Raw genomic sequence first — 57,149 nt, forward strand, 5'->3', positions numbered from 1 at the left:
GGACCAGGACTTCGACTTCCTCGGCCCGGTCTCGAAGGCCTTCAACACCGGCTACACGTTCAACACCATGCCGGAGAAGGGTTCTCCCGCGCTGCTGTCGAACTACGCCTACACGATCACGGACATGAAGGCTGACGAGTACGTCACCCTCACGGCCAACCCCGACTACACGTGGGGCCCGTCGCCGAAGTTCGAGTCCATCACTGTCCGCGCGGTCCCCGACTCGCAGGCTCAGCTGACGGCACTCCAGAACGGCGACATCCAGATCGCGTCCGGCCAGCCGACGCCTGACATCGCCACCGCTCTTGCGAACGGCATCCCGAACGTCGCCTACCAGGGCGCTTCGGAGTCCTCGTTCGAGCACATCGACCTGCAGGTCACCAACGGCGGTCCGTTCGACCCCGCGACCTACGGCGGCGACGCTGACAAGGCTCTCGCGGTGCGCAAGGCGTTCTTCATGACGATTCCCCGCCAGGACATCATCGACAAGCTCGTCAAGCCGCTGCAGGAGAACGCCGAGGTCATGAACACCCTCGTCTCCTTCCCGGGCACCGACGTCGCCAACGAGGCTGCCAAGGTCAACGGCTACCCGGAGCTCGAGGTCCCGGATGTCGAGGGTGCCAAGAAGGTCCTCGCTGACGCCGGCATCACCACGCCGGTCGACGTGCGACTCCTGTTCAGCCAGACCAACGAGCGCCGCAACTCGGAGTACACCCTGTGGGCTCCGATCGCGGCCGAGGCGGGCTTCAACCTGATCAACGCCTCGTCGACCACGTGGTCTGCCGATCTGGACACGAAGCAGACGTCGTACGACGCCGCGCTGTTCGCCTGGATCCTCAACAACACCGGCCGTACGCAGAACGCCCCGAACTACATCACCGGTGGCGCGAACAACTACTACGGATGGTCCGCTGACTCGGTTGACGAGCCCTTCAAGGCGATCGACACCGAGACCGATGGCGCCAAGGCCGACGAGCTCCTCGTCCAGGCTGAGAAGGCCATCGGCGAGCAGTACTGGTCGATCCCCGTGTTCCAGTTCCCCGGCATCACCGCCTGGGACGAGTCGAAGGTCTCCGGAGTGTCGGCATCGCCGCTCACGCCGCAGTACTTCTGGAACTTCTGGGAGTGGACGCCGGTCGCCGCTGGCTAAGTAGCCAACGTCCGGCAACGTGTGGAGGGTGCCGGGGCAATGCCCCGGCACCCTTAGCACGCGATATGCGGCACCCGCGCCGCAGCAATCCACCACCAGAAGGGCATCTCCATGTGGAGCTATGTGCTGAGGCGAGTTCTCATCGCCATCCTCGTGATCTTCGCCGCGAGCTTCCTCGTCTACGTGCTGGCCGCCAACTCCGGTGACCCGCTCGAAGACCTCCGAGGTTCGACCGCTCCGAACAAGGAAGCGTTGATCGCTGCCAGGATCCAACTTCTCCACCTCGACGTCGCACCCCCTCTGCGCTATTTCATCTGGCTCAGCGGCGTGCTCAAGGTCTTCATCGGCCAGCTGGACCTCGGGGCAACGCTCACGGGTACCGCGGTTACGACAGTGCTGTCGCAATCAATGTGGTCGACCATCCAGCTCGTCAGCATCGCCACGGTCCTCGCGATCTTCTTCGGTGTCGGCATCGGCATGATCTCGGCGCTGCGCCAGTACACCGGGTTCGACTACTCGGTGACCCTCATCGCCTTCTTCTTCTTCGCCCTCCCGACGTTCTGGGTCGGCAACCTGCTCAAGCTCAATGTCGCCATCGCGTTCAACAACTTCCTCGCGAATCCGGTGATCACTCCGATCTGGATAGTCGCGCTGTCGTTGATAGCGGGCTTCATCTGGGCGAGCGCGATGGGAGGCCAGCTCAAGCGCTTCTCCATCAACTTCGGCCTCGCCGCTGTTCTCGCTGCAGGGCTGATGATCTACGCGAACCTGACCGACTCCTTCCGCAACCCGAACCTGGGCCCGCTGTGGATCGGCATTCTCGGTGCGGCGATCGCCTGCGTCGTCGTGCAGCTCACGACCGGCCTTTCGAACCGCAGGGCGCTGTACTCCTCCCTCACGGTCGCCGTGCTCGGCGCGGTGCTGTGGTGGCCCGTTCAGTTCGCCTTCTACTACCTGGCGCAGTGGTGGGCGGTGCTCCTTCTCGGGCTCGTCGCTCTCGGTGTCGGCGCCCTCGTCGGCTGGTTGTGGGGCGGTGACGACCGCGGTGTCTCGATCCGCGCGGCAATGATCACCGCGTTCTTCTCGGGCGGCCTCGTCCTCGTCGACAGGGTGCTCGGCGCCTGGCCCGACTACGTCACGAACACGGGCGGACGGCCGATCTCGACCATCGGGTCCGAGACCGCCGGGCTCAAGGGCAGCATCTGGCTCACCACCGTCGACAGCTTCGCGCACGTGCTCCTGCCCACTATCACGATCATGCTCATCTCGCTGGCGTCGTACAGCCGCTACTCCCGGGGCAGCCTGCTCGAGGTCATGTCGATGGACTACGTCCGCACGGCTCGCGCCAAGGGCCTCAACGAGCGCACGGTGATCATGCGGCACGCCTTCCGCAACGCGCTGATCCCGATCGCCACGATCGTCGCCTTCGACCTCGGCGGCCTCATCGGCGGCGCGGTGATCACCGAGACGGTCTTTGCGTGGCGCGGCATGGGCACGATGTTCGTCGCGGCCCTCAGGGTCGTCGACCTCAACTCGATCATGGGAGTCTTCCTCGTGACGAGCATCTTCGCGCTGCTGTTCAACCTGCTGGCTGACATCGCGTACTCCGTTCTCGACCCACGAATCCGGGTGAGCTGATCATGACCAATCCACTAGCAGCGATTCCGCCCGAGGGCTCGGGCGAGATCATCTCGATCGAGCAGCAGGAGGTCGCCGGCCTCAGCCAGGGTGCGATCGTCCGTCGTCGCTTCGTGCGCCACGCGGGCGCGATGATCTCCCTCGGCGTGCTCGTCTTCGTCGTGCTGTTCTCGTTCAGCTCCGTCGGGTTCGACATCTTCGGGCTGAAGATCCCCGGGTGGTGGAAGTACGACTTCGAGAACTACTTCCCGATCGAGCGTCCCGGTGGCGCGCCGACCTGGGACGGGCTGTTCAGCTTTGGCAACCACCCGCTCGGGCAGGACGACATCGGCCACGACGTCTTCGCGCAGGTCATGCGCGGCACCCAGCAGTCGATCATCATCATGATCGTGTACGGGGCCGTTGCCGGCGTGTTCGGCATCGTCGTCGGTGCCATCGCGGGATTCTTCCGCGGACGCCTCGACAGCGTGCTCATGCGCCTCACAGACGTCATCATCATCGTCCCCGTCGTTCTGCTCGGCGCCGTGATCGGCCGCACCTTCGGCAGCCAGGGCATCTTCGTGCTCGGCATCACCCTCGGACTCTTCGGCTGGCCGGTGCTCGCGCGCCTCGTGCGCGGTGAGTTCCTCGGCCTGCGCGAGCGCGAGTTCGTGGACGCCGCTCGCGTGGCGGGCGCCTCGAACCTGCGCATCATCTTCCGCCACATCCTGCCCAACACGGCGGGCGTGCTCATCGTCAACATCTCGCTGACGATGAGCGGCGCGATCCTGCTCGAGGCCGCCCTCGCCTACCTCGGCTTCGGCATCAAGGCCCCGGATGTCTCGCTCGGCCAGTTGCTCGGCGAGTACCAGTCCGCGTTCCAGACACGCCCGTGGCTGTTCTGGTGGCCCGGCCTGATCCTCATCCTGATCGTGCTCGCCATCAACTTCATCGGCGACGGCCTGCGCGACGCCTTCGACCCGCGCCAGCGTCGGATGCCCGCCAAGATGGGCCCGTACCGCGAGCTCGCCCAGATCCTCGGCAGGCCGTTCCGCGGTCGCGCGTCGACGGTGCCGACCGACGGCGAGACGACGAGGGACCCGGATTGAGCTACGTCAGGGGAAACGCCACAGCGGCGACGAGCACCACGACGAGCAGCACGATCACGGGGACGTTGAGCGTGCGCGATACGTCGGTGGAGCCGGTAGCGGCAACCCCGGTGCGCTCGCGCCGAGCGAGCTCCTGGCGGATAGCCATGGGAGCCTCACCCTCGCCCTGCAGCCGTGCCTCGCGCACCAGCGCCTCCGAGGCCCCCGTTGCCGAGGTATCCACCGCCCGCCGCAGCAGCCTGGCTCCTGCGCGCCGCGAGCCCGCGGGCGCCGCCCACGCGGCCACGACCCCGGCGGGGCGCAGCGCTATGCGCAGGCCGAACCGGGTCTCGATCCCCTCGATGGCCGCCCACGGCACCACGGTGGTGCGCAGCGGATTGCGGACAGCAACGGTCTCCGCCGAGAGCGTCACCGACGGCCACCAGAACAGAAGCCACGTGAGCGCGGCGAGGGCGACGAATGCCGGGCCGAAGCGGCGCAGCGAGTCGATATCCCCCGCCAGCGCGAGGCTACCGAGGCCCACAGCCACGACACCCCAGATCACCACTGTCAGTGCGATGCCCGTCCACGGGCGGAACACGATGGGCGTCGTCATGGCCCCATCGTCCCACAGGCACTCCAACGCCAAGATCGGCGGCATACGATGACCAGAGAACCCAAGTCCCCGAAGACGCCCAAGGCGGCACGCGAAGCGAAGGCGCCCAGCGACCGGTTCGCGACAAGCCGGCTCGGCCGGAAGCTCGTGCAGCGCGGTGACGACGAGCCCATCATCGAGGTCGACAACCTCGCCATCGACTTCTGGGTCAACGGCAAGTGGGTCAACGCCGCCCGCGACATCAGCTATTCGGTGCGCCCCGGCGAGGTGCTCGCGATCGTGGGCGAGTCGGGCTCCGGCAAGACAGTAACGTCGATGTCGCTGCTGAGCCTGCTTCCCACCAACTCGCGCTCCACGGGCCAGGTGCGCCTGCACGGCCAGGAGATCCTCGGGATCCCCGCCGATGAGCTGCACCGCATCCGCGGCAACCGCATTGCCGTGATCTTCCAGGAGCCCATGACGGCGTTCAACCCCGTCTACCGCATCGGGTTCCAGATCGTCGAGGCGCTGCGCACGCACTTCGCGCTCACGCCCGCGGAGGCCACGGCGCGCGCGATCGAGCTGCTCGAGCTCGTCGAGATGCCCGACCCGCAGAAGGCGTTCGCGTCGTTCCCGCACCAGCTGTCCGGCGGCCAGCGCCAGCGGGCCATGATCGCGATGGCCATCAGCTGCGACCCTGACCTGCTCATCGCCGACGAGCCGACCACGGCCCTCGACGTGACGATCCAGGCCGAGATCCTGGATCTGCTGCGCAGCCTGCACACGCGCCTCAACAGCGCGATCATCATCATCACCCACGACCTCGGCGTCGTCGCCGACATCGCGGACAACATCATCGTGATGCGCGAGGGCGCGATCGTGGAGCGCGGCTCTGTCGACGAGGTCTTCAACCACGCCAAGCACGACTACACGAAGCAGCTGCTCGCGGCGGTGCCCCACCTCGGCCTCGAGGCCGGCGGCGAGCGCATGACGAGCACGGAGGAGCCGGTCCTCACACTGACGAACGCGTCGGTGGACTACCCCGGCCACGGCCGGGTGCCGGCGTTCCGCGCGGTCGACTCCGTGTCGTTCGAGATCCGCCCGGGCGAGGTCGTCGGCCTCGTCGGCGAGTCCGGCTCCGGAAAGACCACAGTCGGCCGCTCGATCGTCGGGCTGCTCCCGTTCTCGGAGGGCAGCGCCAAGCTGCTCGGCCGCGACCTGGTCGGCATCAAGCCCGACAAGCTGCGCGAGGTGCGCCGCGACATCGGCATCGTGTTCCAGGACCCGGGGTCGTCGCTCAACCCGCGCTGGCCCGTCGGCCAGTCGATCGGCGAGCCGCTCGAGCTCGCCGGCACGATCGAGAAGTCCGCGATCGGCGCCCGGGTGGAGGAGCTGCTCGACCAGGTCGAGCTCCCGCGCTCCTTCCGCAACCGCTACCCGCACGAGCTCTCGGGCGGCCAGCGTCAGCGCATCGGCATCGCCCGCGCCCTCGCCCTCAGCCCGAAGCTGCTGATCGCCGACGAGCCGACCAGCGCCCTCGACGTCTCGGTGCAGGCGCGCGTGCTCGACCTGCTCGAGCGGCTGCAGAAGGAGCTGCAGTTCGCCTGCCTCTTCATCAGCCACGACCTCGCCGTTATCGACCGGCTTGCCGACCGCATCCTCGTGATGAACCTCGGCGAGCTCGTCGAGCAGGGCCCGGCGGACGAGATCCTGCGCAACCCGCAGCACCCGTACACCAAGCGGCTCATCGCGGCCGTGCCCGTGCCCGACCCCGAGGAGCAGCGCAAGCGGCGCGACGCCCGCGCAGCCCTCCTGGCGAGCGAGGGACGCCGCAAGTAGCAGCCCTTCCGCCAGGAGCGGGTTATAGGGTGGGGCGAGTGAGACACATGAGGTTTGCCCCGGTTGCCGTCATCGCAGCGGCCACGCTCGTCCTGTCGGGCTGCGTGGGCTACGAGTCGGAGGTCGTCGCCGGGTCGTCAGTCTCCGTGGGCTGGGACCAGTCGTTCTTCTCCTACAACGCCGCCACCTCGTACGGCGCGGCGCCCGCCAACAGCAACATCGTCTACGCCACGAACTCCGGGTTCAGCTACTACGACAACACACCGAAGCTCGTGGCCGACGAGTCGTTCGGCAGCTACCGCAAGATCTCCGACGACCCGCTCATCGTTCAGTACACCATCGCCGACGGCGTCAAGTGGTCTGACGGCACCGCTGTCGACGCCGCCGACCTCCTGCTCAACTGGGCCGCCCTCTCCGGAGCCCTCAACGACCCCGACTTCGACAAGTCCAAGTACGTCGACCCCGACACCGGCCAGTTCACTGACGATTTCCCGTCGGACGTGGTCTACTTCGACTCCGGTGCCGACCCCTCGCACCCGAGCGGCCTCGGCCTGGTCAGCCAGCTCCCGGTGGTGAGCGACGACATGAAGTCGATCACCATGCGCTATGACAGGCCGTTCGCCGACTGGGAGCTCGCGTTCACCTCGGCGGGCCTGCCCGCGCACGTGGTCGGCAAGAACGCGCTCAGCCTGAAGGACGACCAGCAGGCCAAGGATGCCGTCGTCACGGCGATCACGTCGGGCGACAAGGCCGCGCTGGCGAAGCTCTCGGCGTTCTGGAACACGGGGTTCAACGTGGACGGCATGCCGTCGGATCCCGACCTGCTCGTCGGAAACGGCCCGTACGTGATCAGCGACTTCGTGGCGGGGGAGTCCGTGACCCTCAAGGCCAACCCCGAGTACGTCGGCCAGCGGATGCCCAGCTTGGAGAAGATCGAGGTGCAGGTCATCACCGACCCGCTCGCGGCAGTGCAGGCGCTCTTCAACGGCTCGGTGCAGGTGATCGTGCCGCAGGCGACCGAGGACGTCGCCACGGCTCTCGGCACCGTGGACAAGACCGTGGTGAGCACCTCGGGCGGGAGCTTCGAGCACCTCGACCTGCAGTTCGACGAGTCGAAGAACGGCGTGTTCTCCAACCCGCTCGTGCGCCAGGCCTTCCTCAAGACGGTCCCGCGCGCCGAGATCGTGAAGACGCTCGTGACAGGCCTGCAGGAGGACGCGACGACGCGCGACTCGCAGGTCTTCATGCCCGGATCGGAGGAGTACGCGGACGCGGTGGCCGACAACGGCTCGGCCGACTATGCCGAGGTGGACATCGACGGCGCAAAGGCGATGCTCGCCGAGGCCGGCGTCGCGAACCCGCAGGTGTGCATCCTCTACGCCCCCACCAACCCGCGCCGGGTGAGCGAGTTCGCGCTCATCCAGAAGTCCGCGGCACTCGCGGGCATCACCGTGACCGACTGCTCCTCGGTGGACTGGCGCGAGCTGCTCGGGTCCGCGGGCGCGTACGACGCGGCGCTGTACGGCTGGCAGCCCTCGAACGTGGGCGTGAGCCCCGTCGTCGAGGCGTTCTCGACCGACGGGCGCACCAACCTGAGCCACTACTCGAACGAGAAGGTGGATGCCCTCCTCGCCAAGCTCTCGACGACCTTCGACCCCGCGCGCCAGGTCGAGATCGAGAAGCAGGTCGACGCCCTGCTCTGGGAGGACGCGTACGGGATGCCGCTCTTCCAGTATCCGAGCATCTACGCGTACGACCAGGACAAGGTCTCCGGCATCTCGTGGTCGGTGCTGAGCCCCACGATCTTCTGGAATGTCTGGGACTGGAAAGCAGTTGCACCGTAGGCAGAGCTCGATATTTGGCGGATCGCGGTAGACTGAGCGCCGCAGGTCACCAGAGACGAGATCCTGCTCTGAGACTCTTCTCCCGCGAGGCCGCGCTGCGCCATAGCGCACGAGGCTCGCGCCCCCACTCTTATCAAAGGAAATCCCCATGGCCATCGCCACTCGCTCCGACCTGCGCAACGTCGCTATCGTCGCCCACGTCGACCACGGCAAGACGACGCTCGTCGACGCCATGCTGCGCCAGACCAACTCCTTCGCCGAGCACGCGCACCTCGAAGAGCGCGCGATGGACTCGAACGACCTCGAGCGCGAGAAGGGCATCACGATCCTCGCCAAGAACACGGCGATCTCGTACAAGGGCGTGCACGCGACCGACGGACCCATCACCATCAACGTGATCGACACCCCCGGCCACGCCGACTTCGGCGGCGAGGTCGAGCGCGGCCTGTCGATGGTCGACGGTGTCGTGCTGCTCGTCGACGCGAGCGAGGGCCCGCTGCCCCAGACCCGCTTCGTGCTGCGCAAGGCGCTCGAGGCCAAGCTGCCCGTCGTGCTCCTCGTGAACAAGACGGACCGTCCGGATGCCCGCATCGACGAGGTCGTCTCGGAGAGCCAGGACCTGCTCCTGGGCCTCGCGAGCGACATGCACGACGACTTCCCGGACATGGACCTCGACGCCGTCCTCGACGTGCCCGTCGTCTACGCCTCCGGCCGCAACGGCGCTGCGAGCTGGAACAAGCCCGAGAACGGCACCCTGCCGGACAACGACGACCTCGAGCCGCTGTTCGACGCGATCATCAAGCACATCCCGGCTCCGACCTACGACGACGAGGCGCCCCTCCAGGCCCACGTCACCAACCTCGACGCCTCGCCGTTCCTCGGCCGCCTCGCGCTCCTGCGCGTCTTCAACGGCACCATCAAGAAGGGCCAGACCGTGGCCTGGGTGAAGTGGGACGGCAGCGTGCACAACGTGCGCGTCACCGAGCTGCTCATCACCAAGGCGCTGGACCGCTTCCCGGCCGAGTCCGCGGGCCCCGGCGACATCGTCGCCGTCGCCGGCTTCGAGGACATCACCATCGGCGAGACCCTCGCCGACCCGGACGACGTGCGCCCGCTGCCGACCATCACGGTCGACGACCCCGCGATCTCGATGACCATCGGCACCAACACCAGCCCGCTCATCGGCAAGGTCAAGGGCCACAAGCTCACCGCTCGCATGGTCAAGGACCGCCTCGACCGCGAGCTCGTCGGAAACATCTCGATCAAGCTCGTCGACATCGGCCGCCCGGACGCCTGGGAGGTGCAGGGCCGCGGCGAGCTCGCTCTCGCCATCCTCGTCGAGCAGATGCGCCGCGAGGGCTACGAGCTCACCGTGGGCAAGCCGCAGGTGGTCACCAAGCACATCGACGGCAAGCTCAACGAGCCGTTCGAGCACCTCACCATCGACGCGCCGGAGGAGCACCTCGGCGCCATCACGCAGCTCATGGCGGCGCGCAAGGGCCGCATGGAGACCATGACGAACCACGGCACCGGCTGGGTGCGCATGGAGTTCATCGTCCCGTCGCGCGGCCTCATCGGCTTCCGCACCGAGTTCCTCACGATCACGCGCGGCACCGGCATCGCCAACGCCATCTCGCACGGCTACGAGCCGTGGGCCGGCGCCATCGAGACCCGCACCAACGGCTCGATCGTCGCCGACCGCTCCGGTGTCGCGACCCCGTTCGCCATGACCGCCCTGCAGGAGCGCATGTCGTTCTTCGTCGAGCCCACCCAGGAGGTCTACGAGGGCATGGTCGTCGGCGAGAACTCGCGCGCGGACGACATGGACGTGAACATCACCAAGGAGAAGCAGCTCACCAACATGCGCCAGAGCACCTCTGACGTGTTCGAGCGCATGACCCCCTCGCGCAAGCTCACGCTCGAGGAGTGCCTCGAGTTCGCCCGCGAGGACGAGTGCGTCGAGGTGACGCCCGAGGTCATCCGCATCCGCAAGGTCGAGCTCGACTCGAACGCCCGGGCGCGCGCCTACTCGCAGCGCAAGAAGCAGAACGCGTAGCGCCTGCGCCACCGGGCGCGGCGGGCTGACGGGTAGCTCGAAACCCGTATAGCCAGCCACGGTGCCCGCGCTATACGCTGTGCCCGTGAATCACATTCAGCCGCGCACCAGCGCGCTCGTGGGCGTCCTGCTCGCGGCATCCCTCACCCTCACCGGGTGCTCGGGGATGCTCGGCGGAGGCGGCGCCGGGGGCACGGGCGGGGGCGGCCAGTCCGGCTCCTCCGGCGGAGGCAGCACGAGTACGGACCCGGGCACCGACGGCGGCTCGGACTCCGGTGACGGCACGGGCACGGGCCTCGAGGGCTACGAGGGCAAGCCGGCCACGTTCCCGGGCGACGTGCCGATTATCGACGGCCAGATACCCTTCGGCGTCGACCTCGGTACGGGCTGGACGGTCATCGTCGCGACCGACGACATCGCCGCCGCGTACCAGGACGCCGAGAGCCGGTTGACCGGAGCCGGATACACTTCCGACCTCTCCTCGACGACGGCCGACGGCTCGTTCGGCTCCTTCGAGAACGACAAGTACACGATCCAAGTAACCGCCACCGATTCCGCTGATTACGGCCCGAGCGTGACCTACGTGGTCGTGCTGAAAGGATAGAAACCATGAACTCGAAGCGCCTCACCGTACCGCTCGCCCTTGTGCTCGCACTCGCGATCACGCCCTCCCTCGCGGGGTGCTTCGGCAACCCGATCGAGCAGATCGTGGAGGGCGCGACCGGCGGCGACGTGAGCCTGCCGGGCAAGAGCGTGCCCGACGACTTCCCGAAGGCCGACGTGCCCCTGATCGACGGCGAGGTCGTGTTCGGCCTGGGCGTGGGCAACGACGACGGCAAGGCCTGGAACGTCACGATCAAGGTGAGCGGCCTCGATGCGGCCGACCAGATCAAGTCGCAGCTGGAGGGCGCGGGCTTCACCGCGAACGAGGCAGGAATCGGCGGCACCACCGACGAGGGCGCGACCCTCATCTACGACAACGGCACCTACAACGTGCTCGTCGTGGTGACCAAGGACGCCGACAACGGCTTCGTGGCGAACTACACGGTCGCGGAGAACAAGGCCGGCTGAGTAGGCGCTCCGGCACCGTATCGAAGCCCTCGGGCTAGCTGAACAGCCCCGCGCCCACGTACGAGCCCTTCGAGGCGCCCGGCGGCACGGCGAAGATCGCGGACCCGACGTGCTTGATGTACTCGTTGAGGGCATCGCGGGCCAGGTTGCGCTGCACGGTGATGAACTGCTCGGGCGAGCGCTGGAACGAGATGAAGAACAGACCGGCGTCGAGCCTGCCGAGCTCGTCGTTGCCGTCGACGAAGTTGTAGCCGCGGCGCAGCAGCTGGGCTCCGCCCGTGGCGTCCGGATGCGCCAGCCGCACGTGCGCGTCGGCCGGGATGAGGTCCTGGCCGGCGGCTCCCTTCGCCGCGAAGTCAGGCTCGGTGAACTCCTTGCCGCCCGACAGGGGAGCGCCCTCGCCCTTGCTGCGGCCGATCACGTTCTCCTGCTCCTGCAGCTGCGTGCGGTCCCACGCCTCGATGATCATGCGGATCTTGCGCGTGACGAGGTAGCTGCCGCCGGTCATCCACGCGGGGCCGTCGCCCTTCGCTACCCAGACCTGCTCGTCGACCGTCGTCGGGTCCTCCGCCTTGATGTTGGCGGTGCCGTCCTTGAAGCCGAACAGGTTGCGCGGGGTGACCTGGCTGGTGGAGGTCGAGGAGGTGCGCCCGAAGCCGAGCTGCGACCAGCGGATCGAGGCCCGTCCGAACGCGATGCGGCTGAGGTTGCGGACCGCGTGCACGGCGACCTGCGGGTCGTCGGCGCAAGCCTGGATGCAGAGGTCGCCGCCGCCCGACTCGGGGCGGAGGGCATCCCCGCTGAATCTCGGGAGCTTCGCCAGGAGGTCCGGCCTCTTCGCGGCGATGCCGAAGCGGTCGGTGCCGTCCTCCGCGGTGAAGAGGGTGGGCCCGAAGCCGAAGGTGATCGTGAGCCCGCTGGCGGGAAGGCCGAGCGCCTCGCCCGTGTCGTCCGGGGGAGCGAGGGGCGAGCCGTCGACGGCACCGCCCTCGGTGACGTCGAGGCCGGCAGTGAGGCGCGCTGCGGCGTAGGTCCAGTCCTGGAGGAGCTCGATCAGGTCGTCGCGGGTGGCGCTCGCCGACAGGTCGTACGCGGCGAAGTGCAGGCGGTCCTGCGCGGGCGTGGTGATGCCCGCCTGGTGCTCGCCGAAGAAGGGGTAGACGGTGCTGACCCCGACCGCGTTGGGCTGGTTGAGCGCGATGGCCGCGGCGGTGCCGCCGCCGATCGCGAGACCGGCCGCCCCGGCACCGACGAGCCCGAGGAGGCCGCGGCGCGACAGGCCCGTCGGCGCGGTCTCCTCGGTGTCGGTCATCAGTCGAGTTTATTCAGAGAGCCCGAGCACGGTGTGCGTCAGGTTGGAGAGCGGCTCGGCGAGGGCGTTCACCTGGTCGGAGAGCTCCTTGCGCTGGGCCTCGGTGACCGTGCTGTAGTCGGCGAAGCCGGCGTCGAGGCTGCCGTACTGCGCGAGCAGGGCCTTGAGGGCGGCGAACTCCGTCTCGATGTCTTTCACGAGCGCGGCGCCCTCCTTGCCCTTGCCGGAGGCGATGTCCTTCACGTTGCCGAAGGCCACCTCGGCGCCCTGGACGTTCGCGTAGAAGTCGTAGAGGTCGGTGTGCGACCACCAGTCCTCCTCGCCGGAGATCTTGCCGACGGCGACCTCGTCGAGGAGGCCGATGGCGCCGTTGCTGATGTCGGCGAGGGAGACGGTGAAGTCCTTCGCGTTCACCAGGTCGGAGAGCTGCTGCACATCGGCGACCAGGCTGTCGGCGTAGCCCTGGCGCTCCTGGGGCGTGGACGGCGCCCAGTCCAGGAATGCGGACTCGCCGTCGGAGTTGAGGGCGCCCTGGGCCGGCGGCCAGAGGTCCTTCTCGATGCGGTGGAAGCCGGTCCAGTCGAGGCCCTCGGCGACCGCGTCGACCTCCCGGTAGTCGATCTTCGGGTCGAGGTCGCCGAACGCCTCCGCGGTCGGCTCGATGCGCTCGTAGGAGACGCGGGCCAGTGCGTAGAGCGAGCGGGCGGTCTCGTCGTCACCGGACGCGTACGCGTCGGTGAACGCCTTCACCTGCGGGAGGAGCTCCGAGACCTGCGACTTGATGTACGAGATGTAGTTGGTGACGGCCTGGTCGGTGAGCGCCTGGTCGTCGGCGGAGACACCGGATGCCTCGCCCGTCACGGTGAACTCCGCGACGCCGGTGGGGGCGCCGATGAGCTGGAACTTGCACGCCGTGTAGTAGGTGCCCGGTGCGAGCTGGGCGACGTAGGAGACGGTCTGCCCGGGGGTGACGTTCTCCTTCTCGCCGACGATGCGCAGCTTGTCGTCCGCGAGGATCTCGAACTCGTTGACGTCGGTGCCGTTGTTCGTGATCGAGAACGTCACGGTGCCCGCGGCCGTGGTGGCCTCGGAGACGGCGCACGTGTCGTCCGTCATCGTCACGGTGAGGGCGGCGCCCCCGGCGGCGTTGTTCGGGACGCAGCCGGCCAGCACGAGGGCGAGTGCCCCTGCTCCGGCGGCTCCGGCGAGAATGCGATGGCGCATGGCTGTCTCCTGGTCTCGTGCTGTGAGGGGTTGGCGGTCAGGCGGCGCGGGCGGCGGAGGCGGGCTCCGTCGGCGGCGCGTCAGTGGGCTGGAGGCCCGACGTGCGGGGCTTCGAGAGCGCCGAGCGCAGGAAGAGCGGCGTGACGACCACGAGGTAGAGGAGCCACCCGATGAACTGCGCCCACGTGGGCTCCGGCGTGAAGTTGAAGAGGCCGCCGAGCACGGTGCCGTACCAGGTGGAGGGCTGGATGATGTTCGCGACGCTGAACGCCGCCTGGCCGAGGCCCGGGATGACCCCCGCCTCCTGCAGGTCGCCGATGCCGTACGAGAGCACGCCGGCCGCGACGAGGATGAGGAAGAGCCCGGTCCACGTGAAGAAGCGCGAGAGGTTGATGCGCACCAGCCCGCGGTAGATCAGGTAGGCGATGATGACCGAGACGAGGATGCCCGCCAGCGCGCCGACCGTGCCGAGCACCGCATTGCCGCTCGACGAGACGCTGGCCCAGATGAAGAGCGCGGTCTCGACGCCCTCCCGGCCGACGCTCACGAAGCCGATGACGACGATGCCCATGCCCGCGCCGGCGATCGCGGCGTCGAGCTTGCTCTGCAGCTCGTGCTTGAGCGCGCGCGCGTGCCTGCCCATCCAGAAGATCATCCACGTCACGAGCCCGACGGCGAGGATGGAGAGCCCGCCGCCCAGGATCTCCTGAGCCTGGAAGCTCAGCCCGTAGGGGCCCCAGGTGAGTATGGCGCCGACGCCCAGGGAGATGACGATCGCAGCGCCGATGCCCATCCAGAGGCGGGGAAGGATGTCGCGGCGCTGCAGCTTGTTGAGGTAGGCCACCAGGATGCCGACGATCAGGCCGGCCTCGAGGCCTTCACGCAGGCCGATCAGGAAGTTTGCGAGCACACTGGGCTTTCGGCGGTCGAGGGCTTGAGGATTGGTAAGGCTTACCTAACCGAATCGACACTACTCGGCGCCGCGTATCCTGTCTACTTGACGTAGAAGGGGTGCCGCGGATGGCCGAAGAACCCGAGCGCGTGCTCTTCGTGCACGCGCATCCCGACGACGAGACCCTTTCGACAGGTGCCACCATCGCCACCCTCGTCGACAGCGGGGCGCACGTCACGGTGCTGACCTGCACGCGCGGCGAGCTGGGCGAGGTCATCCCGGAATCGCTGAAAGGCCTGAGCGGCACGGCGCTGGGCGAGTACCGCCTGGGCGAGCTGCGCGCCGCCCTCGCGGTGCTCGGCGTGGCCGACCACCGTGTTCTGGGCGAGCGCAACGCCCGCTGGGAGGGGCGCGAGCCGCGCCAGTACCTCGACTCCGGGATGCGCTGGGGCGAGGCCGGCGCAGAGCCGCTCGAGTCGCCGGACGGGCGGTCGCTCTCCGCCGCCGAGGAGGGCGAGGTGGCAGCCGACATCGCCGCGGTCATCCTCGCCGTCGACCCGGACGTGGTCGTGAGCTACGCGGCGGACGGGGGCTACGGGCATCCCGACCATGTCAGGGCGCACGAGGCGACCCGCACCGCCGCCGAGGTGCTCAGCGTGCCCTTCTACGTCGTGGACAGCGAGGGCGCCCGCCGCGGGCCCGTCGTCGTCGACCCTGGCCTCGCCGCGAACGCGGCAAGCCTCGACCGCAAGCGGCGCGCGCTGGAGGCGCACGCGACGCAGGTCGCGGTCACCGGGGACAAGTACGCGCTGTCCTCGGGAGGCCCCCGGCCCATCGCCGCCGTGGAGTCGTTCACGCGGCTGCGGCCCGCCGAGCCCTCCTTCACCGACTACGGGCTCCCGGCCCGCATCGTGACCCTCCTGATCGCCGCGCTGCTCGGGCTGTTCGCCGGCGCGCTGCTGACTGCGTCGCACCAGGCGACGGTGGCCGTCGCCGGGGTGCCGGTGCCGTGGGGGCTGATCGCGGGCATCCTGATCATGACCGCGCTGTTCATCGGGCTGAGGATCGTCTTCGAGTCTCGGGCGGTGGCGCTCGCCGCCGGTGTCGGCTTCCTCGGGGCGTCCGCGCTGCTCGCTCTGCAGTCCGCGGGCGGGTCGGTGCTCGTGCCGGACAACCTGGCCGGGTATGTCTGGACCTTCGGCCCGGTGCTCATCGGCGCGGTAGTTCTGGCGTGGCCGAAGCTGACCCGTCCGAATCGGCCGGCGGCGCGAAGTAATATTGAAGCACCCTCCCGGAAAGGTCCCGATCCAACGTGACGTACGTCATCGCCCAGCCCTGCGTGGACCTCAAGGACCGCGCCTGCATCGACGAGTGCCCTGTCGACTGCATCTACGAGGGCGACCGGATGCTCTACATCCACCCCGACGAGTGCGTCGACTGCGGCGCCTGCGAGCCCGTGTGCCCCGTCGAGGCCATCTACTACGAGGACGACCTGCCCGCCAAGTGGGCGGACTACTACAAGGCCAACGTCGAGTTCTTCGACGAGGTCGGCTCGCCCGGCGGCGCGAGCAAGGTCGGCGTGATCCACAAGGACCACGCGCTCATCATGGCGATCCCCGTCGGCTCCGGCGAGTAGCGGGCGCGGCGTGGGCCACGCTCTGCCCGACTTCCCGTGGGACTCGCTAGACCCGTACGCGGCGCGCGCCCGCACGCATCCTGACGGCTTCATCGACCTCTCCGTCGGCTCGCCCGTCGACCCGACCCCGTCGGTCGTGCGCGAGGCGCTGGCGGCGGCGACGGATGCCCACGCCTACCCCCTGACGGCGGGCACCCCCGCGCTGCGCGAGGCCATCGTGGACTGGTTCGCCCGGCGCCGCGGCGTGGGCGACCTCACCGTGGCCAACGTGCTGCCCACGATCGGCTCGAAGGAGCTCGTCGCCCTGCTGCCGTTCCTGCTCGGGCTCGGCAGGGGCGACACCGTCGTGCACCCCGCGGTGGCGTACCCGACCTACGCGATCGGCGGCGCGCTCGTGGGCGCCACGGTTGTGGCATCCGACGACCCGGCGCAGTGGCCGGAGGGCACCCGCCTGGTGTGGGTGAACAGCCCGGGCAACCCCGACGGCAGGGTGCTCGACGTCGAGCAGCTGAAGGCCGCCGTCGCCCGCGCCCGCGAGCTCGGCGCCGTGATCGCGAGCGACGAGTGCTACGCCGAGCTGAACTGGTCGGGCAGCGAGCCGACCCCCTCGATCCTCGACCCCCGCGTGATTGCGGGAGACCGCCACTCCGTGCTCGCGCTGTACTCGCTCAGCAAGCAGTCGAACCTCGCGGGGTACCGCGCGGCGCTCGTCGCAGGCTGTAGCGACCTCATCGCGGAGCTGCTGGGGGTGCGCAAGCACATGGGCCTCATCCCGCCGGCGCCGGTGCAGCAGGCGATGATCGCCGCCCTGGCCGACGACGCGCACGTCATCGAGCAGCGCGACCGCTACCGCGCCCGCCGCGCCCGGCTGAAGCCCGCGCTCGAGAACGCCGGCTTCACCGTCGACGAGAGCGAGGCCGGCCTCTACCTCTGGGTCACGAAGGGGCAGGACTCGTGGGAGACCGTCGCGGAGTTCGCCGATGCGGGGATACTGGTGGTTCCGGGGACGTTCTACGGCGAAAGTCCTGCGCAGCACGTGCGCATCGCGCTCACCGCATCGGACGCCGACATCGCCGAGACCGTGGCGCGCCTGGAGCTGTTGGCATAACCCTCCAACGCGGGATCTGATCCCTTGGCACTTGCGGCAGTGTCTGTGGGGACTGCGTAAGCTGTAGGCGTGAACGATGCCGCTCCTGAGACCGCCACCCTCCACTTCCCCGGTGGATCTGCCGAGTTCCCGGTGATCCGCGGCACCGACGGGCACGACAGCATCGACATCTCCACGTTCACGAAGCAGACGGGGTTCACCACCCTCGACCAGGGCTTCGTCAACACGGCCTCCACGCGCAGCGCGATCACGTACATCGACGGCGACCGGGGCATCCTGCGCTACCGCGGCTACGCCATCGAGGACGTCGCCCAGAACTCCACCTATCTCGAGGTCGCCTGGCTCCTCATCTACGGCGAGCTGCCCACGGCCGACCAGCTCGGCGAGTTCGACGAGAAGATCCGCCGGCACACCCTCCTGCACGAGGACCTGCGGCGCTTCTTCGACGCGCTGCCGCACAACGCGCACCCCATGTCCGTGCTCTCGAGCGCCGTCTCCGCGCTCTCCACGTTCTACGAGAACTCGCTCGACCCGCACGACCCCGAGCAGGTCGAGATCTCCACGATCCGACTCCTCGCGAAGCTGCCGGTGATCGCCGCCTACGCGCACAAGAAGGCGCTCGGCCAGGCGTTCCTCTACCCGGACAACTCGCTGAGCTTCGTCGACAACTTCCTCAAGCTGAACTTCGGCACGATGGCCGAGCCGTACGAGATCAACCCGGTGCTGTCGAAGGCGCTCGACCGGCTGCTCATCCTCCACGAGGACCACGAGCAGAACGCGTCGACCTCGACGGTGCGCCTGGTCGGCTCGACCGAGGCCAACATGTTCGCGTCGATCTCCGCCGGGATCAACGCCCTCTACGGCCCGCTGCACGGCGGCGCCAACGAGGCAGTGCTCAAGATGCTCGCCGAGATCAAGGAGTCCGGCGAGGGCGTCGGCAAGTTCGTCGAGCGGGTCAAGAACAAGGAGCACGGGGTGAAGCTCATGGGCTTCGGCCACCGCGTGTACAAGAGCTTCGACCCGCGCGCACGGCTCGTCAAGGAGAGCGCCGACGAGGTGCTCGAGGCCCTCGGCGTCAAGGACGACCTGCTCGACATCGCCAAGGAGCTCGAGGCCGTCGCGCTCGCCGACGACTACTTCATCGAGCGCAAGCTCTACCCCAACGTCGACTTCTACACCGGCGTGATCTACAAGGCGATGGGATTCCCCACCCGCATGTTCACGGTGCTCTTCGCGATCGGCCGCCTCCCCGGCTGGATCGCCAACTGGCGCGAGATGAACGAGGACCCGCAGACGAAGATCGGCCGCCCCCAGCAGCTGTACACGGGCTCCGCCGTGCGCGACTGGCCCACCGGCCGATAGCCTTCCTCGTATGGCGTGGTTCCGCAGAACGCGCCGCGTCGACCTCGGCAGGTTCGTCGCCCCCGAGCCTCGGCCGCCGGCGAGCATGGACGACCTCCTCGAGGAGGGCGAGCTGATCACCTCGGCCGCTGTGCGCCTTGCCATCAAGAACCGGATCATCACGGGCATCCTCCGGGACGGCCTGGACTTCGACGCCGCCCGCTACGTGTCCGCGGTCGCCGACGAGCTGCGCGACCTCGCGGACGAGCGGGACGCCGACGCCGAGCGCATCCGCGCGGACCGGGCCGGCGCGGAGAAGCGGGGCGGCCACGCCGAGCACTTCCACGACTACCGCACAGGGGATGCCGCCACCCTCGAGCGCCGCGAGGACTACTCCCGGCGGCTCGCCGCCAGGCTGCGCGAGCTCGCGAACGACGAGGACTTCGCCAGGGATGCCGCCACACGGGCCCACGAGGCCGCGTGGGAGGAGATCGCGGCCTCGGTGAAGGCACGGCTGCACCGGGCCGCCACGATCGCGGACGAGCCCGACTACGTGATCGAGCGCATCGACCGCCTGCGCGACCTGAGCCGCGACCTCCGGGGCTTGGAGCGGGAGGGCTAGGTGCGCGGGCGCTAGTCCAGCGGGGTGGCCGTCAGGGTGATGTTGCGGAACGCGATCGACATCACCCCGTCGATGCTCGGCGAGCAGCGGATGCCGAGCGTGAGCTCCGGCAGGTCGTAGTTCGACTCGTACACGAGGTGCGTCCACGTGCCGCTCAGGGCGTTGCGCCTGCTGCTCTCGAAGAAGTCGAGCCGGCCGCTGGTGTCGACCAGCCCGCACCGGAGAACCCCGGTGCCGGCATCCGGGCCCCGTGGCTCGAAGAGCACGTCGACGGCGTATCGCACCCGCACGTGCCCGCCGCCGATGGTCAGGTTCGTGACGCGCAGGTCGGTGTCGGAGGTGTACGTGCCGGCGAAGACCGTGCCGGTCGCGGTGCCGGGCGCGAACCACAGCGGCACGAGCAGGCCGAGCCCCAAGACCGCGACGGCGGCCGCCACCGCGAGGACGACCCTGCGCTTCATCCCTGAACCGTACCGCGCCCGTCACAGTGCCCGGCCCCCTCGCCCCCGCCCCCTTGCCTCCCGCCCCCCACGGTGCGAAATGCAGGAGATCCTGTCGAAGAACCCCACGATCTAGCGGATGGCATGACTCAGGCTCGCGGCTGATCCTGCATTTCGTACCGGGGGGAGCCAGTGGCCGTTTCGGCTCGGCGCCCTAGCCCACGTGGTCGCCCCGGGCGAGCGCGGCGAGAATCGCCCCCTTCACCTCGCCCCAGCGGCTCATTACCTGCTGGTACGAGAAACGCAGAACCCGGTAGCCCCGGATGCTCAACCGCGCGTCGCGGGTCCGATCACGCTCGAAATCCTGGGGGTCGGAATGGTACGCCCGCCCGTCGACCTCCACGACGAGGCGGGTGCCGATCAGAAAGTCCACCCGACCGACGCCGGGGATTCGAACCTGCAACCTTGGCTCGATCCCGAGGCCCTGAAGCCTCACGCGAACGAGTGACTCAGTGATCGACGCGGCCCGCCTGTCAACTCGTGCGAGCCACCGTCGGAGCCGGCGCGGCATGGTCCTGCACCGCGAGAGCCAGGCCGCCTTGTCCGTGAGACCGAGCCGCAGTGCGGAATCGACCGCGGCAATCGTGAGTTCGAGTGGCTGGCAGTACGCCATATCGACGAGCACGTCCAGAACGTCGCGGATGACCCGGCTTCGTCCGCCGTCGGCCACCCAGTGGATCACCGCGTCGCGGGGATCGAGCCGTTCGCGCGCGTTGTCAGGGCGCCTCAACCGCGACGCGTGCAGCGGGACGGCCACGTGCACCCGAGGTCCGTTTCGGACGCTGAGACCGAGCAAGCGTCCCGCCTGTGCGCACGTCAGCTGCCCGCCGACGCGAACGGCTTCTTGGAGTGGTATCGGCAGATCGGGGGCCGCATACCAACCTTGCCGAACACGGACGATCTCGCCGCGTGCCACCGCGCGGGAGAGTTGCCGGCTCGACCACCCATCGGCGAGCAGCTCATGGGTGGCGGCAACGTCGCGACGTCGGACGTCTTCGAGGAGGGACATCCCAGCAGCGTGCCGCGCGTGCGCGGGCGCGCTCGCCCCAGCGACGAGGTCTGTGGACTACCGCCGCCCTGGTGTGAAATGCAGGAGAAGAGGCGGTAGTCGGGAATGTGCACCCGGCAATCTCGCGGATCCGGGGTTCAGATCTCCTGCATTTCACACACAGGGGTGGGACAGGGGCGGAGGGGGAGGAACAGGGGTGGGACGGGGGAGAGGAGGGGGGAGACCGGGCGGCTCAGGCGTGCAGGGCCGAGTTCAGTTCGACGCCCGTGCCGTTGCGCTGAAGCACCTCGACGGCGCCGGTGAGCGAGTTGCGGCGGAAGAGCAGCCCCGGCACGTTCGCGAGCTCGAGCGCCTTCACTGTGCGCGGCTCGCCGCCGAGCAGCGCGACCTTCGTGCCCGCCGTCACGTACAGCCCGGCCTCCACGACGGTGTCGTCGCCGATCGGGATGCCCACGCCCGAGTTCGCGCCGAGCAGGGCCCGCGCGCCGATGGTGACGCGGGTAGTGCCGCCCCCGCTGAGCGTGCCCATGATCGACGCGCCGCCGCCGATGTCCGCACCGTCGCCCACGACGACGCCCTGCGAGATGCGGCCCTCGACCATGGACGTGCCGAGCGTGCCGGCGTTGTAGTTGACGAAGCCCTCGTGCATGACTGTCGTGCCCGGGGCGAGGTGGGCTCCGAGGCGCACCCGGGAGGCGTCGGCGATGCGCACGCGCTCGGGGGCGACGTAGTCCAGCAGGCGCGGGAACCTGTCGATGCCGGTCGCCGCGATGCCGGCGCGCTGCAGCTGGGTGCGCAGGCGGGTGTAGTCGTCGGGATGCACGGGGCCGGCGTTGGTCCACACCACGATCGGCAGGTGAGCGAAGATGCCGTCGAGGTTGATCGTGTTGGGGGCCACGAGGAGGTGGCTCAGGAGGTGGAGGCGCAGGTAGGCGTCCGGGGTGGAGGCGATCGGGGCATCCAGGTCGATCTCGACTGCCACGAAGTCCAGCGTGACGTTGCGGCGCTCGTCAGCGCCCTCGAGGTCCTCGAACTCGGTCGGCGCGATGTGCGGGTCGACTCCGGCGGGGATCCCGCCGAGCTTCGGGCTCGGGTACCAGGTGTCGAGTACGGTTCCGTCCCCGGCGACGGTCGCGAGACCGTAACCCCAAGCAGCGCGCGATGTCATGCACCCAAGAGTACTTAAGCTGGTCACATGCCTGCGCTCGATCTCGCCGCCTCCTCCGTCGACCTCACGCGACAGCTGTGCGACATCGAGTCGGTGTCGGGCAACGAGCGGGGGATCGCGGACGCGATCGAGGCGGCCCTCCGCCCCTTCGCGCACCTGGAGCTCACGCGCGACGGGGACGCCGTAGTCGCGCGCACCACCCTCGGCCGCGACCGCCGCGTGGTCATCGCCGGCCATATCGACACCGTGCCGGTCAACAACAACCTGCCCGTGCGCGAGGAGGACGGCTTCCTGGTGGGCCGCGGGACCGTCGACATGAAGGGCGGGGTGGCGGTCGCGCTCAAGCTCGCCGCCGAGCTGGTGAGTCCGCCCGTCGACGTGACCTGGATCTGGTACGACCACGAGGAGGTCGACAGCGCCCTCAACGGGCTCGGGCGGCTCGCGGCATCCCGGCCCGATCTGCTCGCCGGCGACTTCGCCATCCTGGGCGAGCCGACCAGCGCGACGATCGAGGGGGGATGCAACGGCACCGCCCGCGCGGACGTGCGCCTGCACGGCGTCCGCGCCCACAGCGCCCGCGCCTGGGTCGGCCACAACGCCATCCACGACGCGGCGCCGGTGCTGGCGATCCTCGCCGAGTACGTGCCGGCCGAGCTCGAGGTCGACGGCCTCGTGTACCGCGAGGGGCTGAACGCGGTCGGGATCAGCGGGGGAGTGGCGGGCAACGTCATCCCCGACGAGGCAGTCGTCAGCATCAACTACCGCTTCGCGCCCAGCCGGTCGGCCGACGATGCCGTCGCCCACCTGCGCGAGGTGTTCGCCGGGTTCGACCTGGAGATCACCGACATCGCCGAGGGCGCCCGCCCGGGGCTCGACGCTCCGCTCGCGCAGGAGTTCCTCGCGGCGGTCGGCGGCGAGGCGAGCCCGAAGTACGGCTGGACGGATGTCGCGCGGTTCTCCGCGCTCGGCATCCCGGCGGTCAACTACGGGCCCGGGGACCCGCTCAAGGCCCACGCCGACGACGAGCGCGTCGCGACGGCGGAGATCGAGGCGTGCGAGCGGGGGCTGCGGGCGTGGCTGACGGGCTCGTAGCGGCAAAGGTCCGGTACCGCCTCACCCCGTGGTGGGTGAAGGTGATCGTGGTGTTCCTGCTGTCGCGCGTGGTGACCACGGCGATCATGCTGGACTTCGCCGCGCGGCAGCAGCCGAACGCCTGGACGGGCGCGAGCCCCGGCTACGCCGACTTCGCCTCCATCTGGGACGGCCACTGGTACTACATCATCTCGGTGGTGGGCTACCCGTCGGAGCTGCCGATGACCGCTGACGGGCACGTGGGCGAGAGCGCGTGGGCGTTCATGCCCGCGTTCCCGGCCGTGGTGCGGCTCCTCATGCTCGTCACGGGCCTGGACTTCCCCGTGCTCGCCGTGTTCGTCTCGGTCGCCTGCGCGCTCGGCGCCGCCCTCGTCTTCTACCGCCTCATGCACCTCGTGATGCCGGGCAGCGCCGCCCTCTTCGCGGTCGTGCTGTTCTGCGTAGCCCCGCTCTCGCCCATCCTGCAGGTCTCGTACGCCGAGTCGATGCACCTGCTGCTGCTCGCCGCCGCGCTGTACCTGCTCCTGGAGCGGCGGTACCTCATGCTGCTGCCCGTGATCGCGGTCATGTCCCTCACGCGGCCGAGCGGGCTCGCGTTCGCGCTCACCCTCGCGCTGCACGTCGTCTACCGGTTCGTGCGCCGCCGCCACGAGGAGTTCTCGGTGGGCGACCGCGTGAAGTCCGTCATCGCCGCCTTCTTCAGCGGCGTCATGGGCATAGCGTGGCTGCTCATCGCGTGGGCGATCACGGGGTCGCCCACGGCGTACACCGAGACCGAGCTGGCCTGGCGCTCGGCGTACATCGGCTACCAGGAGCTGGTGCCGTTCACCCCGTGGTTCAAGGCCGCCTCCTTCTGGGCGGGGCAGTGGGGGATTCCGCTGCCGGCGCTCGTCGTCATCCTCGTCATCCTCGTCCTGGGCTTCTTCGCCGCCCTGTTCACGCCGTGGGCCAAGCGGCTCGGTGTCGACCTGCGGCTCTGGATCGCCTCCTACGCGCTGTACCTGCTCGCCGTGTTCTTCCCGCAGTCGAGCACGTTCCGCCTGCTCGTGCCCCTGTTCCCCGCCCTGGGCGCCTTCGCGCTACCGCGCTCGCCCTGGTACCGCGCCGGCCTCGTGGTGCTCTGCATCGCCGGCCAGGTCGCGTGGGTGAACATGGCGTGGTGGGTGGATGGCTACGACTGGACGCCCCCGTGAACCCTGGGCGGCGCCCCCGTAACTAGGGCGGCTGTTTTGCCCGCGTTTTCGGGATACGCGGCGGATGAACGATAATGGTGACGTATCCGTGTGAAAGGGGAACGCTCATGGCAGCCATGAAACCGAGGACCGGTGACGGGCCAATGGAGGCTGTCAAGGAAGGTCGCCTCATCATCGTTCGCGTCCCGCTCGAGGGCGGTGGACGCCTCGTGGTGTCAGTGAACGACGCCGAGGCCAAGGAACTGCACGACGCTCTTGCGGGAGTTGTCGCGACCGCCTAGCGGTTGGCCTTTCTTTCAGTCAGTCAGTTTCGTCATCTGCAGGAGTCCGTCTCCTACCGGTGACAGCGCGGTGAGCACGGCGTCGGAACTCGCGATCTCCCTCAGGAGCATCCGGAATCCGGCGACCGTGTCATCGCGCGCTGCGGGGTCCGCGACGCGGCCCCGCCACAGCGCGTGCGCGACGACGACCGTGCCGCCCCGCCGGGCGAGGCGCAGGCCGTGCTCGACGTACTCGATGACGTTCCCCGGGTCGGCGTCGATGAAGACCAGGTCGTAGCTGCCCTCGTTCATGCGCGGCAGCACGTCCTCCGCGCGGCCGCCGATCAGCCGGATGCGGTTGCCCGCGACCCCGGCGTCGGTGAAGGCCTTTCGCGCCACCGTCTGGAAGTCGATCTCCTTGTCGATGGTGGTGAGCACCGCCTCGGGCACGCCGCTCAGCAGCCACAGCCCGCTCACGCCGAGGCCGGTCCCGACCTCGATGATGTTCGCCGGGCTCGTCGCCGCAGCGAGCACCGCGAGCTGCGCGCCCATCGCGGGGGTGATCGGCTCGATCCCGACCTCGAGGGAGTGCTGGCGCATGAGCGCGATGTCGGCGCGTTCGACGATGAACTCCTCGGCGAACTTCCCGCTCAACAGCTTGTCTGGCACGACGCAACTCTAGGCGGACGCGCGGGGTGCGGCGGGTATCCTGAGCGAGTGTCCTTTGGCCTGACGTTCGACAAGCTCCTGATCATCGGGATCATCGCTGTCTTCCTGCTCGGGCCCGAGCGCCTCCCGTACTACGCCTCGCAGCTCGCCCGGCTGGTGAAGTCCGCCCGCACCATGGCCAACGGCGCCAAAGACCGCATGCGCGAGGAGATGGGCCCCGACTTCGACGACATCGACTGGAAGCGGCTCGACCCCCGCCAGTACGACCCGCGCCGCATCATCCGGGAGGCCCTTCTCGAGGACGAGCAGGAGCAGCCGGTCGTGAAGCCCGCCCGCGAGTCCGCGTACGCGCAACGGCAGAGGTTCCTCAAAGAGGGCAAGCCGGCGCCGTTCGACACCGAGAGCACCTAGCGGCGGCGCAGCGCCTTGAGCCCCTTGAGCATCGCGATCATCACGCCGGAGAGGCGGGCCCACTCGGGGCCGGTGCGCGGGAGGGTGAGGATGCCCGTCGCCTCGGCGACCGTGCGCGCCTCGACGTAGCGGAGGATGCCCTCGGGCCCGTTCCGGCGGCCGAGGCCGGACTGCTTCATGCCGCCCTGCGGGGCGTCCACGCTGCCGAACGACGCGCGGTAGCCCTCGTTGATGTTGACGCTGCCCGCGTCGAGGCGGTCGGCGACGCGGCGGGCGCGGGAGACCGACCCGCTGAACACGGAGGCGTTGAGGCCGAACTCGCTCGCGTTGGCCGCGGCGATCGCCTCCTCCTCGCTGTCGACCACGGTGATCGCGACGACCGGGCCGAAGGTCTCGTGCGCGAAGCACTCCATCGCCTCGGTGACGTTCGCGAGCACGGTCGGCTCGAAGAAGAACGGGCCGAGGTCGGGGCGCGCCTTCCCGCCCGCGAGCACGGTGGCGCCCTTCTTCACGGCGTCGTCGACGTGCTTCTGCACGCGCTCGAGCTGGGCCGCGGAGGTGAGGGAGCCGACATCCGTCGTGTAGTCCAGCGCGGGGCCCTGGCTGAGCGCCTGGGTGCGCGACACGAACGCGGCGGTGAACTCCTCGGCCACCGAGCGGGCCACGTAGATGCGCTCGATCGAGACGCACAGCTGGCCCATCGACGAGAACACGGAGTACACGGCGTTGGCGGCCGCGGTTGCCGGCTTCACGTCGTCGAGCACGATGAGCGGGTTCTTGCCGCCGAGCTCGAGGGACGCGCCGGTGAGCGTCGACATGGCGCGCTCGCCGACCCGGATGCCCGTGGCGCTCGACCCCGTGAAGGCGACGTAGTCCGCGGCGTCGACAACGGCGCTGCCGACAGTGCTGCCGTCCCCGGCTACGACAGCCCAGAGTGCGGCGGGAACCCCGGCCTCGATGAAGGCGCGCCGCGACGAGAGTATCGAGAGCGCGCCCTGGTTGTCGGCCTTCTGCACCACGGCGTTGCCCGCCGCGAGGGCGGGGATGACATCCATGATCGACAGGGCGATCGGATAGTTCCACGGCGTGATGATGCCGATGACGCCCTTCGGCTTGTAGCCGACGCGGGTGCGCACGACGGTCGGGATGCCCGAGCGGCGGTGCCGCGTCCGCAGCACGCCGCGCGCCGAGACGGCGTAGTAGCGGGTCACCGACGCGCTCTGGAATACCTCCTCGAAGGCCTGCCCGCGGGTCTTGCCGGACTCGGTCTGCAGGATGTCGAGCAGCTCCTCCCGGCGCTCGAGCAAGAGGTCGTGGGCCTTGAGCAGCACGGCGCGGCGGTGGGCGAAGCCGGCCTCGCGCCATGACTTCTGGGCGATGCGGGCTGCGGCCGCGGCATCCGCCACGTCCTCTGCGGAGCTGATCGGCAGCTGGTGCAGGACCTCGCCGGTGAAGGGCGCGATGACGGGCACGGTGTCGCCGGTGGTCGTGGTCAGGTCGGCGACGAGGCCGGAGACGAGGGGCTGGGTAAGCGTCGATGCTGCCATGCAGCGACTCTACGCCGCTAGGCTCTCGAAAATGGAGAGCGTTCTCACCCGAAAAACCATCGCCACCTACGCCATCGGATCCCTCGGAACGGGCGGCTTCGCCACGCTCCCCGGGCTCGTGCTCGTGATCTACATGACGGACACGCTGGGCATCGCCGCCCTCGCCGCCGGCGTGCTCGTCACGATCGCCAAGATCTGGGACGTGATCATCGACCCGGTCATCGGCGCCCGCAGCGACCGCAGCCTCGCGCTGCGCGGGTCGCGGCGGCCGTTCATGATCCTGGGCGCGCTCGCGCTGCCGGTGTTCTTCATCCTGACCTTCGCCGTGCCGGCCGGTATCGGGCCGCTCGCCTCCGGGGTCTGGGTGCTGCTCGCGTTCCTACTCACGGCCACGGCGTTCTCGCTGTTCCAGGTGCCGTACATCGCGCTGCCCGCGGAGCTCGCGAGCGGGTACGACGACCGCACGAAGCTCATCTCGGCGCGCGTGGTCGTCCTGACGCTCGCGATCCTGCTCTTCGGCGCGGGGGCGCCCGAGATCCAGAAGGCCTTCTCGAACGCCTACACGGGCTACCTCGTGATGGCGGTCGTGGCCGGCCTGGTTATCGGCGGCGGGATGCTCGTCTCCTCGTTCGTCGCCCGCCGCGGTGCGCCGACCGCCGTGGAGCCGTTCTCGATCCTCGACAACTACCGCGCCGGCTTCGCTGCCCTGCGCCGCAGCCAGCCGTTCCGCGCGCTGCTGCTCACCTTCCTGCTGCAGGGCCTCGCTACCGGCCTCATGCTCGCGGGTGCCGCGTACCTCTCGAAGTGGGTGCTCGGCACCGGCGTGACGATCCTGTTCCTGTCGCTCATCGCCCCCGCGATCATCTTCGCTCCGGTGTGGGCGGTCATCTCGCGCCGCATCGGCAAGGAGCGCTCGTTCACCATCGCGTCCGTGCTGTTCGGCGTCGCCGCGCTCTCCATGGTGCTGCTCGTGTGGTTCCCGGGGGAGTGGGTGTACGCGCCCGTCGCGCTCGCCGGCGCGGGGTACGCGGGGATGCAGTCCCTGCCCATGTCCATGCTGCCCGACGTGATCTCGCACGACGCGGACCGTCACGGGCTCGCGAGCGCGGGAACGTTCGGCGGCGTGTGGACCGCGGGCGAGACGACCGGGATGGCGCTGGGCTCGACGGTGCTCACGCTCGTGCTCGCGGCATCCGGCTACCTGGAGGCTGTTGCGGGGCAGGTGGTGGTGCAGCCGCCGTCGGCCATCACCGGGATCATCATCAGCTTCAGCATCGTGCCCGCCATGATCATCGCGGCGTCGCTCCTGGCCTTCGCCCGCTACCCCCTCCGGAAGGCGGACATCGATGCGGTTCGTTGAACAGCCTGCAGACATCCTCGCGCGGCTCGGGGAGCTGCGAGCGGCGGATGCCCCCACCCACGGCGGCCACGTGCTGTCGTACGTGTACGACTCCGGTCTCGCCGAGCTGGACGAGCTCGCCGCGGCCGCGATCCGCGCCGTGCAGCCGGTGAACGGGCTCGACCCCACCACGTTCACCTCGGTCGCCGTGATGGAGGGCGAGGTCGTCGGATTCGCGCGGGAGCTGCTCGGGGGCGACTCGGATGTCGTGGGCAGCGTGACGACCGGAGGCACCGAGAGCTGTCTGCTCGCGGTGAAGACCGCGCGAGACCTGTGGTCGGGATCGGGGACGCCACGGCTGCTCGCCCCCGTCACCGCGCACGCCGCGTTCCAGAAGGCCGCGCACTACTTCGGGCTGGAGCTCGACCTCGTGCCGGTGGGTCCCGACGGACGGGTCTCCGCCGAGGCCATGATCGCCCGTATGGGGCCGGATGTCGCGCTGGTGGTCGTCTCCGCCCCGAGCTACCCGCACGCCGCGCTCGACCCGGTAGAGGCCGTCGCGGCCGCCGCGCAGGAGCGCGGCATCGCGTGCCACGTGGACGCGTGCATCGGCGGCTGGGTGCTGCCGTTCTGGAGCGGCCTGCCCGCGTGGGACTTCCGCGTGCCGGGCGTCACGAGCATCAGCGCCGATCTGCACAAGTTCGGCTACGCGCCGAAGGGCGTCTCCGTGCTGCTGCAGCGCGGGCGCGACCGGCAGCGAGCCCAGTTCTTCACGACGACGCGGTGGCCGGGCTACCCGGTCGTGAACCCCACCATGCTGGGCTCGAAGTCGGCGGGCGCGCTCGCGGCCGGCTGGGCGATCACGCACGCGCTCGGGCGCGACGGCCTCGCCGCGCTCGCCGAGTCGTGCGAGCGCGCGACCAGCGCGCTCATCGGCGTCATCGGGTCGATCGAGGGGCTGCGCGTCGTCGGGGCGCCGGTCGGCCCGCTCATCGCTGTGGCGACGGATGCCGCGGCCCCCGCCCAGGCACAGGTCGACCCGCACCACTGGGCCGACCAGGTGCGCGCCCACGGCTGGCTCCTGCAGCTTCAGCCGGGGCTCGCGCAGTCGGACGGCACGGTGCTCCCGCACACCACCCACCTCACGATCACCCCGGTCACCGAGGCGGTGCTGCCCGAGCTCTCGGCGGCGCTCGTCGCGGCGGCGGACGAGGTGCGCGGCGTTCCTCCGGTCTCGGCGGCGGACGTACTGGGGTCGCTCCCCGCCGGGTTCGCCCTGCCGGAGGGGCCCCTTGACTCCGCGACCGCCGCCGCCATCCTCGCGGGGCTGGGCCTCGGCGGGGGCGGCGGCGCGCTGCCCGACCGGATGGCGCCGGTGCTCGCGCTCGTGGGGGCGCTGCCGGCGCCGCTCACCGAGAGACTGCTCACCGAGCTCATCGCCCGGGTGGTCGAGCCGCGGTGAGGCGGTGCGGCCCGAGGGCCGCACCGCCCTGCCCTACTTGGTGATGATGACCTTGCCGATCTCGACCGCCCACGACGTGCTCGAGGCGAAGTTCGCGCGCAGGTAGCGCGTTCCCGTCGGCAGCGTCGAGGTGTTCGTGAACGTGGTCGTCGACCAGCCGTTCGTGGTCGCGACGGCCGTCGTCTTCGACGTCGGGACGGTGGTCCACGTCGTGCCGTCCGGCGACGAGCTCCACGTGAGGTACGAGGAGTTCGCCCAGAACTGGTAGACCTTCGCCGAGAAGTTCTTCATCCCGGAGAAGTCCCACGTGATGCTGCCCGCGGAGTCGTTGGTCCGCGCGTAGCGGGCGAGGTCGCCGCTCATGTTGCTGAACGGGCCGGAGACGTCGATGCGCGCGTTGGTGCTGTGCGCGGAGGTCTTCGACCAGTCGTTGGCGTAGTCGGCGAGGGTTGCCGGCTCGACCACTGTCGCGACCTCGTGGAAGCCCCGGCTCGGAGCGGTGGTCACACCGACGACCGCGCCGAAGTAGTCGCGCCCGCCGTTGTCGTCGATCACGACACCGCTGGCCTTCGCCGGGGAGGTCGAGCCGATCTTGAATCCCGTGACCGAGGCGATGCCGTACGGCGCCGTTCCGGGGGAGACCAGGAGCGGGTTCGTGGTGAGCTTGTGGGCGTCGGCTGGCTCGGAGGCCGGGTGGTTGCCGTAGAACACGTTGTAGTCGATCACGGCACCCGCGGTGTTCGGGTAGAGGTACTCGCCGCTGCCGTGGTTCTCGATGATGTTGTTGCGGAAGCTCCAGGTGCCGGCAGTGGTGCCGTCGCAGCCGTCGCAGTAGATCGGCTTGGCCGTCGACCCGCTCGGGATGTACACGGTGTTGTTGTAGATGTCCGTGTTCTCCTGCACCCCGTACGAGAACGTGAAGATGCCCTTCTCGCCGCCCCAGCCGTCGTTGACGCTCAGGTTGTCGCGCACCACCAGGTTCGACGAGTAGCCGCCCATCATCAGCAGGAAGCCGCCCTCGTTGTCGTGGCTGTAGTTGTACTGCACCTTCGTGTTGATGCTCGCGAGGTCGACGTCGAAGCCCTGGCCGTCGGTGCCCTGCTTGAGCGTTCCGTAGACCTCGTTGAACTGCACGACCGCGTCCATGCCGCGCGTGGGCCACAGGCCCGCCGCCGAGGGCTCCGTCGAGCCCACGATCGTCTTCTGGCCGGCGTTGCCGACGACGTTGCGCTGGAGCATCGAGCCCTTGGAGCCGTAGACGACGATGCCGTCGCTGTCGGTGTTGGTCACGACGTTGTCCTGCACGGTCACGCCGGTGCTCAGCTGGCTCGCCACGACCACCGTCTGGTCGGAGGTGTAGTACGAGATGTCCCAGAAGCCGATGCCCGTGCGGCCCACGGAGTCGACGGTGTTCGACTGGATGAGCACATTCGCCCAGCTGTCGCTCGTGCCCTGGGCGAGAACGGTGATGCCGCCGTTGCCGTGGGAGTCGATCTCGGAGCAGTGGAAGCAGCCGTTGACGTTGTGCACCCAGTTGTTGGTGATCGTGATGCCGCTCAGCGTCGACCCGCTCGTGTTGTTCACGAGGATGCCGTCGCGGTGCGCGCCGTTGACCGTCATCGACCCGAAGTTGTCGGTGCCCGAGTTGTTGACTACCTCGAGGTTGTCGATAGTCCAGTACTGCTGGTTGTTGAGGTACACGGCCGCTCCGGTCGTGAGGCCGCCTGTGAGGGAGCTGCCGTCGATCTTCGGCCGGTTGCCCGAGCCGTAGGCGCCGATGGTGATGGGGCTGCCGGAGGTGCCGGAGCCGAGCGGGTGCAGTTGCCCTGTCCACGACTGGCCTCGGTTGAAGAGGATGCGGTCGCCCGCCGCGAAGGTCGTCGCGCCCACCTTGGTGAGCGTCTTCCAGGCCGTGGCAGTGCTCGTTCCGGCAGCGGCATCCGAGCCCGCGACGGCGTCGACGTAGTACGTGGTGCCGGCGGCCGAGGCCGGGGCGGCGACGGCGACGACGGAGAGCCCCGCGAGGATCGCGGCGGTTCCCATCATGGCCAGCATGCGAGTGAGCTTCATTGCTGTCTCCTTGTCGGCGCGCGGCGACGATGCCGCGCGCGGGGTGCATGGTTGCCGGCCGTCCAGCCCGGGAGAACTGCCTGGGAGGCAGTGCCGTACGGTCGCTAAAGCGTTTCTGTTCGCATGACGGATCCTCATGCGATCAGTGGTGAATCTAATGCCAAAGCGCTTTGGCTTTAACGACCTTGGCCCTGCTGCCGGCGGATGTCAAGCACGCGTTCTACGCGCCCGCGTGGGCGTTGTCGAAGCGCTCCGCCTCCGCGCGCAGCGCCTCCACGACGGCGCGCACGGAGGGCCGCTCGGCCCGGTCCGGCCGCAGTAGCGCCGAGATCAGCCGCGACGCGCGCACGCCCACGAGCGGCCGCGTGATGAGCCCGTTCTCCCGATCGCGGGTGGTGAACCGCGGCAGGATGCCGATGCCGTGGCCCGCGGCGACGAGGGCCTCGACCACTCCGTTGTCGGCGAACCGCTGGATCACGTGGGCGGGCGACGCGTTCGCCGCCTCGATCCCGCGCAGGATCCTGTCGAACGGCAGATCGCGCGGGGTGCCGATCCAGGTCTCGTCGACGAGGTCTGCGGGCGTGAGGGCCGCCTTGTCGCCGAGGGGATGGCCCTCCGGCAGGGCGATGTCGAGGGGCTCGCGCATGAGCGGGACGACGGTGAGCCCGCGCTCCGACCAGGAGGGCAGCACTCCCGGCGCGTCGGCGACCACCACGTCGAAGTCGGCGGTGAGGTCGGCGATGTCCGTCACGTGCGAGTCGAGGTCGCCGGCGTGGAGGACGAGCCCGGGCATCCGGTCGATCGCTGTCAGGAGGCCGGGCAGCAGCATCTGGCCGCCGGTCGGGAAGATCGTGAGCGTGACCTCGCCGCGCGGGGCCGAGCGGAAGTCCTCCCACAGGGCCTCCGCGCGCTCGATCGCGGTGGCGACGTCGGCGGCGGTTCTGGCGAGCGCGCGCCCGGCCGAGGTGAGCTGGATGCCGCGGCCCGACCGCTCCGTGAGCGGCACGCCGGCCTCCCGCTCGAGGATCTTCAGCTGCTGCGACACGGCGGAGGCGGTGCGGCGGGTGGCAGCCGCCACGGCCGTGATACTGCCGCGGTCGGCGAGCTCCCGGAGCAGCTCGAGCCGCCGAATATCCATGTAGGCAGACTACACAGTCATGTAAGTTTTATGTTCTTGTCCTACATGGTTGACGCGGCGAGAATTGAGTCATGTCAATCGATCTCGTCATCCTCACGGCCCTGGCCGTCGCGGGAGTCGCCGCCTCCATCGCCGCCGTTGTGCGCGACGGATACCGCCGCATCCCGACCCGCCGCTTCTAACCCGAAGCCACCGCGCTGCCCGTCAGCCGGTCACGCCACGCCCCACTCGGCCGAGTGGGGCGTTCTGCGTCTCAGGCGCGAAAACGCGGGTCTGACTCTTGGGGGTTCGGCCTGCGGTCGGTCGGCCACGCGCCCCTGCGGCGCATCACGACGGTGACCGTCGCCGCCGCGGCCAGGACGATCGCGAGCGCTCCGCCGAGCAGCGTCATCTCGAGCGCGCGGCCGGTTCCGCCGACGAAGCCCGGGTCGACCCACGGCAGGACGGCGAACACCGTCCACAGCGTGGCGAGGCCGTAGTAGAGCGCGGGCATCCGTACGTCGAAGAAGCGCGCCCACCCTGTTCTGGAGACTGTTGCTGTATCCATACTTCGACGCTACGCCAGCGCCCCGATAAACGGGCGGCGCCCTCAGGTGACGCTCAGGCCGAGCTTCCTGCCGGCGAGGCCCCGGGCGCGGGTGGCGAGCGCGGCGGCGACGGCCGTGATCGCGGCGGCGGCGGGGTCGTCGGGATGCCCGAGCACGACGGGCTCGCCGGAATCCCCGCCCTCCCGCAGCGCGAGGCTCAGCGGGATCGAGGCCAGCAGCGGCACGTCGAGGCGCGCCGCGGCATCCGCGCCCCCGCCCTCGCCGAAGAGGTGGAGCACACTGCCGTCCGGCTGGGGGAGCCCCGCCATGTTCTCGATGACGCCGATGACCGTCTGCCCGGTCTGGCGGGCCACGAGGGCGCTGCGCTCCGCGACCTCCGCGGCGGCGGACTGGGGCGTGGTCACGACGACCACCTCCGCCTGGGGCAGCAGCTGCCCGAGCGAGATCGCGATGTCGCCGGTGCCGGGCGGGAGGTCGAGCAGGAGCACGTCGAGGTCGCCGAAGAATACGTCGGTGAGGAACTGCTGGAGTGTGCGGTGCAGCATCGGACCGCGCCAGGAGACGGCGGTGTTGCCCTCGACGAACATGCCGATCGAGATGACCTTCACCCCGTGCGCGACGGGCGGCAGGATCATCTCGTCGACCTGGGTCGGCTTCGCGCCCGCGACGCCCAGCAGGCCCGGGATCGAGAAGCCGAACACGTCGGCGTCCACGATGCCGACGCGCAGGCCGCGGGCGGCGAGGGCGACGCCGAGGTTCGCGGTGAGCGTCGACTTGCCGACGCCGCCCTTGCCGCTCGAGATCGCGTAGATGCGGGTGAGCGAGTCCGGGCCGAACTGCAGGGTCTTGGGCCGGCCGCCGCGCAGCTTCTCGGTGAGGGCCGCGCGCTCTTCTCGGGACATCACGGACACGTTGACCTGCACGGCGCCCGTGACGGTGAGCGCCGCCTCGCGCACGTCGCGCTCGATGGTGTCGGCGGCGGGGCAGCCCACGATCGTGAGTTTGAGGTCGACAGTCGCCAGGCCGTCGTCGACCGAGACCCCGCCGACCATCCCCAGCTCCGTGATGGGCAGGCGCAGCTCGGGGTCGATGACGCGCGCGAGCGCGGTCACCACCCGGTCGCTGAGGCTCTCGTCGGGACTCATCGGGAGTGCCTCAAGGAGCGTCTTTCTCGTCCTTGTCGCGGTCCAGCTCCTCGAGCAGGCTCCTGAGCTCCTGGCGGATGAACTCCTTGCTGGCCAGGTCCTGCATCGCGAGGCGCAGCGCCACGACCTCGCGCGCGAGGTACTCGGTGTCGTTGAGGTTGCGCTCCGCCCGCTGGCGGTCCTGCTCGATCTGCACGCGGTCGCGGTCGTCCTGCCGGTTCTGCGCGAGCAGGATGAGCGGGGCGGCGTACGAGGCCTGCAGCGAGAGGATGAGCGTGAGCGCGGTGAACCCGATCGCCGCCGAGTCGAAGCGGATGCCCTCCGGCGCGATCGTGTTGTAGAGCATCCACAGCACGACGAAGATCGACAGGCCGAACAGGAACCAGGGCGTGCCCATGCCGCGCGCGATCGCCTCGGTGAAGCGGCCGAACCGGTCGTTGCTCTGGAAGATCCGTGCCGGCTGGCGCAGCCCGCGGGGGGAGTCGAGGCGCGCCTCGGTGCGTGCGGAGCGGTTGTTAGCGCGTGCCACGGGATGTCCTCCTCACGGGGATGGTCGAAGTGTTGGTGCTGGGGCTCTCGTCGTTCGTACTTCGCCAGTCGTCCGGCAGCAGATAGTCGAGGACATCGTCAATGGTCACCACCCCGACGAGGCGGTGGTTCTCGTCGACGACGGGAACCGAGACGAGGTTGTAGCTGGCCAGGATGCGCGACACCTCGGCCGCGCTCGTGCCCGAGTGCACCGGCTCGAGCGTCGAGTCGACGAGGGCTCCCAGGCGCTCATTGGGCGGATAGCGCAGCATCCGCTGGAAGTGCACCATGCCGAGGAACCGTCCGGTGGGCGGCTCGTACGGCGGCAGGGTCACGCAGATGGCGGCACCGAGGGCGGGGGCGAGCTCGTGCCGCCGGATGAGGGCGAGGCCCTCGGCGACCGTGGCATCCGCCGACACGATGATCGGCTCGGTGGTCATGAGGCCGCCCGCGGTGTCGGGGGCGTAGGAGAGCAGGAAGCGCACGTCCTCCGCCTCCTCCGGCTCCATGAGGTCGAGCAGGGTCTCGCCGCGCTCGTCGCTCAGGTGCGCGATGAGGTCTGCCGCGTCATCCGGCTGCATCTGGTCCAGCACGTCGGCGGCCCGGTCGTCGTCGAGCTGGTTGAGGATATCGACCTGCTCGGTCTCGGGCATCTCCTCGAGCACGTCGGCGAGGCGGTCGTCGCTGAGCTCCTCGGCGACCTCGAGCATGCGCTGCTCCGGGAGGTCGAGCATCGCGTTGGCGAGGTCGGCGGGCAGCATGTCGGCGTAGCTCGCGACGAGCTGCGTGGCCGACTGGGACTCCCCGGGCGCCTGCTTCTCGATGAGGTCCGACCACGCGGCGAAGACGGTGGCGCCCTTCTGGAACAGCGCGGCGTTCGTCTTCGGGCGGCGCAGGAAGGCCTGCGTCACTGCCCACTCGCCGAGGTCGGTCTCCTCGATAGCGACGTCCTCGATGTTCGCCTCGCCGGAGCCGTCGCGCAGGCGCACCGTGCGGCCGAGCAGCTCGGCCATGACGCGCACCTCGCCGCCGCGCTGCTCGAACCGCCGCAGGTTGATGAGGCCGGTGGTGATGATCTGGCCGGAGCCGATGCTCGTCACGCGCCCGATCGACAGGAACACGCGGCGCTTGCCGGGCACCTCGAGCACGAAGCCCACCACCCGCGGGCCGCCGTTGGTGCGGTAGACGACGAGCACGTCGCGCACCTTGCCGACGCGGTCGCCGTTGGGGTCGAAAACGGAGCACCCGACCAGACGGGCGGCGAATACTCTCGTCGTGCTCACGCCTAGAAGCTTACTCAGGCAGAACCCTGCCCCTGCGTGGGACAATGGCTCTCGTGACCAATCCCAGCGCGTTCGGCCGTCGTGGCACCGTCCTCCCGTCCATCCCGAAGGGCGATGTCCTCGGCACGTACGACACCTACCTCGAGGCGCAGGGCGTCGTCGACCGGCTCGCCAAGGCGGACTTCGAGGTCGCCAAGCTGTCGATCGTGGGCAACGACCTCAAGACCGTGGAGCGGGTCACCGGCAAGCTCACGAACGGGCGCGCCGCACTCGCGGGCGCGGCATCCGGTGCCTGGCTCGGTCTGTTCTTCGGGCTCGTGCTCACCATCTTCAGCCCGCCCACCCCGCAGGCCTTCGGGTTCGTCGGTGCGGCGGTGCTGATCGGCGCGGGATTCGGCGTCATCTTCGGCCTCGTCACCTACGCGATCAACCGCCGCCGCCGTGACTTCACCTCCACCCACCAGGTGCTCGCGTCGAACTACCAGATCATCATCGACCCCGAGCTGACGGCCAAGGCGCAGCAGACGCTGCAGTCGCACCCCGCGGAGTAGCGCGGGTGGCGCGGGCGGGCTGTGGCTCGCCGGTGCCCGGGCTGGGTCAAACGATCCACTTGCCGCAAAGTGCTGTCGTGCGCGCCCCCATTGAGCAGATTGGGGCAAGTGGAACGTTTCACTTGGCCGCCTCCGGGGCGGGACGGCTCCTCATCGCTCGCCTCGAGGCCGATGCTGCAGGGCGCGGGCAGGTGCGCTAGCGCGCGAGCCACGCCTCCACGTCGTCGGCCGTGCGCGGGATGCCCGACGACAGGTTCTCCGCGCCGGTCTCGGTCACGAGGATGTTGTCCTCGATGCGCACGCCGATGCCGCGGTATTCCTCGGGCACGGAGAGGTCGTCCGGCTGGAAGTAGAGCCCGGGCTCGATCGTGAACACCATGCCCGGTTCCAGGACGCCCTCGAGGTACAGCTCGCGGCGTGCCGCGGCGCAGTCGTGCACGTCGATGCCGAGGTGGTGGGACGTGCCGTGCACCATGTAGCGGCGGTGGTACTGCTGGTCGGGGGAGAGGGACTCCTCGGCGCTCACCGGCAGGAAGCCCCACTCGGCGGTCTTGGCGGCGATGACCTTCATCGCGGCGGCGTGGATCTCGCGGAACTTGATGCCGGGCTTGACGATGGCGAAGGCGGCATCCGCTGCCTCGAGCACTGCCTCGTAGACGCGGCGCTGCACCTCCGTGAAGGTGCCGCTGACCGGGAGGGTGCGCGTGATGTCGGCGGTGTAGTAGCTGTCGAGCTCGATGCCTGCGTCGATGAGGATCAGGTCGCCGGTGACCACGGGGCCGTCATTGCGGGTCCAGTGCAGAATGCAGGCGTGGGGGCCGGATGCCGCGATCGTGTCGTATCCGACGGTGTTGCCCTCGGCCCGCGCACGGCGGTTGAAGGTGCCCTCGACGAGGCGCTCGCCTCGGGTGTGGGCGGTGATCTCGCCGAGGTCGGCGATGACGTCGTCGAAGCCGAGCTTCGTGGCATCCACGGCCGCCCGCATCTCGGCGATCTCGAAGGAGTCCTTGACGAGGCGCAGCTCGCTCAGGTCGCGCGCGAGCTCGGTGTCGCCGTCGTTGTCCAGCGACTCGGAGTCCGCCGTGAGCAGGCGGCGCCCGTCGACCTGGTCGGTGATGTCGCGGTCGGCGTCGCGCACGATGAGCGTGTCCGCGTCGACCGCGTCGAGCACCGCGGCGAAGTCGGCGAGGCCCGCGGTGGCGAGACCGAGGTCGGCGGCGACGTGCGCCAGGGAGGGGCGGGCGCCGATCCAGAACTCGCCGATCTCCGGGTTCGCGTAGAACTCGTCGGAGTCGCGGCCCGCGGGCTCGCGGAAGTACAGGGTTGAATCGTGGCCGTCGGCGGTCGGCTCCATCACGAGCACGCTCGCGGGCACCGCGTCGGAGCCCCAGCCGGTGAGGTGCGAGAACGCGGAGTGCGCGCGGTAGGCGTAGTCGGTGTCGTTCGAGCGGACCTTCGCCGCGCCGGCCGGCAGGATGAGGCGCTTGCCGGGGTGCATCGCAGAGATCGCGGCGCGGCGCTCGGCGGCGAACGCGGCGTGGTCGCGCGGCGCGGGAAGGGCGTCCGGGCGGTCGGCCCACTGCGAGGAGATGTACTGCGCGAACGTGTCCGACACGGGGGTCGTCGATCGGTTGGACGTGGCGCGGGGAGCGGTCTTGTCAGCCATCCCCCTATTCTCCACCCCTCCTAGCCGGCGGGCGAGAGCTGCGCGAGGACGGGGCGGTGGTCGCTTCCGTCGCCGTCGTGCGACTGGATGACGCGGAATCCGGTGACCCTCCAGTTCGACGTGCTCATCACGTGGTCGATGGGGGCGCCGAGCAGCGCGGGCAGCGCGGCGGGCCAGGTGCCGACGGCGGCGTTGCCGGTGGCGTCCGCCGCGTCGGCGCAGTCGCCGATCACGGCGCCCGCCGAGGTCGCGAGGCCTGAGTAGTGGTCGAGCGTCGAGTTGAAGTCGCCGGCCATGATCGCGTTGTCACCGGTGCAGGCGCCCTTGAGCCACTGCAGGTCGTCGCGCCAGTGCTGCATCTCACCGGGGATCGGCGCCACCGGGTGCACGGCGATGATCGTCGGTCCGGTTCCGTCGATGGGGGTCGCGACGACGCTCGGCAGCACGGTCGTGGTCACCGCCGTCTCGTCGGCCTCGTACTCGCCGAGGTCGACGCTGATCAGCAGCGTCGTCGACCGCGCCTTCGAGACCTCGTCGTAGGCGGCCGTGAAGAGCGCCATCGGGTGGCCGGCGTCGTTCATCATCTGGGCGACCTCGAGCCCCGTCTCGCGCGTGGTCTCGGGCAGCACGACGATCTCGGCGCCTGAGTCGAGGGCGAGCTGCGCGATGGCGTCGGAGCCGGGGGCGTCACCGAGGGTGTTCCAACTGAGCACTGTCACGTCGCTGTCCGTCGTCGACTCGAAGCCCGGGTTTCCGAAACCGCGCGTCGACAGGACGGCGGCAGTGACGAGCACGAAGGCCAGAAGGGCGATGGCGAGGGATGCCGCGAACCGCCGCACCCCGGACGAGATCAGTGCGGCGAGCGTGAGCCCGACCACCAGCACCAGCGCGACGGCTGCCGCGAGCCCGCGGAGGGAGACCACCTGTGCGACCACGGGGGCGTTCGCGAGGCCGAAGACCTGGGGCCAGAGGGCCACGACGAGGCCAGCGGCCACGGCGACGATGACGACGGCGGCGAGGAATCTGCGAAACATGGCGGCCCGAGCCTAACCCAGCCGCCCGCGCAATAGGCTGGACGGATGCCCGACGGCCCGATCGACCTGCACACGCACAGCAGCGTCTCCGACGGCACCGAGACGCCCACGCAGCTGGTCCGGGCCGCGGTCGCGGCCGGCCTCTCCGCCGTCGCGCTCACCGACCACGACTCGACGGCGGGCTGGCAGGAGGCGATCACCGCAGCAGCGGGGACGGGGCTCACGATCATCCCGGGCATGGAGCTCAGTACCAACTACGGGCCCGCCAGCGTCCACGTGCTCGCCTACCTGTTCGACCCCAACAACGGCGAGGTGGTGGCCGAGACCGCGCGCATCCGCGACGGGCGGCTGCACCGCGCCGAGCGCATCGTGGAGCGGATCGCTGCCGACTACGACCTCACCTGGGAGGACGTGCTCGCGGAGTCGTCCGACGGCACCACCCTCGGCAGGCCGCACATCGCCGACGCGCTCGTGCGCAAGGGATTCGTGCCCAACCGCAGCGCCGCGTTCGAGAGCATCCTGCACTGGCGCAGCGGCTACTACGAGAAGTACTACGCACCGTCGCCGTTGGAGGGCGTCCGGATGATCGTGGGGGCCGGCGGAGTGCCCGTGCTCGCGCATCCGGCCACCCACGGCAGGTACCGGCCCATGGAGGACCGGGTGATCGGCGAACTGGCCGACGCCGGGCTGTTCGGGCTCGAGGTCGGCCACCGCGACAACTCCGAGGAGGGCAAGCGGTGGCTGCTGAAGCTCGCCGCCAAGTTCGGCCTGGAGGTCACCGGGTCGAGCGACTACCACGGCGAGGGGAAGCCGAACCGGCTGGCCGAGAACTCCACGAGCCCCGAGGTGCTCGCGAAGCTCGTCGAGCGGGGTACCGGGACGACGCCCGCGGCTGGTTGAGCGGGCCCGCCGGGGCGTTAGACCGCCCCGGGGTCCCTCCCGGCTGCCTCCCCAGTCCCTCCGCGCTGCCTCCCCAGTCCCTCTCCGGTCCGCACCCAGCTCCGGGTGTGCGAAATGCAGGAGATGCTGGCGGCCGCCCCAGTGATTCCGGGGATGCTCGCACTCATCGGCTCGAGTTAACCTGCATTTCGCACCGAATCGAGCGGGGAGAGCGGGCGGGGCGGTGACGTGCGAAAGCCGGATGCCGAGCATCCGGTTTCGATACGCGCCCCAGAGGGCGCTACTCAACCCGCCCTAGGCGGTGGGGGCGGTGTTGCCGGGCGTGCCCGAGCCGCCGCGGCGGGTGCGGGTACGGCGGCGGCGCGAGGGGGCTGCACCGTCGTGGGTGCCGCCGCCCGCCGCGCTATCGCGCGTGACATCCGTGGACGTCGACGTGCGGGGCGGGCGCGAGCCGGACTGGGCCGGGCGGCCACCGCGGTCGCCGCCGCTGCGGCCACGGCCGCCGTCACGTCCGCCGTCGCGGCCGCCGGCCGGGGCCGGGTCCTTGACGCGGGCGACGGCGCCGGGCAGGCGGCCCTTGGTGCCCTCGGGGATGTCGAGGTCGGTGTACAGGTGCGGGCTGGACGAGTACGTCTCCACCGGCTCCGGGATGCCCATCTCGAGCGCGCGGTTGATGAGCGACCACTTGTGCATGTCGTCCCAGTCCACGAACGTGACCGCGATGCCGGTCTTGCCCGCGCGGCCGGTGCGGCCGGCGCGGTGCAGGTAGGTGTCGTGGTCGTCGGGGATGGTGTGGTTGATCACGTGGGTCACGTCGTTGACGTCGATACCGCGGGCCGCGACATCCGTCGCAATGAGGATGTCCTTCTTGCCGGCCTTGAACGCGGCCATAGCGCGCTCGCGCTGCTCCTGGTTGAGGTCGCCGTGCACGGCGGCGGCGTTGAAGCCGCGGTCGTTGAGCTCCTCGACGAGCTTGGCCGCGGCGCGCTTCGTGCGGGTGAAGACGACGGTCTTGCCGCGCCCCTCCGACTGCAGGATGCGGGCGATGACCTCGTCCTTGTCGAGCGAGTGCGCGCGGTAGACGACGTGCTTGATGTTCGCCTGCGTGAGGCCCTCGTCGGGGTCCGTCGCGCGGATGTGGATCGGGCGGTTCATGAAGCGGCGGGCGAGGGCCACGATCGGGCCGGGCATCGTCGCGGAGAACAGCATGGTGTGGCGCGTCGGGGAGGTCTGCGCGAAGAGCTTCTCGATGTCGCTCAGGAAGCCGAGGTCGAGCATCTTGTCGGCCTCGTCGAGGACCATGACCTTGACGTCCTTGAGCGACAGCAGCCGCTGTGACGCGAGGTCGAGCAGGCGGCCGGGGGTGCCGACGACGACCTGCGCGCCGGCCTTCAGCTCCTCGACCTGGCCCTCGTAGGCCTTGCCGCCGTAGATCGCGGCGATCTTGGTGCTGCGGTTGGATGCCGCGAGCACCAGGTCCTCCGCCACCTGCACGCACAGCTCGCGCGTGGGGACGACGACGAGCGCCTTCACGCCGGGCTCCGGATCGGTGCCGAGCGACTGCAGCAGGGGGAGGCCGAAGCCGAGCGTCTTGCCGGTACCGGTCTTCGCCTGGCCGATGATGTCCTGGCCCGCGAGCCCCATGGGGATCGTCTGGGTCTGGATCGGGAAGGGCTCGATGATGCCCTTGGTGGCGAGCGCGTCGACCATGTCCTGGTCGATGTTGAGATCTGAGAATGTCAAAGAAGTAGTGCCCTTACAGACTGTGCCTTTTCAGGCTCTGAGTTACGCCCGTTCTGTCCTGGGGCGCATGACCTCCGCCAGAAATGGGAGGTATGAGCACAGTCTAAGCTAAACCCCGTGGCTAACTGGTTCTCGCGGCGTCCCCGGCGCACCGAAGCGCCCCGGCTGCGCTCGCGGGGCGACGACCAGGTCACCACGAAGGTCGACCTCGTGGAGTTCACGCCCGACCTCATGGAGTTCCTGGGCCGCGCTGCGTACGTGCAGCTGATCCAGTTCGAGAACCTCTCCCGCGCCATTTCCAGCGCTCCCACGACGTCGGCGAAGACGGCGATCGGCCGTGCCGCCGAGCTGTCGCTGGGCAAGCACCGGATGCTCGTGGACGAGATCACGAAGGTGGGCGGCACCCCCGCCGAGGTGATGGAGCCCTCCACCGCCGAAGTCGACAGGTTCGAGCGCGCCACTCACGGCGCGGACTGGTTCGAGACCCTCGTCACCTGCTACCTCACGGCGGGCTTCCTCGACGACTTCTTCGGGCGGCTCGCGCTCGGCCTCCCCGTCGAGGGCCGCCGGATCGCGGCCATCTTCCACGGCGAGTCGGGCGAGGCGATCCTCGCCGAGCTGCTGGAGGACGCGATCGACGAGAACCCGCGCCTTGCCTCCCGGCTGGCGATGTGGGGCCGCCGGCTCGTCGGCGACACGATGCTGGTCGCGCGGTCGTCACTGCGCTACAGCGAGAACCACAAGTCGGACGAGGCGCGCATCGAGCCCGTGTTCACCGAGCTGATCGCCGCGCACACGCGACGCATGGACGCGCTGGGCCTGACCGCGTAGGTAGGCGGGGCCCGACTGCGTGGCGCGGCCCGGGCGGCCTGCCTACGCCTTGCCGCCGGAGAGCTGGTGCAGCTTCTGCGCGTCGAGCTCCTGGCGGCGGCGCGGCAGAACGACCGCGAGCACGAGGGCGACGACGAACGCGGCGCCGAGCGCCGAGACCCAGATCCAGGTGCCGTCGAAGGTCCAGCGGACCGCCCACAGCGTGCCCACCCACACGACCGCCGCGGCGATCGCGGCGGCAGCCGGGAGCAGGAACAGGCCGTACGTGCTGCGCTTCGGAAGGGTGTAGCGAAGGATGGCGCCGATGCCGGCGGCCACGACGATCACGAACAGCAGTTCCATTACGAGTCCTTAGGCGACGAAGCCCACGCGACGCGACTCCTCAGAGCCGATCTCGAGGTAGGCGAGGGAGGCAGTGGGAACAACATAGACGTTGCCCTTGCCGTCCACCAGCTTGACGAACTTCGCGTCGGCGGAGAGAGCGTCGGACACGGTCTTCTCCACCTCGGCCGACGTCTGCGACGACTCGAAGTTGATCTCACGGGGGCTGTTGGCGATACCGATGCGAATGTCCACGTGCCCAGATTACGACACTCCGGATGCCCGCCCCCGCGCCGTCCGCTGTCAGCGCAGCGCACTACCGTGGTGGGGTGGCAGTTACCGGGTTCGTGCGCGCTGAGGCGCCCGTGTCGGCCCCCGATCTCGACGCCTCGCAGCGCGCCGTCGTCGACCTGCCCGACTCCGCATCGGCGGCCGTGCTGGGCGCCCCCGGCACCGGCAAGACCACCGCGCTCATCGAGCTCGTCGCCGACCGGGTGCTGGTGCGGGGCTGGGGGCCGTCGGAGGTGCTCGCGCTCACAACCTCCCGCGCAACGGCGACCCGGCTTCGGGACGCGATCGCGCTGCGGCTCGGTGTCGCGACCACCGGCCCGCTGGCGCGCACCGTCAACTCACTCGCGTTCGAGGTGGTGCGCGACGCGGCACGGCGAGCGGGGGCATCCCCGCCGCGCCTGGTGACCGGCGGCGAGCAGGACTCCGACATCGCGCAGCTCCTGGAGGGGCACCTCGAGGAGGGCACGGGCCCGCAGTGGCCGGAGTCGCTCGGGCCGGAGGTGCGGGCCCTGCGGCGGTTCCGCAACGAGCTGCGCGAGCTCATGATGCGCGCGACCGAGTACGACGTGCCGCCGTCGCGGCTGCGGCAGCTCGGCAGTGCCCTCGACCACCCGGAGTGGGTCGACGCGGCCGACTTCATCCAGGAGTACGTCGAGGTCACGGGCAACTACCGCGAGACCCAGTTCGACGCCTCCGAGCTCGCCCGGGTCGCCGTGGCGGCCATCGAGTCCGACGAGCCGGGGGAGCGCATCGCCGCGCTGCGCCTGGTCGTCGTCGACGACCTGCAGGAGGCCACCGAATCGACCCTCGCCCTGCTGCGCGCCCTTGCCGGCCGGGGCGTCGCGGTGGTCGCATTCGGCGATCCGGATGTCGCGGCGAACGCCTTCCGCGGCGGCGAGCCCGACGCCCTGGGCAGACTGGCGACAGTGCTCGGCCTGCCGGAGCTGGCGACCCTGACGTTGAGCACGAGCCACCGGCAGGGTCCGGCGCTGCGCGCGCTCACGGCATCGGTGTCCGGCCGCATCGGCGCCGCGGCGGCGGGTACGCAGCGTGCAGCGGCCGCCGGGGGCGCGGATGCCGAGACGCCCGTGGCGCGCATCGAGGCGTCGAGCCCCGCCAGGGAGTGGGCGACCATCGCCCGCGTGCTGCGGCAGGAGCACCTCGAGCGCGGGGTCGCGTGGAGCGACATGGTGGTGGTCGTGCGCAGCGGTGCGCACATCCCGGTCATCGCCCGCTCTCTCGCGCTCGCGGAGGTGCCGACCCGCACCTCGATCGGCGGCACCGCCCTGCGCGACGACGCGGCGGCGCGCGGGCTGCTCACGCTCGTGGACGTGGGGATCGGCCGCACCCCGCTCGACGCGGAGCGCGCCTCCGAGCTTCTGCTGAGCCCGTTCGGCGGGCTCGACCGGCTGGCCCTGCGGCGCCTGCGGCTCGCGCTGCGCGCCGAGGAGGTCGCCGGCGGCGGCACGCGCTCGGCCGACGAGCTGCTCGTGGAGGCGCTCGGCGCTCCCGGCAGGCTGGCCACGATCGACCACCGGGTGGGGCGGCAGGCGCAGCGGCTCGCCGACACCCTGGCCATGCTCGCCGCGAGCGACGGATCCATCGAGGAAGTGCTGTGGCTCGGGTGGGAGCGCAGCGGCCTCGCGCGCCTCTGGCGCGACCAGGCGCTCGGTGCGGGGATCACGGCGGCGGAGGCGAACCGCAACCTCGACGGCATCGTCGCCCTGTTCACGGCGGCCAAGCGGTTCAGCGAGCTGCGGCCGGACGAGGCGGCGCGCACCTTCCTCGACAACGTGCTCGACGCCGACGTCCCTGAGGACACCCTGTCGCCCCAGCCCAACGACGAGACCGTGCTCGTCACGACCCCGGCGGGCACGGTCGGGCTCGAGTTCGACACGGTCGTCGTCGCCGCGCTGCAGGACGGCGTGTGGCCGAACCTCCGGCTGCGCGGCTCGCTGCTCGCCCCGCAGGAGCTCGTGCGGGCAGTGACGGGCGTCGACTCCGCGTCGGTCGACGAGCGGCGGCAGGTGCTGGGGGACGAGCTGCGGATGTTCGCGCTCGCGGTCTCGCGCGCCCGGCGGCGGCTCGTCGTCGCCGCGGTGGCGAACGAGGACGAGGCGGCGAGCGTGTTCCTCGGCCTCGTGCAGGGCGCCACCGTGCTCGAGTCCACCTCGACCCCGCTCTCCCTCCGCGCGCTCGTCGGCAAGCTGCGGTCGCAGGCGGCAGCGGGCCGCCCGTTCGCCGCGTCCAACCTGGCGGCGCTCGCCGCGGAGCAGATCCCGGGCGCCGACCCCGCCGACTGGCACGGCCTGCTCGCGCCCTCCACCACGGGCCCCCTGTACGACGGGGAGCAGGTGCCGGTGTCGCCCTCGGGTCTCGAGAAGCTCGTGGACAGCCCGCTGGACTGGTTCCTCGAGCGGATGGCCGGCTCCGAGTCCGGCGTCATCGCGAACGTCGGCACGATCGTGCACTGGGCGATGGAGACCGCGCCCGACTCGAGCCCCGAGACCCTGTGGGCCGCCGTGGAGTCGCGCTGGAGCGAGCTGCTGTTCGAGGCGCCCTGGCTGGCCGACCGGCAAAGGGCGATCGCGCGGCGGTTCACCGACGCGCTCTCCGAGTACCTCGGGGAGTTCGAGCGCGACGGCAAGCAGCTCGTCGGCTCCGAGATCCGCTTCCAGCTCGAGGTGGACCGCGCCATCGTGAGCGGCTCGATCGACCGGGTAGAGCGGGATGCCGACGGGGCCGTCGTGATCGTCGACCTCAAGACCGGCACGCCGATCTCCAGCCAGGCCAAGATCGACGACCACCCGCAGCTCGCCGCCTACCAGCTCGCGTACGACTCCGGGATGCTCGACGAGCGGCTCGAGCCCTTCGGCGAGCACCGCGGCGGGGGCGCGAAGCTCCTGTTCGTGAAGGAGGGGGTGCGCGGCAAGAAGTACCGCGAGGGCGTGCAGGGCCAGCTCGACGCGGAGCAGCTCGAGGAGTTCCGGGAGCGGGTGCGCGAGGCATCCCTCCTCATCGCCGCCGCGGAGTTCGCGGGGCGGGCCGAGCTGCCGATGTTCGGCGTCGGCGACCCGTCGCGGCTCCGGGCCCACCGGGTGAGGGCGGTGTCCAGTGACTAGGGCTGCAGTGATGAGGGGCTGCAGTGATTAGCGCGTTCGATATTGCGGATGCCCTCCAGCGGCCGCGCCCGACCGAGCAGCAGCGCGCGGTGATCGAGGCGCCCCTCGTGCCGTCGCTCGTGGTCGCCGGCGCAGGCAGCGGCAAGACGGAGACCATGGCCAACCGCGTGCTGTGGCTGCTCGCGAACGAGCCCTACAACCGCGGAGAGTTCCCTCGGCCGAGCGAGATCCTCGGGCTCACCTTCACGCGCAAAGCGGCGGGGGAGCTGGGGGCCCGCATCCGCGAGCGCATCGCCGAGCTCGCCGCGGTGAACCTGCTGGGCGACGACTACGACCCGTTCGAGGCGCCGACAGTGCAGACCTACAACTCGTACGCGAACAGCATCTACCGCGACAACGCCGTGCACATCGGCCGCGAGAGCGACGGGGCCGTGCTGGGCGAGGCGGGCGCCTGGCAGCTGGCCCGCACCACAGTGATCAGGAGTCGGGATGCCCGCCTCGCGGGCCTCACGAAGAACCTCGACCCCGTGACCAAGGCGGTGCTCGGGCTCTCGCGCGCGGTCGCGGAGAACGTGGTGCAGCCCGGGGAGGTGAAGGAGTTCGCGCGCCGGTTCGCGAGCATCGCCTCTCTCGAGCCGGGAGGCCGCGGGGCGTACGCGGCGGTCGACGGGCTGGTGGAGAACATCACCGCGCTCGACACGCTGCTCGACGTGGCTGCAGAGTTCGACGCGGCGAAGCGGGCGCGGGGGCTCGTCGAGTACTCCGACCAGGTGGCGCTCGCCCTCGCGATCGTGGGCAGGCGCGGCGAGGTCGCCGAGCAGGAGCGCGCGAAGTACCGGGTGGTGCTGCTCGACGAGTACCAGGACACCTCGGTCACCCAGACCAGGCTGCTCGCCGAGCTGTTCTCCGGGCATCCCGTGATGGCCGTCGGCGACCCGAACCAGTCGATCTACGGGTGGCGGGGGGCCAGCGCGTCGAACCTCGACGACTTCCCGCGGGCCTTCGGGGCGAGCGAGCGGTACGCGCTGTCGACGAGCTGGCGCAACGGCACGGTCATCCTGGACGCGGCCAACGCCCTCGTCGAGCCGCTCGGCGCGAGTGTGGAGCGGCTGGAGCCCAGTCCCTTCGCGTCGGCCCTGCCGATCGACGTGCGGTTCGAGGAGGACGTGCGCTCGGAGGCCGCCGCCGCCGCCGACTGGCTCGCTGCCCGGATGTCCCGCAAGCCGTCGGCGGCGATGCTGTTCCGCACCCGGAAGATGCAGGGCTTCTTCCTCGAGGCGCTTCGCGAGCGGGGCATCCCGTTCCACGTGCTCGGGCTGGGCGGGCTGCTCGCCGAGCCGGAGATCGCCGACCTCGTCGCGGCGCTCACCGTGGTGCACGACCCCTCCGCCGGGCTCGAGCTGATCCGCCTGCTCGCGGGCTCGCGGTGGCGCCTGGGCGTGCGGGACATCCACGCGCTCAACCGGCTCGCCTCCACCCTGCGCGACCGCGACTACGCGCAGCAGCCCTACGACGACGACCTCAAGCAGAAGCTGCGCACGTCCGTGGCGGAGGGCGAGGGCGGCTCGATCATCGACGCGCTCGACTTCATCGGCACCGCGCGCCCCGGCCACTCCTTCCTCGAGGCGTTCAGCGAGATCGGGCTCGAGCGGCTGCGCGAGGCGGCCCGGCTGTTCGCACGGCTCCGCTCGCGCACGGGCCTCGACCTGCCCGACTTCGTCGCGTTCGTGCTGCAGGAGCTGCAGCTCGACATCGAGGTCGCGGCGAACGACTACCGCGCGCTCGGCACCGCCACGATCGAGGCCTTCTACGACGCGCTCGACGGGTACCTCGCGCTCACCGACGTCGCGACGCTCGGCGGATTCCTCTCCTGGCTGCGCGAGGCCGAGCTGCGCGAAGACCTGTCTCCCCGCCCGGAGGATCCGGAGCCCGGAACTGTCCAGATCCTCACCATCCACGGCGCCAAGGGCCTTGAGTGGGACCTCGTGGTGGTCCCGCGCCTGGTCGACGAGGAGCTGCCCGGCAAGCCCGTCGAGGGCGGCTACCAGGGGTGGCTGAGCTTCGGGCAGCTGCCGTGGCAGTTCCGGGGGGATGCCGACGAGCTCCCGGTCTTCGCGTGGCAGCAGGCCACCACTCGCAAGGACGTGGCCGACGAGTTCGCCGCCTTCAAGGAGCGCGTGCGGGCCCATCTCGACCGGGAGGAGCGGCGCCTCGCCTACGTCGCGGTCACGCGCGCTCGCCACGCGCTGCTGCTGACCGGCTCGTTCTGGGCTACCCAGGCGAACCCGCGGCAGCCGAGCCCCTACCTGGTCGAGCTCGAGCCGGTGGTCGGCGCCGTGCCGACCGCACCGGCCGACCCCGAGAACAACCCCCTCGGCGACGACCTCGAGACGATCAGCTGGCCGTTCGACCCGCTCGGCCGCCGCCGGCCCGCCGTCGAGGCCGCGGCCCTCGCGGTGCGGGCGGCGACGCCTGCCCTCGACGGCCCGTGGCAGCGGGACCTCGAACTGCTGCTCGAGGAGCGCCGGCGCCGGATGTCGGCGGACGGGCTCGTCGCCATGCCCGTGCGCGTTCCGGCCTCCCGGTTCAAGGACTACGTGAGCGACCCGGCATCCGTCGCCTCTTCGCTGCGGCGGCCCATGCCGGAGCGGCCGTACCGTGCGACCCAGCTCGGCACGCTGTTCCACGCCTGGGTGGAGAACCGCTACGGGGTGGGCGGCGACGCCGAGGAGCTGGACGCGCTGCCGACCGAGCTCGACGCGGAGGACCCGGTGGGGGACGAGGAGCTGGCGCGCCTCAAGGACATCTTCGAGGCGAGCCCGTGGGCGGCGCGGCAGGCTGTCGAGGTCGAGCGGGAGATCCACCTGCCCTTCGGCGGGCGGATCGTGATCTGCAAGATCGACGCGGTGTACTCCCTCCCTGACGGCAGGTTCGAGATCGTCGACTGGAAGACCGGCAAGGCGCCGAAAGACGCCCAGGACCTCGAGGACAAGCAGCTGCAGCTCGCGCTCTACCGCCTCGCGTACGCGACCTGGCGCGGCATCGATCCGGATCGTGTCGACGCCGTGTTCTACTACGTCTCCGACGACCGGATCATCAGGCCCGAGCACATCTACGACGAGGCGGAGCTCCTGGCCCGCTGGAACGCGGCGTTCGCGGGTTGAGTAAGGCGCTCTGGCGCCTGTATCGAAACCGGCTTCGACGTGGTTTCGATACGGCCGCGGGTTGAGTAAGGCGCTCTTGCGCCTGTATCGAAACCGGCTCCGACGTGGTTTCGATACGCCCGCGGGTTGAGTAAGGCGCTCTGGCGCCTGTATCGAAACCGGGCCGCACGCGGTTTCGATACGGCCGCGGGTTGAGTAAGGCGCTCTGGCGCCTGTATCGAAACCGGCTCCGACGTGGTTTCGATACGCGCGCTAGAGCGCGCTACTCAACCCGCCTACCGCACCGGCCTGCTGAGGATCGCGTTCGTCAGCGCCTCCACCGGCTCGCTCGCCGCGCCGGGGTTGCTCAGCAGCGTGAAGTCGACGTCGCCGAGCTCGGGCAGCCCGAACGTGGGGGAGACCTGCACGAGGTCGTCGGGGATGAGCGACTGGGCGAGAACGGCGATGCCGATCCCGGCCCGGGCGGCCGCGATCACGCCGTTCACCTCGCGCACGTTGCAGGTGATCCGCCAGGTGCGCCCCGCCTCCTCGAGCGAGCGGATCGCGTAGGTGCGGCTGAGCGCGGGTGCCGCGTACGCGATGAGGGGCACGGGCTGGCCGGGGTCGAGCGTCATGCCGCGGTGGGCGACCCACACCATCCGGTCGCGGCGGACGAGCCGGCCCTCGTCCCATCCCGGGTCCTGCTTGATGAACACCAGGTCGAAGTGGCCCGCATGCAGCCGCCGCAGCAGGGTCCCGCTCTGGCTCACGGTGAGCTCGAGGTTGATCTGGGGGTACACCTGGCGGAAGTCGCGGAGGATGCCCGGCAGCTGCGTGAGCGCGAGGTCGTCCGCGGAGCCGAAGCGCAGGCGGCCCCGCATCGCCGTGCCGGTGAAGTAGCTCGACGCCTGGTCCTGAGCGGCGAGGATCGTGCGGGCGAACCCCAGCATCGCCTCCCCGTTGTCGCTGAGGGATACCACCCGGGTGTCGCGGAGCACGAGGTTGCGGCCGGCGGCGACCTCGAGCTTGCGGATGTGCTGGCTGATCGTCGGCTGGCTGATCCCGAGCCGCGCGGCGGCCTGCGTGAAGTTCAGCGTCTCGGCGACGGCCACGAAGGTGCGCAGCAGCACGGGATCGAACACAGTGCCTCCTATTACGAAATGTGATGGGACTTATAGGCGCGATTGGTTATCGGCATGATCACTGCAAGCCTACGGTGGAAGGGTGGCAATGACTCCGGAACAGGCGCCGGCCACGATGCCCATCGCGATCGCGATGCAGCGGCCCGCCTGGCGCGACACGTTCGGCGCCCTCCGCCTCTACAACTACCGCCTCTACGTCATCGCCCAGTTCGTCTCGAACACCGCGGGCTGGGCCCAGCGCATCGCCGTCGACTGGCTCGTGCTCGAGATCACGGGCAGTGTCACGCTCGTCGGCCTGACCATTGCGCTGCAGTTCCTGCCGACACTCGTGCTCGGCGCCTATGCCGGGGTGATCGCCGACCGGTTCCCGAAGCGGCGGGTGCTCATCCTGTGCCAGTCCGTCGCTGGCGCGCTCACCCTCGTGCTCGCCGTCATCGCGATCACGGGCAACGCGCACCTCTGGCTCGTGTACGCGCTGGTGCTCGCCATCGGTGTGATGCAGGTGTTCGACGGACCGGCCCGCTCCGTCTTCGTGAACGAGATGGTCGGGCCGCGGCACATCCGGAACGCCATCAGCCTCAACGCCTCCAACTTCCACCTGGGCGCGCTCATCGGCCCCGCCCTCAGCGGCGCCCTCATCGTGGCGGTGGGGTCGGGCTGGGCGATCGCGATCAACGTCGGCGCGGTCATCCTCGGCATCATCCTGCTCCTCGCCATGCGCACGAGCGAGCTGCTCGTGGCGCCGCGCGTGCCCAGCTCGAAGGGCCAGATCCGCGAGGCCGCGCGGTACGTGCTCGCGAAACCGACCCTGTTCTGGACGCTCGTGATGGTCGCCTTCGTCGCGACGTTCGGGATGCCCATGCCCGCCCTGCTCGCCGGCATGGCCGACACGGTCTACCACACGGGCGCGACCGGGTACGGCCTCTACAACTCGCTCGCGGCCATCGGCGCGCTCGTGGGGGCGCTTGCCTCCACTCGCCGCTCGGGGCTGCGCCTGCGCACGATCATGATCGGCGCGATCGTGTACGGGCTCATGCTCGTCACGGCCGGGCTCGCGCCGTTCTACCCGCTGTTCCTGCTGGTGCTGCCGACCATCGGGCTCGCGCGTCTCCTCTATATGACCGCGAGCGAGACGATGATGCAGCTCTCGTCGAACCTCGCCATCCGGGGGCGGGTGATGGCGTTCTGGGTGATGGTGGTCGTCGGCGGCCAGGCCATCGGCGGGCCCGTGATGGGCTGGTTTGCCGAGCACCTCGGGGCCAAGACGGCGATGGTCATCTCCGGCGCGGTGCCGGCGACGGCCGCAGTCGTGATCTGCATCCTGCTCGCGCACAGCGGGCGGCTGAAGGTGAAGGTCACGCGGCGGCGCGGCCGGTGGATCGCGATAGTGCCGAGGGCAGGGTCCTAACTCAGACCGCGCGCTCCGAGCGGGCGAGGAACGCTTCCACCTCGTCGACGGCCATGGTGGGCATGGTCTGTGCGCCGATCGGGTTCATGACGTCGTTGTGCACGCTGTCGGCCAGGTTCGTGAGCATCGCGACAGCGTCATCCACGATCTCGGTGCTCCGCGTCTCGGTGCCGTGCAGGAGCCACTTCGCCACCTCGAGCTCGGCGTAGAACATGGCGCGCTGCTTGACCTGCCGGTCGCCGGCGCCGCGGACGCGCGTGTAGGCGTCGAAGGCGGTCTCGGCGACGGGGGAGTTGGCGAGCAGCCACTGGAGGTCGCGCGCCGGGTCGGAGACGCGGAGGTCCTGCCAGCCGAGCACGCCCGTCACGACGCCGTCGGCGCTGAGGAACGAGTCGGCGGAGAGCGCGCCGTTCGTCACCGTCGGCTGGAACTGCCACAGCTTCGCGTCCTCGGCGGCGCGCTCCCAGCGGCCGATGAGGCCGGCGGGCACGAGCCCGGTCGCGGCGGCGCGGTCGAGCACGGTCACGCTCGAGCGGAGGCACTCGCCGGCGGTCATGACGGGCAGCCCGGCATCCGCGACGAAGCTGGTCGGCAGGGAGTGGATTGCCGCGATCGCGGTGCCCACCGACGCCGCGAGCGAGTCTGCGCCGTAGGTGAAGCTGTGCAGCGGCACCTTGTTGCCGTAGACGAACTCGTAGACGATGGCGCGGGTGCCGTCGACCGGCGCCTGGCCGGCGAAGCTCGAGACGGCGAACGGCAGGCGCGTGCGCACGCCGGCGCTGAGCGATCGGAGCGCGACGAGGTCGGCGGACTGCTCCGACTCGGCGCGGGCATTGCGAGGGGCGCGGATGATCCAGTGCCGTCCGTCACGCCCGGTGAGCAGTGCGGCGTCGAAGTCGCTGCCCTGGCTCGCGCCAAAGGCGCTGGCGGCCGCGATGTCGAGGCCCGGGACGGCCGAGGTCGCGAGCGCGGCTAGAGTGAGATGGGATCTGGCCATACCCACAGGGTAGGTCGCCCACCCCATCCTTCAGCTTCACGCCACGCACTTCCGACGGGGTCCCAGATATGCCTGATTCCTTCCTCTCAAGGCTCCCGCTCTCCCGTTTCGAGATCGACAGGGACAACCTCGCCCGCGAGCGCGAGGGCCTGTTCGACGAGCTGTGGGCCGACCCCGCGACGCGCATCCTGCCGATCTTCCAGGGCAGCGCCCTGCTGTCGACGCCCAGCTCGCTCGCCCTGCTGCCCGTCGATGCCGTGCCCTCGGCCGAGTTGCGCGTGTACCTGGGCCGCTCGACCTCGACCACGAGCCCCGAGCCGGCGGGCACGCCGATCGTCGCCGTGCTCCTCGAGGACGCCGGTCACCTCGCCGAGTCGGACTGGGCGAACCTGCGCTCCGTCGGCGGCGTTCTGAGCGATCGGGATGCGGGCATCTTCACGGAGGCGCTGGGCATCCTGAACTGGCACCAGTCCCACCGGTTCTCGCCGCGCACGGGCGAGCCGACGGTCGTCGAGAAGGGCGGCTGGGTGCGCCGCGACCCCGTCTCGAACACCGAGGTGTTCCCGCGCACCGATGCCGCGATCATCGTGGGCATCACGGATGCCGACGACCGGATGCTGCTCGGATCCAACGCGCTCTGGGACAGCAACCGCTACTCCCTGCTCGCGGGGTTCGTGGAGCCGGGGGAGTCCCTGGAGTCCGCGGTCATCCGCGAGGTGCTCGAGGAGTCCGGCATCCACGTCGTCGACCCGGTGTACCTCGGCAGCCAGCCCTGGCCGTTCCCGGCCTCCCTCATGCTCGGCTTCACGGCGAAGGTCGACCCCGCCCACGGCACCGAGACCACGCCGGACGGCACGGAGATCCTCGACCTGCGCTGGTTCAGCCGCGACGAGCTCGCCGCCTCGCTCGCCGACATCAAGCTCCCCGGCCCCACCTCGATCGCGCGGGCGATTCTCGAGGAGTGGTTCGGCGGGCCGATCGACGACGGGTCGCGGTGACCGCCGAGCAGCTGCTCGAGGGCCTCGACGACCAGCAGCGCCTCGCCGCCGAGTCCCTGTTGGGCCCGGTGTGCCTGCTCGCGGGCGCGGGGACGGGCAAGACCCGCGCGATCACGCACCGCATCGCGTACGGCGTCGCAACCGGCGTCTACCCGCCCGGCCGCGTCATGGCGCTCACGTTCACGGCCCGGGCCGCCGGGGAGCTGCGCAGCAGGCTGCGGGTGCTCGGCGCGGGCGGCGTCTCGGCGCGCACCTTCCACGCCTCCGCCCTCTCGCAGCTGAACTTCTTCTGGCCGCAGGTGATCGGCGGCACGATGCCGCGCCTGCTCGACGGCAAGGCGAAGGTCATCGCGCACGCCGCCGACGCGCTCCGGCTCAAGCTCGACACCGCGACCCTGCGCGATGTCGCCGCCGAGATCGAGTGGCGCAAGACCTCGCGCCTGTCGATCGACGAGTACGCCACTCGCACCCGGCCCCTGCCGCCCGCGCTCACCCTCGACAGCATGGTCGCCCTGCAGCGCGGGTACGAGACCGTGAAGGACGAGCGCCGGCAGATCGACTTCGAGGACGTGCTCCTCGCCGCCGCAGGGATGGTCGAGGCCGAGCCGCGCGTCGCGCAGCAGGTGCGCGAGCAGTACCGCTTCTTCGTCGTGGACGAGTACCAGGACGTCTCGCCCCTGCAGCACGACCTGCTGCAGCTGTGGCTGGGCGACCGCAACGACGTCTGCGTCGTGGGCGACGTCAGCCAGACCATCTACTCCTTCGCCGGCGCCTCGCCCGAGTACCTGCTCGGCTTCGGCTCCGAGCACGAGGATGCTGTGGTGCTGCGGCTCGAGCAGAACTACCGCTCGACCCCGGCGATCGTCACGGCGGCGAACCGCCTCATGCGCGACCGCCCCGGCGCGCTCACGCTGCACGCCGCGACTGCGCGCACCGGGCCGGCGCCCGTGGTCACGCGCCACGAGACCGATAGCTCGGAGGCGCGCGCAGTGGCGCGCGCCATCGCGGAGGAGATCGCGACCGGGACGAAGCCGGAGGACGTCGCCGTCCTGTTCCGCATCAACGTCCAGTCGCAGGCGCTGGAGACGGCGCTCGCCGACGCGGGCGTGCCGTACATCGTGCGCGGGGCAACCCGGTTCTTCGAGCAGCGCGAGGTGAAGGAGGCGCTCATGCTCCTGCGCGGCGCGACGATCAACACCGCCATCGAGCCCCTCTTCAAGACGGTGAGCGACGTGCTGCGCTCGATCGGCTGGTCGCAGGAGCCGCCCGAGCTGCGCGGTGCCGTGCGCGACCGCTGGGAGTCGCTGAACGCGCTCATGCACCTCGCGGAGGACGCGCCAGCGGAGACCACGCTCAAACAGTTCGTGGACGAGCTCTTCGAGCGCCAGGCAGGCCAGCACGAGCCGACGCGCTCCGCCGTGACGCTCGCGACCCTGCACTCCGCGAAGGGGCTCGAGTGGGAGTCGGTGTACCTCGTGGGGCTGGCCGAGGGGCTGGTCCCGATCAGCTACGCGAAGGACGCCGCCGCCGTCGAGGAGGAGCGGCGCCTGCTCTACGTCGGCATCACGCGGGCCCGCCGTTCGCTCGCGCTCAGCTGGTCATCCGCTCCGCAGCAGGGGCGCGCCGGGCAGCGCTCGCCCAGTCGGTTCCTGGCAGAGCTGGGCTAGCCGCCGAGTCGCGCCCGAGCAGGTGCGCGATACCGCTGCAGCCGCACTCCGGGTGGGCCTTCCAAGTCCGGACCTCGCGCCGCCCGGTGGCGGCATCGATGCGCAGGGATGCCGCGGCCGACGCCCCCGTCGCGAGCCGGTCCAGCGCCATCCGGCACGCCGCGGCCGCCGCCTCCATCACGAGGACCGGAGTCTCCGCCTTGCTGCGCCGCCCGAGGAGCTGTGTCGCGACCGCCGGCCACGCGGCATCCAGATCGCGGCGGTGCAGCTCGAGGCAGAGCAGGCACGGCCCGTCGCCGGGCTCGACCACGGGCCCCACCACCGCACCCGCGTCGCCGATCACCACCGGGAGGTGCGGCACGTCGCGCCGCAGCCACAGCGCGTGCAGATCCGGAGCGAGCACGTGGTGGCCGGCGATGATCGCGAGGTCCGGCCGGTGCTCGGCGAGGGAGGCCGGGTCCGGGCCGGTGAGCACGTCGATGCCGGTGTGGGCGAGAACGGACGCGATCGCCGAGACGAGGCTGTCGCTGCCGTGCACGGCGACGGTCGCGGAGAGGGGCTGGGCCGGCGCGGTCGCG

50 protein-coding genes (2 of these 50 running past the window's edge) are annotated in these 57,149 nt (G+C 70.2%); 27 read left to right on the forward strand and 23 right to left on the reverse strand.

Translation table 11 applies throughout. The features are described from left to right. The 3 genes from AC1RTC_RS13595 to AC1RTC_RS13605 all read left to right on the forward strand — a co-directional run. On the forward strand, window positions 1–1,150 hold the 3' portion of the coding sequence (locus tag AC1RTC_RS13595; RefSeq protein WP_493156538.1) for an ABC transporter substrate-binding protein. 653 nt of this gene lie to the left of the window's left edge; only the last 1,150 of its 1,803 coding nucleotides appear in the window; its start codon lies off the left edge, out of view; its stop codon occupies window positions 1,148–1,150. Window positions 1,151–1,261: 111 nt separating this feature from the next. After that, on the forward strand, window positions 1,262–2,788 hold the full coding sequence (locus AC1RTC_RS13600; protein ID WP_493156540.1) for an ABC transporter permease: 1,527 nt from the start codon (window positions 1,262–1,264) through the stop codon (window positions 2,786–2,788). A 2-nt stretch (window positions 2,789–2,790) separates the two neighbouring features. After that, a complete protein-coding gene (locus tag AC1RTC_RS13605; protein ID WP_493156542.1) occupies window positions 2,791–3,876 on the forward strand; it encodes an ABC transporter permease in 1,086 nt (361 codons plus the stop codon). Window position 3,877: 1 nt separating this feature from the next. Here AC1RTC_RS13605 and AC1RTC_RS13610 read toward each other — a convergent pair whose 3' ends face one another. Further along, a complete protein-coding gene (locus tag AC1RTC_RS13610) occupies window positions 3,878–4,471 on the reverse strand; it encodes a PH domain-containing protein (protein ID WP_493156544.1) in 594 nt (197 codons plus the stop codon). A gap of 48 nt (window positions 4,472–4,519) precedes the next feature. Here AC1RTC_RS13610 and AC1RTC_RS13615 point away from each other — a divergent pair, with 48 nt between their 5' ends. The 5 genes from AC1RTC_RS13615 to AC1RTC_RS13635 all read left to right on the forward strand — a co-directional run bounded on the left by AC1RTC_RS13615 (window position 4,520) and on the right by AC1RTC_RS13635 (window position 11,260). Then, a complete protein-coding gene (locus tag AC1RTC_RS13615; RefSeq protein WP_493156546.1) occupies window positions 4,520–6,289 on the forward strand; it encodes an ABC transporter ATP-binding protein in 1,770 nt (589 codons plus the stop codon). Window positions 6,290–6,336: 47 nt separating this feature from the next. After that, window positions 6,337–8,133: an ABC transporter family substrate-binding protein gene (locus AC1RTC_RS13620; protein ID WP_493156548.1), complete on the forward strand. Its 1,797-nt coding sequence runs from the start codon at window positions 6,337–6,339 to the stop codon at window positions 8,131–8,133. Between the two features lie 148 nt (window positions 8,134–8,281). Next, window positions 8,282–10,189, forward strand: coding sequence for a translational GTPase TypA (typA, locus tag AC1RTC_RS13625; RefSeq protein ID WP_493156550.1), 1,908 nt, complete (start codon window positions 8,282–8,284; stop codon window positions 10,187–10,189). Window positions 10,190–10,274: 85 nt separating this feature from the next. Continuing rightward, window positions 10,275–10,793 (forward strand): hypothetical protein, encoded by a 519-nt coding sequence (locus AC1RTC_RS13630; RefSeq protein WP_493156552.1) that lies wholly within the window; start codon window positions 10,275–10,277, stop codon window positions 10,791–10,793. A 5-nt stretch (window positions 10,794–10,798) separates the two neighbouring features. Next, window positions 10,799–11,260, forward strand: a complete 462-nt coding sequence (locus AC1RTC_RS13635; protein ID WP_493156554.1) for a hypothetical protein — start codon at window positions 10,799–10,801, stop codon at window positions 11,258–11,260. Between the two features lie 34 nt (window positions 11,261–11,294). On the opposite strand, the gene efeB is transcribed toward AC1RTC_RS13635, so the two are convergent. The 3 genes from efeB to efeU are packed head-to-tail and all read right to left on the reverse strand — an operon-like array spanning window position 11,295 to window position 14,706. Then, window positions 11,295–12,572 carry an iron uptake transporter deferrochelatase/peroxidase subunit gene (efeB, locus tag AC1RTC_RS13640; protein WP_493156556.1) on the reverse strand — a complete coding sequence of 426 codons (1,278 nt, stop codon included), beginning with the start codon at window positions 12,570–12,572 and terminating at the stop codon, window positions 11,295–11,297. 9 nt (window positions 12,573–12,581) lie between these two features. Further along, window positions 12,582–13,796, reverse strand: a complete 1,215-nt coding sequence (gene efeO / locus AC1RTC_RS13645; RefSeq protein WP_493156558.1) for an iron uptake system protein EfeO — start codon at window positions 13,794–13,796, stop codon at window positions 12,582–12,584. Window positions 13,797–13,833: 37 nt separating this feature from the next. Continuing rightward, window positions 13,834–14,706, reverse strand: a complete 873-nt coding sequence (gene efeU / locus AC1RTC_RS13650; protein WP_493156560.1) for an iron uptake transporter permease EfeU — start codon at window positions 14,704–14,706, stop codon at window positions 13,834–13,836. Between the two features lie 110 nt (window positions 14,707–14,816). On the opposite strand from efeU, the gene AC1RTC_RS13655 reads away from it, so the two are divergent. The 5 genes from AC1RTC_RS13655 to AC1RTC_RS13675 all read left to right on the forward strand — a co-directional run bounded on the left by AC1RTC_RS13655 (window position 14,817) and on the right by AC1RTC_RS13675 (window position 19,395). Further along, the gene (locus AC1RTC_RS13655) at window positions 14,817–16,004 is read left to right on the forward strand and encodes a PIG-L family deacetylase (protein ID WP_493156562.1); all 1,188 of its coding nucleotides are present in this window, start codon (window positions 14,817–14,819) and stop codon (window positions 16,002–16,004) included. Then, window positions 16,001–16,324: a ferredoxin gene (gene fdxA, locus AC1RTC_RS13660; RefSeq protein ID WP_493156564.1), complete on the forward strand. Its 324-nt coding sequence runs from the start codon at window positions 16,001–16,003 to the stop codon at window positions 16,322–16,324. The genes AC1RTC_RS13655 and fdxA overlap by 4 nt, the downstream gene beginning before the upstream one ends. A gap of 10 nt (window positions 16,325–16,334) precedes the next feature. Continuing rightward, window positions 16,335–17,432 carry a succinyldiaminopimelate transaminase gene (gene dapC, locus AC1RTC_RS13665; protein WP_493156567.1) on the forward strand — a complete coding sequence of 366 codons (1,098 nt, stop codon included), beginning with the start codon at window positions 16,335–16,337 and terminating at the stop codon, window positions 17,430–17,432. 69 nt (window positions 17,433–17,501) lie between these two features. Then, window positions 17,502–18,794, forward strand: coding sequence for a citrate synthase (locus AC1RTC_RS13670; protein ID WP_493156569.1), 1,293 nt, complete (start codon window positions 17,502–17,504; stop codon window positions 18,792–18,794). Window positions 18,795–18,804: 10 nt separating this feature from the next. After that, window positions 18,805–19,395 (forward strand): hypothetical protein, encoded by a 591-nt coding sequence (locus AC1RTC_RS13675; protein ID WP_493156571.1) that lies wholly within the window; start codon window positions 18,805–18,807, stop codon window positions 19,393–19,395. A gap of 11 nt (window positions 19,396–19,406) precedes the next feature. On the opposite strand, the gene AC1RTC_RS13680 is transcribed toward AC1RTC_RS13675, so the two are convergent. The 3 genes from AC1RTC_RS13680 to dapD all read right to left on the reverse strand — a co-directional run bounded on the left by AC1RTC_RS13680 (window position 19,407) and on the right by dapD (window position 22,072). Further along, on the reverse strand, window positions 19,407–19,856 hold the full coding sequence (locus tag AC1RTC_RS13680) for a hypothetical protein (protein ID WP_493156573.1): 450 nt from the start codon (window positions 19,854–19,856) through the stop codon (window positions 19,407–19,409). Between the two features lie 193 nt (window positions 19,857–20,049). After that, window positions 20,050–20,904: a DUF559 domain-containing protein gene (locus AC1RTC_RS13685; protein WP_493156575.1), complete on the reverse strand. Its 855-nt coding sequence runs from the start codon at window positions 20,902–20,904 to the stop codon at window positions 20,050–20,052. Between the two features lie 232 nt (window positions 20,905–21,136). Next, window positions 21,137–22,072: a 2,3,4,5-tetrahydropyridine-2,6-dicarboxylate N-succinyltransferase gene (dapD, locus tag AC1RTC_RS13690; protein WP_493156576.1), complete on the reverse strand. Its 936-nt coding sequence runs from the start codon at window positions 22,070–22,072 to the stop codon at window positions 21,137–21,139. A gap of 27 nt (window positions 22,073–22,099) precedes the next feature. Here dapD and dapE point away from each other — a divergent pair, with 27 nt between their 5' ends. From dapE to AC1RTC_RS13705, 3 genes are all read left to right on the forward strand, one after another. After that, complete coding sequence (gene dapE / locus AC1RTC_RS13695) at window positions 22,100–23,164, forward strand: succinyl-diaminopimelate desuccinylase (RefSeq protein WP_493156578.1); 1,065 nt, start codon at window positions 22,100–22,102, stop codon at window positions 23,162–23,164. Then, entirely contained in the window at window positions 23,146–24,357 is a 1,212-nt protein-coding gene (locus AC1RTC_RS13700; RefSeq protein ID WP_493156580.1) for a hypothetical protein, read from the forward strand. Before dapE ends, AC1RTC_RS13700 begins: the two co-directional genes overlap by 19 nt. A gap of 107 nt (window positions 24,358–24,464) precedes the next feature. Continuing rightward, a complete protein-coding gene (locus AC1RTC_RS13705) occupies window positions 24,465–24,638 on the forward strand; it encodes a DUF3117 domain-containing protein (RefSeq protein WP_184233803.1) in 174 nt (57 codons plus the stop codon). Between the two features lie 15 nt (window positions 24,639–24,653). On the opposite strand, the gene AC1RTC_RS13710 is transcribed toward AC1RTC_RS13705, so the two are convergent. After that, entirely contained in the window at window positions 24,654–25,286 is a 633-nt protein-coding gene (locus AC1RTC_RS13710) for an O-methyltransferase (RefSeq protein WP_493156583.1), read from the reverse strand. A gap of 48 nt (window positions 25,287–25,334) precedes the next feature. Here AC1RTC_RS13710 and AC1RTC_RS13715 point away from each other — a divergent pair, with 48 nt between their 5' ends. Further along, window positions 25,335–25,697 (forward strand): twin-arginine translocase TatA/TatE family subunit, encoded by a 363-nt coding sequence (locus AC1RTC_RS13715; protein WP_493156585.1) that lies wholly within the window; start codon window positions 25,335–25,337, stop codon window positions 25,695–25,697. Here AC1RTC_RS13715 and AC1RTC_RS13720 read toward each other — a convergent pair. Then, window positions 25,694–27,244 carry a succinic semialdehyde dehydrogenase gene (locus AC1RTC_RS13720; RefSeq protein ID WP_493156587.1) on the reverse strand — a complete coding sequence of 517 codons (1,551 nt, stop codon included), beginning with the start codon at window positions 27,242–27,244 and terminating at the stop codon, window positions 25,694–25,696. The genes AC1RTC_RS13715 and AC1RTC_RS13720 overlap by 4 nt on opposite strands. 31 nt (window positions 27,245–27,275) lie before the next feature. Here AC1RTC_RS13720 and AC1RTC_RS13725 point away from each other — a divergent pair, with 31 nt between their 5' ends. Together AC1RTC_RS13725 and AC1RTC_RS13730 are read left to right on the forward strand one after the other, a co-directional pair. Continuing rightward, the gene (locus tag AC1RTC_RS13725) at window positions 27,276–28,604 is read left to right on the forward strand and encodes an MFS transporter (protein ID WP_493156589.1); all 1,329 of its coding nucleotides are present in this window, start codon (window positions 27,276–27,278) and stop codon (window positions 28,602–28,604) included. Continuing rightward, a complete protein-coding gene (locus AC1RTC_RS13730; protein WP_493156591.1) occupies window positions 28,591–30,045 on the forward strand; it encodes a pyridoxal phosphate-dependent decarboxylase family protein in 1,455 nt (484 codons plus the stop codon). The genes AC1RTC_RS13725 and AC1RTC_RS13730 overlap by 14 nt, the downstream gene beginning before the upstream one ends. A 33-nt stretch (window positions 30,046–30,078) precedes the next feature. On the opposite strand, the gene AC1RTC_RS13735 is transcribed toward AC1RTC_RS13730, so the two are convergent. The 6 genes from AC1RTC_RS13735 to AC1RTC_RS13760 all read right to left on the reverse strand — a co-directional run bounded on the left by AC1RTC_RS13735 (window position 30,079) and on the right by AC1RTC_RS13760 (window position 36,757). Continuing rightward, complete coding sequence (locus AC1RTC_RS13735) at window positions 30,079–32,115, reverse strand: right-handed parallel beta-helix repeat-containing protein (RefSeq protein WP_493156593.1); 2,037 nt, start codon at window positions 32,113–32,115, stop codon at window positions 30,079–30,081. Window positions 32,116–32,335: 220 nt separating this feature from the next. Then, window positions 32,336–33,253 (reverse strand): LysR family transcriptional regulator, encoded by a 918-nt coding sequence (locus tag AC1RTC_RS13740; RefSeq protein WP_493156595.1) that lies wholly within the window; start codon window positions 33,251–33,253, stop codon window positions 32,336–32,338. Window positions 33,254–33,506: 253 nt separating this feature from the next. Further along, window positions 33,507–33,800 carry a hypothetical protein gene (locus AC1RTC_RS13745; RefSeq protein WP_493156597.1) on the reverse strand — a complete coding sequence of 98 codons (294 nt, stop codon included), beginning with the start codon at window positions 33,798–33,800 and terminating at the stop codon, window positions 33,507–33,509. Window positions 33,801–33,842: 42 nt separating this feature from the next. Further along, window positions 33,843–34,946 (reverse strand): P-loop NTPase, encoded by a 1,104-nt coding sequence (locus AC1RTC_RS13750; RefSeq protein WP_493156599.1) that lies wholly within the window; start codon window positions 34,944–34,946, stop codon window positions 33,843–33,845. A gap of 10 nt (window positions 34,947–34,956) precedes the next feature. Beyond that, window positions 34,957–35,475, reverse strand: coding sequence for a DUF1003 domain-containing protein (locus AC1RTC_RS13755; protein WP_493156602.1), 519 nt, complete (start codon window positions 35,473–35,475; stop codon window positions 34,957–34,959). After that, window positions 35,462–36,757, reverse strand: a complete 1,296-nt coding sequence (locus AC1RTC_RS13760) for a magnesium transporter MgtE N-terminal domain-containing protein (protein WP_493156604.1) — start codon at window positions 36,755–36,757, stop codon at window positions 35,462–35,464. Before AC1RTC_RS13760 ends, AC1RTC_RS13755 begins: the two co-directional genes overlap by 14 nt. 53 nt (window positions 36,758–36,810) lie before the next feature. Between AC1RTC_RS13760 and AC1RTC_RS13765 the strand changes: the two genes are divergently transcribed. Then, window positions 36,811–37,308 (forward strand): YflT domain-containing protein, encoded by a 498-nt coding sequence (locus tag AC1RTC_RS13765; protein WP_493156606.1) that lies wholly within the window; start codon window positions 36,811–36,813, stop codon window positions 37,306–37,308. 196 nt (window positions 37,309–37,504) lie between these two features. On the opposite strand, the gene AC1RTC_RS13770 is transcribed toward AC1RTC_RS13765, so the two are convergent. Further along, entirely contained in the window at window positions 37,505–38,974 is a 1,470-nt protein-coding gene (locus AC1RTC_RS13770; protein ID WP_493156608.1) for an aminopeptidase P family protein, read from the reverse strand. A 20-nt stretch (window positions 38,975–38,994) separates the two neighbouring features. Then, window positions 38,995–40,008, reverse strand: coding sequence for an endonuclease/exonuclease/phosphatase family protein (locus AC1RTC_RS13775; protein WP_493156610.1), 1,014 nt, complete (start codon window positions 40,006–40,008; stop codon window positions 38,995–38,997). Window positions 40,009–40,053: 45 nt separating this feature from the next. Here AC1RTC_RS13775 and AC1RTC_RS13780 point away from each other — a divergent pair, with 45 nt between their 5' ends. Further along, window positions 40,054–40,908: a PHP domain-containing protein gene (locus AC1RTC_RS13780; RefSeq protein ID WP_493156612.1), complete on the forward strand. Its 855-nt coding sequence runs from the start codon at window positions 40,054–40,056 to the stop codon at window positions 40,906–40,908. Between the two features lie 294 nt (window positions 40,909–41,202). Here AC1RTC_RS13780 and AC1RTC_RS13785 read toward each other — a convergent pair whose 3' ends face one another. After that, window positions 41,203–42,651, reverse strand: coding sequence for a DEAD/DEAH box helicase (locus AC1RTC_RS13785; RefSeq protein ID WP_493156614.1), 1,449 nt, complete (start codon window positions 42,649–42,651; stop codon window positions 41,203–41,205). A 117-nt stretch (window positions 42,652–42,768) separates the two neighbouring features. Here AC1RTC_RS13785 and AC1RTC_RS13790 point away from each other — a divergent pair, with 117 nt between their 5' ends. Further along, window positions 42,769–43,482, forward strand: a complete 714-nt coding sequence (locus AC1RTC_RS13790) for a ferritin-like fold-containing protein (RefSeq protein ID WP_493156616.1) — start codon at window positions 42,769–42,771, stop codon at window positions 43,480–43,482. A 42-nt stretch (window positions 43,483–43,524) separates the two neighbouring features. Here the strand turns inward: AC1RTC_RS13790 and AC1RTC_RS13795 are convergent, their stop codons facing one another. Further along, on the reverse strand, window positions 43,525–43,824 hold the full coding sequence (locus AC1RTC_RS13795) for a hypothetical protein (RefSeq protein WP_493156618.1): 300 nt from the start codon (window positions 43,822–43,824) through the stop codon (window positions 43,525–43,527). Between the two features lie 9 nt (window positions 43,825–43,833). Further along, on the reverse strand, window positions 43,834–44,058 hold the full coding sequence (locus AC1RTC_RS13800; protein ID WP_493156620.1) for a DUF3107 domain-containing protein: 225 nt from the start codon (window positions 44,056–44,058) through the stop codon (window positions 43,834–43,836). A 74-nt stretch (window positions 44,059–44,132) separates the two neighbouring features. Between AC1RTC_RS13800 and AC1RTC_RS13805 the strand changes: the two genes are divergently transcribed. Both AC1RTC_RS13805 and AC1RTC_RS13810 read left to right on the forward strand, forming a co-directional pair. Next, window positions 44,133–47,216 (forward strand): ATP-dependent helicase, encoded by a 3,084-nt coding sequence (locus AC1RTC_RS13805; RefSeq protein WP_493156622.1) that lies wholly within the window; start codon window positions 44,133–44,135, stop codon window positions 47,214–47,216. A gap of 23 nt (window positions 47,217–47,239) precedes the next feature. After that, window positions 47,240–50,380 carry an ATP-dependent helicase gene (locus AC1RTC_RS13810; RefSeq protein WP_493156624.1) on the forward strand — a complete coding sequence of 1,047 codons (3,141 nt, stop codon included), beginning with the start codon at window positions 47,240–47,242 and terminating at the stop codon, window positions 50,378–50,380. 275 nt (window positions 50,381–50,655) lie between these two features. On the opposite strand, the gene AC1RTC_RS13815 is transcribed toward AC1RTC_RS13810, so the two are convergent. Then, window positions 50,656–51,501 (reverse strand): LysR family transcriptional regulator, encoded by an 846-nt coding sequence (locus AC1RTC_RS13815; RefSeq protein ID WP_493156626.1) that lies wholly within the window; start codon window positions 51,499–51,501, stop codon window positions 50,656–50,658. Window positions 51,502–51,589: 88 nt separating this feature from the next. Here AC1RTC_RS13815 and AC1RTC_RS13820 point away from each other — a divergent pair, with 88 nt between their 5' ends. Beyond that, a complete protein-coding gene (locus tag AC1RTC_RS13820; protein WP_493156628.1) occupies window positions 51,590–52,909 on the forward strand; it encodes an MFS transporter in 1,320 nt (439 codons plus the stop codon). Window position 52,910: 1 nt separating this feature from the next. On the opposite strand, the gene AC1RTC_RS13825 is transcribed toward AC1RTC_RS13820, so the two are convergent. Then, complete coding sequence (locus tag AC1RTC_RS13825; RefSeq protein WP_493156630.1) at window positions 52,911–53,906, reverse strand: phosphotransferase; 996 nt, start codon at window positions 53,904–53,906, stop codon at window positions 52,911–52,913. 68 nt (window positions 53,907–53,974) lie between these two features. Between AC1RTC_RS13825 and nudC the strand changes: the two genes are divergently transcribed. After that, the gene (gene nudC, locus AC1RTC_RS13830; protein WP_493156632.1) at window positions 53,975–54,904 is read left to right on the forward strand and encodes an NAD(+) diphosphatase; all 930 of its coding nucleotides are present in this window, start codon (window positions 53,975–53,977) and stop codon (window positions 54,902–54,904) included. Continuing rightward, complete coding sequence (locus AC1RTC_RS13835; protein WP_493156634.1) at window positions 54,901–56,571, forward strand: ATP-dependent helicase; 1,671 nt, start codon at window positions 54,901–54,903, stop codon at window positions 56,569–56,571. The genes nudC and AC1RTC_RS13835 overlap by 4 nt, the downstream gene beginning before the upstream one ends. Here AC1RTC_RS13835 and AC1RTC_RS13840 read toward each other — a convergent pair. Then, on the reverse strand, window positions 56,495–57,149 hold the 3' portion of the coding sequence (locus tag AC1RTC_RS13840; protein WP_493156636.1) for a hypothetical protein. 224 nt of this gene lie beyond the right edge of the window; the window shows 655 of its 879 coding nt (coding positions 225–879); the start codon falls outside the window, past its right edge; the stop codon is at window positions 56,495–56,497. The two genes, AC1RTC_RS13835 and AC1RTC_RS13840, sit on opposite strands and share 77 nt — an antisense overlap.

The sequence above is a fragment of the Rhodoglobus sp. GW821-FHT12B09 genome (genome assembly GCF_058809925.1).

Excerpts from the sequence above, each read along its gene's own strand:
- AC1RTC_RS13675 (WP_493156571.1), top strand. The coding sequence starts at position 18,805 with ATGGCGTGGTTCCGCAGAACGCGCCGCGTCGACCTCGGCAGGTTCGTC.
- efeB (WP_493156556.1), bottom strand. The coding sequence starts at position 12,572 with ATGACCGACACCGAGGAGACCGCGCCGACGGGCCTGTCGCGCCGCGGC.
- typA (WP_493156550.1), top strand. The coding sequence starts at position 8,282 with ATGGCCATCGCCACTCGCTCCGACCTGCGCAACGTCGCTATCGTCGCC.
- AC1RTC_RS13730 (WP_493156591.1), top strand. The coding sequence starts at position 28,591 with ATGCGGTTCGTTGAACAGCCTGCAGACATCCTCGCGCGGCTCGGGGAG.
- AC1RTC_RS13735 (WP_493156593.1), bottom strand. The coding sequence starts at position 32,115 with ATGAAGCTCACTCGCATGCTGGCCATGATGGGAACCGCCGCGATCCTC.
- AC1RTC_RS13740 (WP_493156595.1), bottom strand. The coding sequence starts at position 33,253 with ATGGATATTCGGCGGCTCGAGCTGCTCCGGGAGCTCGCCGACCGCGGC.
- AC1RTC_RS13685 (WP_493156575.1), bottom strand. The coding sequence starts at position 20,904 with ATGTCCCTCCTCGAAGACGTCCGACGTCGCGACGTTGCCGCCACCCAT.
- AC1RTC_RS13605 (WP_493156542.1), top strand. The coding sequence starts at position 2,791 with ATGACCAATCCACTAGCAGCGATTCCGCCCGAGGGCTCGGGCGAGATC.
- AC1RTC_RS13820 (WP_493156628.1), top strand. The coding sequence starts at position 51,590 with ATGACTCCGGAACAGGCGCCGGCCACGATGCCCATCGCGATCGCGATG.
- AC1RTC_RS13745 (WP_493156597.1), bottom strand. The coding sequence starts at position 33,800 with ATGGATACAGCAACAGTCTCCAGAACAGGGTGGGCGCGCTTCTTCGAC.
- AC1RTC_RS13635 (WP_493156554.1), top strand. The coding sequence starts at position 10,799 with ATGAACTCGAAGCGCCTCACCGTACCGCTCGCCCTTGTGCTCGCACTC.
- AC1RTC_RS13655 (WP_493156562.1), top strand. The coding sequence starts at position 14,817 with ATGGCCGAAGAACCCGAGCGCGTGCTCTTCGTGCACGCGCATCCCGAC.
- AC1RTC_RS13750 (WP_493156599.1), bottom strand. The coding sequence starts at position 34,946 with ATGAGTCCCGACGAGAGCCTCAGCGACCGGGTGGTGACCGCGCTCGCG.
- efeO (WP_493156558.1), bottom strand. The coding sequence starts at position 13,796 with ATGCGCCATCGCATTCTCGCCGGAGCCGCCGGAGCAGGGGCACTCGCC.
- AC1RTC_RS13705 (WP_184233803.1), top strand. The coding sequence starts at position 24,465 with ATGGCAGCCATGAAACCGAGGACCGGTGACGGGCCAATGGAGGCTGTC.
- AC1RTC_RS13720 (WP_493156587.1), bottom strand. The coding sequence starts at position 27,244 with ATGGCAGCATCGACGCTTACCCAGCCCCTCGTCTCCGGCCTCGTCGCC.
- AC1RTC_RS13795 (WP_493156618.1), bottom strand. The coding sequence starts at position 43,824 with ATGGAACTGCTGTTCGTGATCGTCGTGGCCGCCGGCATCGGCGCCATC.
- dapE (WP_493156578.1), top strand. The coding sequence starts at position 22,100 with ATGCCTGCGCTCGATCTCGCCGCCTCCTCCGTCGACCTCACGCGACAG.
- nudC (WP_493156632.1), top strand. The coding sequence starts at position 53,975 with ATGCCTGATTCCTTCCTCTCAAGGCTCCCGCTCTCCCGTTTCGAGATC.
- AC1RTC_RS13770 (WP_493156608.1), bottom strand. The coding sequence starts at position 38,974 with ATGGCTGACAAGACCGCTCCCCGCGCCACGTCCAACCGATCGACGACC.
- dapD (WP_493156576.1), bottom strand. The coding sequence starts at position 22,072 with ATGACATCGCGCGCTGCTTGGGGTTACGGTCTCGCGACCGTCGCCGGG.
- AC1RTC_RS13775 (WP_493156610.1), bottom strand. The coding sequence starts at position 40,008 with ATGTTTCGCAGATTCCTCGCCGCCGTCGTCATCGTCGCCGTGGCCGCT.
- AC1RTC_RS13725 (WP_493156589.1), top strand. The coding sequence starts at position 27,276 with ATGGAGAGCGTTCTCACCCGAAAAACCATCGCCACCTACGCCATCGGA.
- AC1RTC_RS13780 (WP_493156612.1), top strand. The coding sequence starts at position 40,054 with ATGCCCGACGGCCCGATCGACCTGCACACGCACAGCAGCGTCTCCGAC.
- AC1RTC_RS13680 (WP_493156573.1), bottom strand. The coding sequence starts at position 19,856 with ATGAAGCGCAGGGTCGTCCTCGCGGTGGCGGCCGCCGTCGCGGTCTTG.
- AC1RTC_RS13610 (WP_493156544.1), bottom strand. The coding sequence starts at position 4,471 with ATGACGACGCCCATCGTGTTCCGCCCGTGGACGGGCATCGCACTGACA.
- AC1RTC_RS13600 (WP_493156540.1), top strand. The coding sequence starts at position 1,262 with ATGTGGAGCTATGTGCTGAGGCGAGTTCTCATCGCCATCCTCGTGATC.
- AC1RTC_RS13825 (WP_493156630.1), bottom strand. The coding sequence starts at position 53,906 with ATGGCCAGATCCCATCTCACTCTAGCCGCGCTCGCGACCTCGGCCGTC.
- AC1RTC_RS13615 (WP_493156546.1), top strand. The coding sequence starts at position 4,520 with ATGACCAGAGAACCCAAGTCCCCGAAGACGCCCAAGGCGGCACGCGAA.
- AC1RTC_RS13620 (WP_493156548.1), top strand. The coding sequence starts at position 6,337 with ATGAGGTTTGCCCCGGTTGCCGTCATCGCAGCGGCCACGCTCGTCCTG.